This window comes from Luteibacter sp. SVR4-7G, assembly GCF_056755555.1.
In genome coordinates, this window is record NZ_JBPGXO010000038.1 from 1 (window position 1) to 44389 (window position 44389).

46 protein-coding genes are annotated in these 44389 nt (G+C 65.9%); 17 read left to right on the plus strand and 29 right to left on the minus strand.

The features are described 5' to 3' along the window. The 4 genes from ACR9ZH_RS14080 to ACR9ZH_RS14095 form a co-directional block, all read right to left on the minus strand. Window positions 1–1516, minus strand: a 1516-nt coding sequence (locus tag ACR9ZH_RS14080) for a M56 family metallopeptidase (protein WP_481291383.1), incomplete at its 3' end; no start/stop codon positions are given. Beyond that, on the minus strand, window positions 1516–1890 hold the full coding sequence (locus ACR9ZH_RS14085; RefSeq protein ID WP_481291384.1) for a BlaI/MecI/CopY family transcriptional regulator: 375 nt from the start codon (window positions 1888–1890) through the stop codon (window positions 1516–1518). The genes ACR9ZH_RS14085 and ACR9ZH_RS14080, both read right to left, overlap by 1 nt. A 199-nt stretch (window positions 1891–2089) precedes the next feature. After that, a complete protein-coding gene (locus tag ACR9ZH_RS14090; RefSeq protein ID WP_481291385.1) occupies window positions 2090–2644 on the minus strand; it encodes an OsmC family protein in 555 nt (184 codons plus the stop codon). Between the two features lie 117 nt (window positions 2645–2761). Beyond that, window positions 2762–3709, minus strand: a complete 948-nt coding sequence (locus ACR9ZH_RS14095; protein WP_481291386.1) for an MBL fold metallo-hydrolase — start codon at window positions 3707–3709, stop codon at window positions 2762–2764. Window positions 3710–3882: 173 nt separating this feature from the next. Between ACR9ZH_RS14095 and ACR9ZH_RS14100 the strand changes: the two genes are divergently transcribed. Continuing rightward, window positions 3883–4437: a TetR/AcrR family transcriptional regulator gene (locus ACR9ZH_RS14100; protein WP_481291387.1), complete on the plus strand. Its 555-nt coding sequence runs from the start codon at window positions 3883–3885 to the stop codon at window positions 4435–4437. A gap of 117 nt (window positions 4438–4554) precedes the next feature. Here ACR9ZH_RS14100 and ACR9ZH_RS14105 read toward each other — a convergent pair whose 3' ends face one another. The 8 genes from ACR9ZH_RS14105 to ACR9ZH_RS14140 are packed head-to-tail and all read right to left on the minus strand — an operon-like array spanning window position 4555 to window position 12905. Beyond that, window positions 4555–5331, minus strand: a complete 777-nt coding sequence (locus ACR9ZH_RS14105; RefSeq protein WP_481291388.1) for a 3-keto-disaccharide hydrolase — start codon at window positions 5329–5331, stop codon at window positions 4555–4557. 20 nt (window positions 5332–5351) lie between these two features. Continuing rightward, window positions 5352–6263, minus strand: a complete 912-nt coding sequence (locus ACR9ZH_RS14110; RefSeq protein WP_481291389.1) for a hydroxypyruvate isomerase family protein — start codon at window positions 6261–6263, stop codon at window positions 5352–5354. Next, the gene (locus ACR9ZH_RS14115) at window positions 6260–7315 is read right to left on the minus strand and encodes a sugar phosphate isomerase/epimerase family protein (protein ID WP_481291390.1); all 1056 of its coding nucleotides are present in this window, start codon (window positions 7313–7315) and stop codon (window positions 6260–6262) included. The genes ACR9ZH_RS14110 and ACR9ZH_RS14115 overlap by 4 nt, the downstream gene beginning before the upstream one ends. 1 nt (window position 7316) lies before the next feature. Then, entirely contained in the window at window positions 7317–7907 is a 591-nt protein-coding gene (locus tag ACR9ZH_RS14120) for a gluconate 2-dehydrogenase subunit 3 family protein (RefSeq protein ID WP_481291391.1), read from the minus strand. Between the two features lie 10 nt (window positions 7908–7917). Beyond that, complete coding sequence (locus ACR9ZH_RS14125; protein ID WP_481291392.1) at window positions 7918–9609, minus strand: GMC oxidoreductase; 1692 nt, start codon at window positions 9607–9609, stop codon at window positions 7918–7920. Window positions 9610–9619: 10 nt separating this feature from the next. Next, window positions 9620–10495: a sugar phosphate isomerase/epimerase family protein gene (locus tag ACR9ZH_RS14130; protein WP_481291393.1), complete on the minus strand. Its 876-nt coding sequence runs from the start codon at window positions 10493–10495 to the stop codon at window positions 9620–9622. A 17-nt stretch (window positions 10496–10512) separates the two neighbouring features. Continuing rightward, the gene (locus tag ACR9ZH_RS14135; RefSeq protein ID WP_481291394.1) at window positions 10513–11718 is read right to left on the minus strand and encodes an MFS transporter; all 1206 of its coding nucleotides are present in this window, start codon (window positions 11716–11718) and stop codon (window positions 10513–10515) included. Continuing rightward, the gene (locus ACR9ZH_RS14140; RefSeq protein ID WP_481291395.1) at window positions 11715–12905 is read right to left on the minus strand and encodes a Gfo/Idh/MocA family protein; all 1191 of its coding nucleotides are present in this window, start codon (window positions 12903–12905) and stop codon (window positions 11715–11717) included. Before ACR9ZH_RS14140 ends, ACR9ZH_RS14135 begins: the two co-directional genes overlap by 4 nt. Before the next feature lie 307 nt (window positions 12906–13212). On the opposite strand from ACR9ZH_RS14140, the gene ACR9ZH_RS14145 reads away from it, so the two are divergent. Continuing rightward, a complete protein-coding gene (locus ACR9ZH_RS14145; RefSeq protein ID WP_481291396.1) occupies window positions 13213–14289 on the plus strand; it encodes a LacI family DNA-binding transcriptional regulator in 1077 nt (358 codons plus the stop codon). Here ACR9ZH_RS14145 and ACR9ZH_RS14150 read toward each other — a convergent pair. The 4 genes from ACR9ZH_RS14150 to ACR9ZH_RS14165 form a co-directional block, all read right to left on the minus strand. Further along, window positions 14286–15866, minus strand: coding sequence for a Gfo/Idh/MocA family protein (locus ACR9ZH_RS14150; protein ID WP_481291397.1), 1581 nt, complete (start codon window positions 15864–15866; stop codon window positions 14286–14288). The two genes, ACR9ZH_RS14145 and ACR9ZH_RS14150, sit on opposite strands and share 4 nt — an antisense overlap. Window positions 15867–16068: 202 nt before the next feature. Next, entirely contained in the window at window positions 16069–16857 is a 789-nt protein-coding gene (locus ACR9ZH_RS14155) for an ABC transporter permease (protein WP_481291398.1), read from the minus strand. After that, window positions 16854–17453, minus strand: coding sequence for an ABC transporter ATP-binding protein (locus ACR9ZH_RS14160; protein ID WP_481291399.1), 600 nt, complete (start codon window positions 17451–17453; stop codon window positions 16854–16856). Before ACR9ZH_RS14160 ends, ACR9ZH_RS14155 begins: the two co-directional genes overlap by 4 nt. Before the next feature lie 33 nt (window positions 17454–17486). After that, window positions 17487–19085, minus strand: coding sequence for an ATP-binding protein (locus tag ACR9ZH_RS14165; RefSeq protein ID WP_481291400.1), 1599 nt, complete (start codon window positions 19083–19085; stop codon window positions 17487–17489). Window positions 19086–19300: 215 nt separating this feature from the next. Between ACR9ZH_RS14165 and ACR9ZH_RS14170 the strand changes: the two genes are divergently transcribed. From ACR9ZH_RS14170 to ACR9ZH_RS14200, 7 genes are all read left to right on the plus strand, one after another. Beyond that, window positions 19301–19591, plus strand: a complete 291-nt coding sequence (locus ACR9ZH_RS14170; protein ID WP_481291401.1) for a hypothetical protein — start codon at window positions 19301–19303, stop codon at window positions 19589–19591. 226 nt (window positions 19592–19817) lie between these two features. Next, a complete protein-coding gene (locus ACR9ZH_RS14175) occupies window positions 19818–20603 on the plus strand; it encodes an alpha/beta hydrolase (RefSeq protein WP_481291402.1) in 786 nt (261 codons plus the stop codon). 91 nt (window positions 20604–20694) lie between these two features. Continuing rightward, the gene (gene dsbG / locus ACR9ZH_RS14180; protein WP_481291403.1) at window positions 20695–21474 is read left to right on the plus strand and encodes a thiol:disulfide interchange protein DsbG; all 780 of its coding nucleotides are present in this window, start codon (window positions 20695–20697) and stop codon (window positions 21472–21474) included. A 203-nt stretch (window positions 21475–21677) separates the two neighbouring features. Then, a complete protein-coding gene (locus tag ACR9ZH_RS14185; RefSeq protein WP_481291404.1) occupies window positions 21678–21851 on the plus strand; it encodes a hypothetical protein in 174 nt (57 codons plus the stop codon). A gap of 96 nt (window positions 21852–21947) precedes the next feature. Continuing rightward, a complete protein-coding gene (locus ACR9ZH_RS14190; protein WP_481291405.1) occupies window positions 21948–22352 on the plus strand; it encodes a hypothetical protein in 405 nt (134 codons plus the stop codon). A 153-nt stretch (window positions 22353–22505) separates the two neighbouring features. Next, a complete protein-coding gene (locus tag ACR9ZH_RS14195; protein ID WP_481291406.1) occupies window positions 22506–22907 on the plus strand; it encodes an MAPEG family protein in 402 nt (133 codons plus the stop codon). A 32-nt stretch (window positions 22908–22939) separates the two neighbouring features. Further along, window positions 22940–23905, plus strand: a complete 966-nt coding sequence (locus tag ACR9ZH_RS14200; protein WP_481291407.1) for a GlxA family transcriptional regulator — start codon at window positions 22940–22942, stop codon at window positions 23903–23905. Here the strand turns inward: ACR9ZH_RS14200 and ACR9ZH_RS14205 are convergent. Next, on the minus strand, window positions 23902–24816 hold the full coding sequence (locus tag ACR9ZH_RS14205) for a LysR substrate-binding domain-containing protein (RefSeq protein WP_481291408.1): 915 nt from the start codon (window positions 24814–24816) through the stop codon (window positions 23902–23904). The genes ACR9ZH_RS14200 and ACR9ZH_RS14205 overlap by 4 nt on opposite strands. A gap of 105 nt (window positions 24817–24921) precedes the next feature. Between ACR9ZH_RS14205 and ACR9ZH_RS14210 the strand changes: the two genes are divergently transcribed. Continuing rightward, window positions 24922–25320 (plus strand): tautomerase family protein, encoded by a 399-nt coding sequence (locus tag ACR9ZH_RS14210; protein ID WP_481291409.1) that lies wholly within the window; start codon window positions 24922–24924, stop codon window positions 25318–25320. A gap of 56 nt (window positions 25321–25376) precedes the next feature. Here ACR9ZH_RS14210 and ACR9ZH_RS14215 read toward each other — a convergent pair whose 3' ends face one another. Beyond that, a complete protein-coding gene (locus ACR9ZH_RS14215) occupies window positions 25377–25877 on the minus strand; it encodes an OsmC family protein (protein ID WP_481291410.1) in 501 nt (166 codons plus the stop codon). A gap of 237 nt (window positions 25878–26114) precedes the next feature. On the opposite strand from ACR9ZH_RS14215, the gene ACR9ZH_RS14220 reads away from it, so the two are divergent. From ACR9ZH_RS14220 to ACR9ZH_RS14235, 4 genes are all read left to right on the plus strand, one after another. Further along, the gene (locus ACR9ZH_RS14220; protein WP_481291411.1) at window positions 26115–26519 is read left to right on the plus strand and encodes a hypothetical protein; all 405 of its coding nucleotides are present in this window, start codon (window positions 26115–26117) and stop codon (window positions 26517–26519) included. 147 nt (window positions 26520–26666) lie between these two features. Next, window positions 26667–27524 (plus strand): sensor histidine kinase, encoded by an 858-nt coding sequence (locus tag ACR9ZH_RS14225; RefSeq protein WP_481291412.1) that lies wholly within the window; start codon window positions 26667–26669, stop codon window positions 27522–27524. A gap of 33 nt (window positions 27525–27557) precedes the next feature. After that, a complete protein-coding gene (locus ACR9ZH_RS14230) occupies window positions 27558–28427 on the plus strand; it encodes a hypothetical protein (protein ID WP_481291413.1) in 870 nt (289 codons plus the stop codon). A 16-nt stretch (window positions 28428–28443) separates the two neighbouring features. After that, the gene (locus ACR9ZH_RS14235; RefSeq protein WP_481291414.1) at window positions 28444–29208 is read left to right on the plus strand and encodes an SDR family oxidoreductase; all 765 of its coding nucleotides are present in this window, start codon (window positions 28444–28446) and stop codon (window positions 29206–29208) included. Window positions 29209–29217: 9 nt separating this feature from the next. Here the strand turns inward: ACR9ZH_RS14235 and ACR9ZH_RS14240 are convergent, their stop codons facing one another. The 5 genes from ACR9ZH_RS14240 to ACR9ZH_RS14260 form a co-directional block, all read right to left on the minus strand. Further along, window positions 29218–30903: a hypothetical protein gene (locus ACR9ZH_RS14240; protein WP_481291415.1), complete on the minus strand. Its 1686-nt coding sequence runs from the start codon at window positions 30901–30903 to the stop codon at window positions 29218–29220. Window positions 30904–30981: 78 nt separating this feature from the next. Beyond that, on the minus strand, window positions 30982–31116 hold the full coding sequence (locus ACR9ZH_RS14245; protein WP_481291416.1) for a hypothetical protein: 135 nt from the start codon (window positions 31114–31116) through the stop codon (window positions 30982–30984). 28 nt (window positions 31117–31144) lie between these two features. Then, window positions 31145–33337 (minus strand): TIR domain-containing protein, encoded by a 2193-nt coding sequence (locus ACR9ZH_RS14250; protein WP_481291417.1) that lies wholly within the window; start codon window positions 33335–33337, stop codon window positions 31145–31147. A gap of 110 nt (window positions 33338–33447) precedes the next feature. Beyond that, window positions 33448–34233 (minus strand): OBAP family protein, encoded by a 786-nt coding sequence (locus ACR9ZH_RS14255; RefSeq protein WP_481291418.1) that lies wholly within the window; start codon window positions 34231–34233, stop codon window positions 33448–33450. A gap of 118 nt (window positions 34234–34351) precedes the next feature. Further along, window positions 34352–35383, minus strand: coding sequence for a L,D-transpeptidase (locus tag ACR9ZH_RS14260; RefSeq protein WP_481291419.1), 1032 nt, complete (start codon window positions 35381–35383; stop codon window positions 34352–34354). A gap of 195 nt (window positions 35384–35578) precedes the next feature. Between ACR9ZH_RS14260 and ACR9ZH_RS14265 the strand changes: the two genes are divergently transcribed. Next, entirely contained in the window at window positions 35579–36238 is a 660-nt protein-coding gene (locus ACR9ZH_RS14265; protein WP_481291420.1) for a glutathione S-transferase family protein, read from the plus strand. Between the two features lie 17 nt (window positions 36239–36255). Continuing rightward, complete coding sequence (locus ACR9ZH_RS14270; protein WP_481291421.1) at window positions 36256–36966, plus strand: DUF899 family protein; 711 nt, start codon at window positions 36256–36258, stop codon at window positions 36964–36966. On the opposite strand, the gene ACR9ZH_RS14275 is transcribed toward ACR9ZH_RS14270, so the two are convergent. The 4 genes from ACR9ZH_RS14275 to ACR9ZH_RS14290 all read right to left on the minus strand — a co-directional run bounded on the left by ACR9ZH_RS14275 (window position 36951) and on the right by ACR9ZH_RS14290 (window position 40607). Then, window positions 36951–38525 (minus strand): methyl-accepting chemotaxis protein, encoded by a 1575-nt coding sequence (locus ACR9ZH_RS14275; protein WP_481291422.1) that lies wholly within the window; start codon window positions 38523–38525, stop codon window positions 36951–36953. The two genes, ACR9ZH_RS14270 and ACR9ZH_RS14275, sit on opposite strands and share 16 nt — an antisense overlap. Before the next feature lie 115 nt (window positions 38526–38640). After that, window positions 38641–38907: a DksA/TraR family C4-type zinc finger protein gene (locus ACR9ZH_RS14280; protein ID WP_481291423.1), complete on the minus strand. Its 267-nt coding sequence runs from the start codon at window positions 38905–38907 to the stop codon at window positions 38641–38643. Between the two features lie 81 nt (window positions 38908–38988). After that, a complete protein-coding gene (locus ACR9ZH_RS14285; RefSeq protein WP_481291424.1) occupies window positions 38989–40464 on the minus strand; it encodes an alpha-L-fucosidase in 1476 nt (491 codons plus the stop codon). Continuing rightward, window positions 40461–40607: a hypothetical protein gene (locus ACR9ZH_RS14290; protein WP_481291425.1), complete on the minus strand. Its 147-nt coding sequence runs from the start codon at window positions 40605–40607 to the stop codon at window positions 40461–40463. Before ACR9ZH_RS14290 ends, ACR9ZH_RS14285 begins: the two co-directional genes overlap by 4 nt. 113 nt (window positions 40608–40720) lie before the next feature. On the opposite strand from ACR9ZH_RS14290, the gene ACR9ZH_RS14295 reads away from it, so the two are divergent. Beyond that, on the plus strand, window positions 40721–42295 hold the full coding sequence (locus ACR9ZH_RS14295; protein WP_481291426.1) for a DHA2 family efflux MFS transporter permease subunit: 1575 nt from the start codon (window positions 40721–40723) through the stop codon (window positions 42293–42295). On the opposite strand, the gene ACR9ZH_RS14300 is transcribed toward ACR9ZH_RS14295, so the two are convergent. Continuing rightward, complete coding sequence (locus ACR9ZH_RS14300) at window positions 42252–43070, minus strand: copper resistance protein B (RefSeq protein WP_481291427.1); 819 nt, start codon at window positions 43068–43070, stop codon at window positions 42252–42254. The two genes, ACR9ZH_RS14295 and ACR9ZH_RS14300, sit on opposite strands and share 44 nt — an antisense overlap. Next, window positions 43067–44389, minus strand: a 1323-nt coding sequence (locus ACR9ZH_RS14305; protein ID WP_481291428.1) for a multicopper oxidase domain-containing protein, incomplete at its 5' end; no start/stop codon positions are given. The genes ACR9ZH_RS14305 and ACR9ZH_RS14300, both read right to left, overlap by 4 nt.

Genomic DNA, 44389 nt, shown 5'->3' on the forward strand with positions numbered 1-44389 from the left:
GACGTATGACAGAGTTCGCGAGCGAGCCATCCTTATTGAGCTGGATGAATACCTGCTGCGCGCCATGCTGATATTGGACGTCGTAGATATCCCAGCCGTAGTCCGTGACACCTTCGAACCGGTATGACTCGACAAGCCCGAGCTTGGCGACGCCTCCGGTATCCGCGTTGCTCAATATCTGGCGGAGAGTCTTCTCACTATCCGGATAGGGTTTCTGGTCCTTCACCCTGGCCGCCAGTTCATGACGGATTCTGTCCGCTTCCGCCCGATCCACACGAGGAGCCTGGATAACAACGCGTCCATGCTCGCGCACCATCAGCGACCTGACCTGATCGTCGGTGCCCTTGATGAACTCGAGCGTGACATCGATGCTCGGCACGGAAAACGTGGTGTCGCTGATGGTCGAGACATCAATGGTCCCTTGGGCCACAAACTGGCCAATGGGCGCAATGGTCAGCCCGTCTCCCTTACGCGCCACGGTCACGAGCGAGTAGTCACTGAGCCTGTAAAAGCCCGCGTAGGCGTCGAGAAGGCCCGAGTCCACGACGACCGTGACGTTGGCGGGTTGGCCAGGAACGACGGGTGGCGTTACCTCGGCCGCGAAGATCGCCATGCCGATGGCGACGCTGACCAGGGCAAACGCCAACGCACGAGCCCATTTCCCAGGCGTCGACAACATGATTCTGATCCTGCGCTCGAGGAACGACTTCGATTCCGACATCGCCGTGATCGCGCCGATGTACCCGGACTGGCTCTGTCCTACCTGGATCAATGTTTCGCAGTAGTCGCCCACGTCGCCACCACCGCCCAGGACGCGCGCATCGCAGTCGACCTCGATCGCGCAGCGAAGGCGATGAAACTGCCACCAGAGCAACGGATTCCACGGCATCGAGACCAGGAGCGTCATTGCCACGGCGACGAGCAGCGGATCACGCGCCCTCAGGTGCGACTGCTCGTGGGCCATGATGTAGCGCTGCCGCTCGGGCGATTCCTGGAGTACCCAGCCCGGCACGACGATGCGCGAACGGATCAATCCGACGACAGCGGGCCCGACGCTTTCGGAGACGAGCACGGGCAGGCCGCACAGGTTTCCCGGAGCCCATTCGCGCTTGCGTCGATGGAACAGCGCCGTGCCCAGGCCGAGAAACAACACCAGCGTGAGCGAGCTGCCTAGCCAGATGTCCCACAGGATCGTGTTGAGACGTGCCGACGAGGCGTAGGACCGGGTGCCACTCCAGTCGATCGCGCGTGTTGCCAGAGGAATCGATGTGATCTCGCGCAGGACCAGCGACCCGGAGCGGGAGGTGGTTGCGGTGGATGCCGCGGGCGTGGAGAAGCCGGGTCGCGGTAGGGAAACCGTTGCCATGGCCACCGGCAGCAGTATCGATGCCGCGATGACAGCCATCCAGGGCCAGCGAGAGGCGATCCGGCGATACCTGGCTGCCCGCTCCGCCATCAGGGCCGCGACGCTCAGCGCCGCCGCGACGAGAACGGCGTAGATCATCCAGGCAAGCATCAGGGCTTGTCCTTGTCCGTCCGCTCCGCGAGCAACTTGCGCATGCGGCTGATCTGTTCGGGACTCAGCTTCTGGTCGGAAACCAGGTGCGTGAACAGCAGTTCCGCCGAGCCCTTGAACAGCTTGTCCGTCAGGTGCTGTAGCGCATTCTTCCGTGCGGCCTGCTGCTTGACGCTGGCGAAGTAGCGGTGCCCGCGGCCCTCCTCTTCGTAGCCGACGTAACCCTTCGCCTGCAGCGTACGCAGCACGGTGAGCACCGTGGTGTAGGCCAGCTTGTCGCTCAGGCGATCGCGCACTTCCGATACCAGCGAGGGACCGTGTTCCCACAGCACCTGCATGACGTCCGCTTCGCGGTCGGTGAGCGAGATCTTCATGCGCGGCTTCCCCTGGAGCTATCTACTATATGTGTAGTAGATATAGGACAGCGGAAGCTGCGTGTCAACTATGGCTATAGTAGATCGGTTACGGAAAGCCGCGAGGGCATGAGCAAGCGGATACCGCCGCTGTCGACCGCTACCAGCGGCGGACTTCACTACTGGAAGTCCGCCTGCCATGTCGGCATTACGACCGTGCTTACGGGTTCAGGACTTCCAGCTTCGGCTTCATGCGGATGGCCTTCGAGAAGTTGGCCAGGTTTACAGAGGTCTTCATGACTACCCTATCGAGCTCCTCGACCTTTTCGCGCGAAGCCGTCGTGCGCAGGCGCACGATGTAATTGACCTCGTCGTATCCAGGGTTCACTGCGTCATCGAGGCCAAGGAAGCCACGAAGATCGAGTTCACCGTCCGTGTCGATCTCCAATGAGTCGACTGGAATGCCCATGGCGGCAGCGTTGACGATATAGCCTACCGTGAGGCACGCATTGAGGGCGGCCAGGAGGAGTTCCTGGGGGTTGGGTGCCGAGTTCCGGCCCAGCAGCTGGGTCGGCTCGTCCGCGGCAATTTCAAAATGCCGCTGATGCGTCTCGGTGCCGAGCATGAACTGGCTCACGGCCGCGACCGAGCGGGTCTGGCCCTCCCATCTGGTCTTGACGCTGAACTTCGCGTTGCGACTGGACGAGTTCTTTTCGACGTTCTGGACGAAGTTCTCGAGAGCGCCGACGTCGATGCCGTTAGGCAGGTTTGTCATCTGATTCTTCCAAGGTTGTGGGGTTCATCGGCGCTCACCAGGGAGGCCAATGGGGGATTGGGGCGAGCGCACGCGGATCGTGTTTCGCCCGGGTTGCGATGGCGATCCGTCAGTCCGTCAGTGCGTCGCGTCGTTGACGTAGGCGACCGGGATCCAGGAAAAATGATCGCCGTCGCGACGGACTCGCCCGATGCCGGGGAAATGCATGTGCGGCATGGCGACGAGATATCCCTGCCCGGCGGCATCGTTGAAGGCCTTGAGGCGTTGGGCGCCAGCGAGCTTCTGGTCTTCGTCGTACTTGATGGTTATCGACGGGTCGTCGAACTGGACTTCCTCGAGATGCACCGTATCGCCCCAGAACTCCATCTTTTGTCCTCCGTTCTCGAGGACGTAGTAGGACTGGCCCGGGGTGTGCCCATAAGCAGGAAGTGCATGGATGCCGGGGAATAGCTGCTCTTCACCCTCGAACGTCTTCACCTGACCGTCTCTCAGGTAGGGTCCGACGGTCGGGTCGACGCCCTTGAAGAAGGTCTTTGTCGGCTCCTGAGCTTTCGCCGCAGCGGCCTTGTCCATCCAGAACGCGAGCTCTCTTTTGCTGACATGAACCACCGCGTTGTCGAATACCTTATGCCCGCCAATCGATAACCCACCGGTGTGATCGGGATGGATGTGCGTCACGAGGATGTCGGTGACCTGGCTGGGTTCGAAACCCGCGGCCCGCAGGCTGACCGTCAGCTTGTTCAATGTAGGGCCGAAGAGTTCACCAGCCCCCGTGTCGACCAGGATGACCTTCTTGTCCAGAAGAATCAGGAACGCATTCACGGAGACGTCCACCGGCAGGCCGATATGGTCGCGGGCCAGTGCCTGCCTGGCTTCCTCGGGCCGCGATAGCTCCTTGGTCAGGTCGAGCGAGACGGTTCCGTCGGAGAGGGCAATGACGTCGACCTTTCCAAGCTTCATCCGGTAATACCCCGCCTGGCTCGTCTCGAGCTGGGCCTGCGGCGCGGCCGCGAATGCGGCTTGCGGCAAGACCGAGGCGATGCCAAGCAAGAACAGGCAAGCCATTCTTCCTAGTTGGTTGTAGCGAAACCTCGTTGTAAACATCCGAATCTCCAGTTTTGAACCGATCGGTTCAAAATAAGTCCGGGGGTCGGTTATTGCAAGTGAAAAGTTGCCCCATCCCCCATCCGAGGGACCCGGGAATTGAACGGAACGGTACGAATTGCTAGCTTGGGAGAATGGGCAGGCCGAAAAATTTCGACAGGACAGGCGTGTTGACGAAGACGCTGCCGTTGTTCTGGGCGCGCGGCTTCGCCGACACCGGCCTTCAGGACATCGAGAAAGCGACCGGCGTCAATAAATCCAGTCTCTATTCCGAATTCAAGAACAAGGAAGACCTGTTCGTCGCCACGCTTCGCCATTACGGCGAAACCTTCGAGGCGAATGAACTCCTGAAGCGGCAGCCGCTCGGCTGGAAGAATATTCAGGAATTCCTCGAACGCATTGCCGCATGCCCGGGCGGCAACAGGGGCTGTTTCGCCGTGAATTCGATGCGGGAAGTGGAGATTCTCCCTGCGGAAGCACGAGAGGTGCTCATCGCTGGGCGGAACGAGATGGATCGCCTGCTGGTCGAAAACATCCGCGCCGAGAAAACGAAGGCGCCACCGGAAGCGCTCGTGTCGTTGCTGTCGACCTTTTTTTCCGGCTTGTGCCTCGACCTGCATTTCAATGAAAGCAAGGCCGATGCCGCGCGCAAGGCGCGAGATTTCGTCAAGCTGCTCCGTACCATGTAAGGCAGCCGTGGCGAATGCCAACGGCGCTGACGCGGTACCAGCCTGCGGTCCGCTGGCAGGCTTCACGAAGGGAGCCACCCTGCGCTCCGCAGCGTTGCGCCGCGGAGCGCCGGCCAATCAGTCCAGCGGCCTCACCCAGATATTCCGGAAGCTGATGGGCTGGGAGTGGTCGCCGTGTGCCTGCAGCTTGATCGGCGCATCGGTGTAGGCCTTGTACTTGGGCTTGCCGATGTAGAAGGTCTCGCCGGTGAGCTCGGTGTGGTTCTGCACGAGCACGCCATTGTGGAATACCGTGACGTACGCCGGCGATTTCACCGAGCCGTCGGCGGCGAACACGGGCGCTGTCCAGACGACGTCATAGCTCTGCCATTCGCCGGGGTGGCGTGCCGCATTCACGAGGGGCGCTGCCTGCTTGTAGATGCTCGCGGCCTGCCCGTTGACGTAGGTCTTGTTCTGGAACGAATCCATGATCTGGAGTTCGTAGCCTTCGTCGCCGGGCCCGGTGGAGGCAAGGAAGACGCCGCTGTTGCCGCGTCCCTGCCCTTCGCCGGTGATGTCCTTCGGTATCTGCCATTCCAGGTGCAGTTGGTAGTTGCGGAAGCGCTGCCGGGTCTGGATGTTGCCGGTGGTCTTGTCTACCGTGACTACGCCGTCATGCACTTTCCAGCCAGCCGGAGAGTGGTCCTTCGATGCTTCCCAGCCTGCGAGGTCGCGGCCGTTGAACAGCACCACGGCATCGGACGGCGGCGCACCGTCCTTCGCGCCCGGCGTCACCACCTTGGGTACCGGTTCCCATTGCTCCGTGGCCTTGGGATCGTCCTGTGCCGATGCGCACGAGGAACCGATGACCGAGAGAGCGAACAGGGCGAGGCTCGTGGAGGTAAAACGCTTCATGGGCACTCCTGGAGTAGAGGTCATACCGTGCACGTCCTGAACGCGTCGGCAAACGATGCGAAGGGGTCCGGGTGCGACGGCATGAATTCATGCGCGAGGAAGCCCTGGAAGTTGAGGTCCGCGACCGCGGTGGCGATGGCGCGATAATTGAGTTCCTGCGTCCCGTCGATCTCGTGGCGACCCGGCACGCCGCCGGTATGGAAGTGACCGATCCACTGGATGTTGTCGCGGATGGTGCGGATCACGTCGCCTTCCATGATCTGCATGTGATAGATGTCGTAGAGCAGCTTGACGTTGGGCGAGTTGACGCCCTTGGCCACCGCCACGCCGAACGCGGTGCTGTCGCCCTGGTAGCCATGGTGATCCACCTTGCTGTTCAGCAGCTCGACGCACAGCGTGATGCCGTTCTCCGCCGCGTAGGGTGCGATCTTCGAAAGCCCGGCGACGCAGTTGTCGATCGCCTGCTGGTTGTCGATGCCCGCCTTGCGGTTGCCGAACATGGTGATCAGGTTGGTCACACCGGCGCGCTTCGCGAGCGGGATCGTGGTCTCGATTTCCTTGATCAGCGTGGCGTGGTTCGCCGGGTCGTTGAAACCCATTTCAATGAAGTTGTCCCGCTTGGCGGGATACCCCATGGACACGGCCATGCCGTTGTCCGTCACCACCGACCACTCGTCCACGTAGAGCAGATCGACGCCTGTGAAGCCGATGGCCTTGAGGCGCTTGCACAGCTCAGGCAACGGCGCCTTCGACGTCCAGCGGCTCAGCGACTGCTTGAGACGTCCGGGACCCGGCTTGCCCTGCGCGGACTTGCCGGCGTGCGCTTCGGCAGAGGCGACCAGCGGCGCGGCGCCGAGCGCGGCGGCGGCCGCGGCGAGATGACCCAGCACCGCGCGGCGGCTGCTGTCGGGCGAGTGGTCCGATGTGCTCATTCGAGTCCCAGGATGCTGCGGTTGAAGGCGCGGTCGCTGCCGCTCGCGGCGAAATCGTCGAAAGCGCGCTCGGTGACCTTGATGATGTGCTCGCGGATGAAGGGAGCACCTTCCATCGCGCCCTGTTGCGCGTCCTTGATGCAGCACTCCCACTCGAGCACGGCCCAGCCCGGATAGTCGTATTGCGCCATCTTGCTGAAGATCGCGCCGAAATCGATCTGCCCGTCGCCGAGCGAACGGAAACGCCCCGGGCGGTCGATCCAGGACTGGTAGCCGCCATAGACGCCCGAGCGTCCGGTGGGCCGGAACTCGGCGTCCTTCACGTGGAAGGCGCGGATGCGCTCGTGGTAGTTGTCGATGAACTGCAGATAGTCCATCTGCTGCAGGACCATGTGGCTCGGGTCGAAGAGGATATTGGCGCGCGGGTGATGGTCGACCGCATCGAGGAAGCGCTCGAAGGTCGCCCCGTCATGCAGGTCCTCGCCGGGATGGAGTTCGTAGCAGACGTCGACGCCGACCTCGTCGAACGCATCGAGGATCGGCTTCCAGCGCCTGGCAAGTTCCGCGAAGGCTTCTTCGACCAGCCCGGCAGGACGCTGTGGCCACGGATAGAACAGGTGCCAGGCCAGCGCGCCGGAGAACGTGGCGTGCGCCGTCAGGCCCAGGTGGCTGCTCGCCTTGGCAGCCAGCTTGAGTTGCTGCACCGCCCACTCCTGGCGCTCCTTGGTATGCCCACGCAATGCCGGCGGTGCGAAGCCATCGTACAGGCGGTCGTACGCGGGATGCGAGGCCACCAGTTGTCCTTGCAGGTGCGTGGACAGTTCGGTCACCACCAGACCATGTTCGGCCAGCGTGCCCGCGATGTCGTCGCAGTACGTCTTGCTCGCCGCCGCCTGCTCCAGGTCGAACAACCGGCGGTCGTTGGACGGGATCTGCACGCCCACGAACCCGAGCGACGACGCCCAGCGGGCGATCGAGGGCAGCGTGTCGAACGGCGCCTCGTCCGATGCGTACTGGGCGAGGAAGATGCCGGGGCCCTTGAGTGTCTTCATGTCAGATCTTCAGTTCGGTCTCGACGGCCCAGGCCCGGCCGTTGCCCGCCTGGGTCAAGGGAATATCGCCCTTCCAGGCGCCGGGAACGGGGTCGTACTGGAGCACCTGTGTGCAACCCGGCTTCGACAGGAAGAAGCCGAGCATCGTCAGCTTCTTGTTCATCAGCACGAAGTCGGCTTCCGGCGAGATCTTGCCGCCGACGGGCACGGCTATCGCTTCCTTGTGCAGCCTGGTCACCAACGCCTTTTGCCGGACCGGGTCGAGCTGGAGGAAGGGCTTACCGCCGGCCTTGTCGAAAGCCGCCATGGCCGTGAGGTAACGGGTCTGGTCGGCTTTGGTGTAGGCCGCCTGGAACATCTGGTCGATGAACAACGGCACCCCCGCGTCGACCGCTCCCGGGGTATCCGTGCGTGGAATCACGATGTCCGACACCGCGCCGATCAGGCTGTACTGCGCCGGATCGAAGAACTGCGGCTTCGTACCCGGCTTCTGCGATGCGGCGTGCGCATCGAACACCGCCAGCAACGACGGACCCGCGAGGGCACCGACGGCCAGCACGGACATGCTTTTCAACCATTCGCGACGATTCATGGCCGGATCCTCAGATATTGCCGCGCTTGAGTTCTTCCACGGCGTGGTTGGCCGCGCGTGCGGTCAGCGCCATGTAAGTCAGGGACGGGTTCTGGCACGCCGACGAAGCCATGGCGGAGCCGTCGGTCACGAAGACGTTCTTGCAGGCGTGCATCTGGTTCCAGCCGTTGAGCACCGAGGTCTTCGGGTCGCGGCCCATGCGCGCGGTGCCCATCTCGTGGATGCCGGCGCCGACGTTCGCCTGGATCTTGAAGGAGCGCACGCCGCGGTAGCCGGCGGCGGTCAGCATCTCCATCGCGTCGTCGATGATCGCCTTGCCGATCATGATCTCGTTTTCCTGGTGCGCGGCATCGAAGTTGAGGATAGGCAGCCCGTACTTGTCCTTGTGGTTGCGGTCCAGCGTCACGAAGTTCTTGTGCGACGGCAGCATTTCGCCGAAACCCATCATCGAGACGTACCAGGGGCCCGGCTCCTGCGCGGCGCGCTTGAGTTCTTCGCCCAGCGCCTGCTCATCGACGAGGCGGGTCCAGTCCTGGCGTCCCGCGCCGCCCTGGTAGCCGAAGCCGCGCAGGTACTTCTGCTTGTCGCTGCCGACGTTGCGGTAACGGGGAATGTAGAAGCCGTTGGGGCGCCGACCGGAGTAGTAGCGGTCTTCGTGACCTTCGACCATGGCGCGGGCGCCGCTGCCGAAGATGTGGTCCATGATGTTGTGGCCGAGTTCGCCGCTGTCGTTGCCGAAGCCGTTCGGGAACCGGCTCGAGGTCGAGTTCAGCAGGATGTGCGCGGTGCCGAAGGTGGACGCGCACATGAAGATCACGCGGGCGAAGTATTCGGTCTGGTGGCCGGTCTCCGCATCCAGCACGCGCACGCCGGTGGCCTTTCCCTTGTCGTTGTCGTAGATCAGTTCGTACACGATGGCGTTGGTCACCATCGTCATGTTGCCCGTGCGCTCGGCCGACGGCAGGGTCGACGAGTTGCTGCTGAAATAGCCGCCGTACGGGCAGCCGCGCATGCACAGGTTGCGGTACTGGCAGGTTCCGCGCTGCGGGCTCTGGTCATGCTTCAGCGGCGCGGAGAGGTTGGCGGTGCGGCCGATAATGAGCTTGCGCTTGAACTTGCTGTCCAGCTTGCCCTGGAAATCCTTCTCCACGCAGTTGAGTTCCATGGGCGGCAGGAAGTCGCCGTCTGGCAGCTGGGCCAGATGATCGGTATTGCCGCTGACGCCGATGAAATGCTCGACGTAGTCGTACCAGGGGGCGAGGTCTTCATAGCGGATCGGCCAGTCCACGCCCACGCCTTCCTTGCCGTTCGCCTCGAAGTCCATCTGGCTGAAGCGGTAGCTCTGCCTGCCCCACATCAGCGAACGTCCGCCGACGTGATAGCCGCGGAACCAGTCGAACGGCTTGGTTTCCTCGTACGGATTGTCGATGTCGTCGGCGAACCAGTGCTTAGTGGACTGGGTGATGCCGTAGAACGACGGGCGCGTATGCTTGGGCCACCGGGCGATGTCTGCCTGGGTCGGCTCGTCGCCGTAAGGCAGCTCCCATGGCGCCTTCATGGCCGTGGGGTAATCGCCGTGCTGGACCATTGGGCCACGGTCGAGCACGAGCGTCTTGAGCCCCTTCTCGGTGAGTTCCTTGGCGGCCCAGCCACCGCTGACGCCGGTACCGACGACGATGGCGTCGAATGTGTTCTTTTCCATGCCTATCCTCTCAGCGCAGCGGGCGCAGGTAGTCGTAATCGACGCGCGCGGCGTCAAGCGAGCTCATGCGGGCGAACGGCCCCTCCTGCTCGACGAAGCAATGCTTCAGTCCGGAGGCGTCGGCGGCCGCCATGATCGGTTTGTAATCGAGCTTCCCGTGGCCGAGTTCGGCGCCGGGGTAGTCTTTATGCTCGCCGGGCAGGAAATCCTTCGCGTGCATCAGCGGGATGCGGCCCGGGTTGGCCTTGAAATAGTCGGCCGGATTCTTGCCGCCTGCGGCCACCCAGCCGCAGTCGAGCTCGAAGTGCACGAGCTTCTTGTCCGTTTCCTTCAACAGCACGTCGTAGAACACCTGGCCGCCGCCCACATCGGTGAACTCGGCATGGTGGTTGTGGTACGCGTACTGCAGGCCTGCCTTGCTGGCCTTCTCGCCGAGGCGGTTCGCGTACTCCGCCGTGCGCTTCGCATCGTCGAGCGAATACGCCGGTTCGCCCGGCTTGTTCGCTTCCTTCTGCATGATCGACGGCAGCATGCTGCTCACGATGTATTTCGCGCCGAGCGTATGCGCGGCCTCGATGCCCGCCTCGAAACCGAGGCTGTCGAAGTGCATGCTCGGGCAGCCCAGCCCGGCTTCCTTCAACTGGTCGCGCAGGGTCTCGGCTGTGCTGGTGACGATGGCTTCGATCTCCGTATAGCCGATCGACTTCAGCGCCTTGAGCGTGCCGACGGGGTCGGTCTTATAGGCGTCGAGCACCATGTAGAGCTGGATGCCAAGCCCCTTGCCCTTCGACGCGGCGGCAAGAAGCCGTCCCGGCGCGCCTAGGCCGAGCCCCAGCGCCGCACCGCACAATGCGGAGCGCGCAAGGAACTGCCTGCGATTCATCATGAAGGTGTTCTCCCGAATCAGTGGGTGCCGACGACGGCAGCGGCTGCGGTGGCCTTGCGATCCTTGAAGAGCAAGACGAAGAGGGCGAAGACGAAGGCGGCGAAGGTGCCGGCGATGATCCAGATGGCATGCCAGTCATGCGTCGCGTCGCCGCGCGTATAGGTTTGCACCACGATGCCCGACAGCCAGGAACCGACGAACATGCCGAGGCCATAGGTCAGGAAGGTGATGAGTCCCTGCGTGGCCGCACGCAGCGCGGGCGGCGCTTCGCGGTCGATGTAGATCTGGCCCACCACGAAGAAGAAGTCGAAGCAGACACCGTGCAGGACGATGCCGAGCCAGAGCATCCACATCAGTTCCCCTGTGCCGCCGAAGGCGAACAGGCCGTAGCGTACGACCCAGGCAAGCATGCCCACCGCAAGCATCCACTTCACGCCCAGGCGCCGGAAGAACCAGGGAATGAGGAGCATGAAGAACAGCTCCGACATCTGCCCGCCGGTCATCTTGCCGGCGGCGTTGACCACGCCGGCCTCGTTGAGGAACAGGTTGGTGAAGGCGTAGTAGAACTGCAGCGGGATGCAGATCAGGAACGAGGCGAGCGCAAAAATCGCCATCGAGCGTTCGCGTAGCAGGTGCAGCGATTCGAGCGGCAGTACGTGGCGCATCTCGAAACGCGTGTTGCGAGCCAGCGGCGGCGTGGGCGGCAGGGTGAAGCAGTAGCCCGCCAGCACCACCGAGAGAGCGGCCGCCAGGAGCAGCGGCGAGGCCGTCGCCTCCACGCCCCACGCGCCCACGACCAGGCCAACGACGATCCAGCCGAGGCTGCCGAACACGCGGATGGCGCCGAATTCTTCCTGCGGATCCTTGATGTGGCGCATGGCGAGCGAGGCGGTGAGGGCCAGCGTCGGCATGTAGCAGAGGCTGTAAGCCAGCAGGGGCGCGTATACCAGCGCGAACGTGGTCTGCTGCGCGGCGATCGCGAGCAGCACCGCGCCGAGGAGGTGCAACAGGGTGAGCACGCGGCGCGTATCGAAGAGCCGGTCGGCCAGCAGGCCCACGAACAGTGGCGAGATGATCGCGCCGATGGCGGTGGTGCCCGCGACGGCGCCGATCTCGGTACCGGTGAAGTGCAGCGTCTTGCCGAGCCAGGTGCCGACCGTGACGTACCATGCGCCCCAGATCCCGAACTCGAACAGCATCATCACTCTAAGGCGCCACTTCATCCGCGTTTCCTCGTTGTACGTGTGGGTTCGAGGGGATCTTCGACCGGCTGCCACAGGCCACCGGCCGCATGGCTCCTGAGCATCGCATCCACCAGCAGGCTGTTGCGGTAGCCGTCGGCGAAGGTAGGCAGCGCGACGGGCTTCGCATCCGGCCGGGCACCGCGGCGGATCCACGCGTAAGCGTCGGCGATCACGTTGCGGAACGCGTCCGCCCAGGCTTCGGGATGGCCCGCGGGAAGGTGTGCATAGCCTCGCGCCGAGGGATCCATGAGCGCGGGATCGCGCGTGAGCACCGTGTTCGGCTTCGCGTGGTGCCCGATCCAGAGTTCGTTAGGCTGTTCCTGGCGCCACGCCAGCGAACCTTCGCGCCCGTTGACCTCCAGGCGGAGGTCGTTCTTGTGGCCGGGAAGCACCTGGCCGACGGTCACGCAGCCGCGCGCACCGTTGTCGAACCGGAGCAGCACACTGGCCAGGTCTTCGCTGGTGATCTTGCGGCGTTTCCCGGCGGTCTTCGCCGCGCCCGCGAAGGCCTTCGCCGAGGTGTCCGGCGCTTCGCGCACGGGCACCACGGTATGCAGGTCGGCCAGCACGGCGACGATGCGCGCGCCGGTCACGTGCTCGGCCAGGTCGCACCAGTGCGAGCCGATGTCCCCCAGCGCTGAACTGGCACCGCCGAGCTTGGGATCGAGCCGCCACGTGTACGCGCGCTCGTCGGTGAGCCAGTCCTGCAGGTAGCAACCGTGCACGAACACGCTCGAACCGATCTTGCCCTTGGCGATCATCGCGCGTGCCTGCTGCACGAGCGGGTAGCCGCGGTAGTTGAACGTGACGATGTGGGCGAGGTTGGCCCCGTGGGCGGCTTCGTAAAGCTCGCGCGCTTCCTGCATCGTGGCGGCCAGGGGTTTGTCCGAGATTACGTGCTTGCCGGCCCGCAGCGCCGCCAGCGAGACTTCGCGGTGCAGATGGTTCGGCGTGGTGTTGTGCACCACGTGCACGGCAGGATCGGCCAGCAGGTCGCGGTAACCCGCATACGCCTGCCCTGCATTCAGCTCGCGCGCCCGCTTTTTCGCGGATTCCAGGCTGGAACCGGCAATGCCGACCACCTCGACGTCGCCCAGGCGCCGCACGGCATCGAGATGGTGCGCGGCAATGAAGCCGGGGCCTACGAGTCCTATGCCGAGCTTCATCGATCGATTGTCCTGGCGCTTGTCGATGCCGACTGGCTTGCCATGTATGTCCCCCGACGGCCCGCCGCCGCCGAAAATGTATTCGATTACATCCTGCGGTCCGTGAGCCCGGAGCCCTTCACCCGCATGGATTCGTAAGTTCCCCCGGGTCACCTGCTGGCAGGGCCCCGAACATGCCAAGATGTAGCAGATGGGTGAAGAAGGCCGCAATGGTTTTATGTAATCCATTACATTGCGGTGCAGCATATCCGCGGTGTCGCGGACCAAATCGTCCGCGACACCGCGATCGGCCAAAGGGTGGAAACGCGTGAGTGCAAAGGGAACATGGCGCAAGGGGCAAGGCGACGACGATGGCCAACGCGGCGATGTTGCGCCGCAGCCCGCCCGCGTGCGCACCGTCAAGGAAATCGCCGCCATCGCAAAAGTTTCAGTGGCAACCGTTTCCCGCGCACTGCAGCGTCCGGAAGTGGTGAGCGAGGAAACACGCCGGCGCATCCACGAAGTCGTCAAGCGCCTGGGCTACACGCCCAATGCGCTGGCGCGCAATCTGCGAACGGCGCGGACGCGGCTGGTCGTCGCCCTGCTTCCCGACATCGCCAATCCGTTCTTCTCGGAGGTGATCCGCGGCATCGAACAGGTGGCTTACGAGAACGGCTACTCCGTGCTCCTGGGCGAAACGCAGAGCAGCCTGGTGCGCGAGCAGACCTATGCCGACATGGTCGCGGCCCGCCAGGCCGACGGCATCATCACCATGTTCCATCGCATACCGGCGATCCCCATCGAGGGCCGCCTGCCGCTGGTCAATGCCTGCGAATACGTCAAGGACAGCGCCATCTCGAGCGTCTACGTCGATAACGTCGCGGCGGCCGCGGCGGCCGTCGATTACCTCGTCACCCTGGGGCACCGCGACATCGCCTTCATCGCAGGCCCCTCGTCGAGCCCGATCTGCGTCGACCGCGAGCAGGGTTACCGGCTCGCGTTGCAGCGCGCGGAGATCCCCGCCAACCCTGCCCTGGCCGCCGTCGGCGACTTTTCCATCGAAGCCGGCGAGCGCGCCGTCGAGTTGCTGCTTGCACAGGGCCAGTCGTTCAGCGCGGTCTTCTGTTCCAACGACGAGATGGCCATCGGTGCGATGCGCGCCCTGCTCTCGCGCGGATTGCGCATCCCCGAAGACGTCTCGGTCGTCGGCTTCGACGACATCCGCTTCTCCCGCTACACCTCGCCGCCGCTGACCACCGTCTCCCAGCCGAAGAACGCGCTGGGCCGCGAGGCCATGACGATGCTGATCGAGTTACTCAACGATCCGGAGGTGCCGCCGCGCAAGCGGGTGCTGTCCGCCGAACTGGTGGTGCGCGGGTCGACCGGGCCTCGGGGCGGACGCTAGAGCGTCCACCCCGCGCGGTAGTCGCGACGCAGGAACTGGTTGGCCTCAGCCCGGTTGGTGACGCGCATGTTCTGCGCGTCGTACTCGATCCTGCCGCCCCCGCGCAGGGCCACGACACCCAGGAGCATGATTTCCGTCAGCTGCGCGGCGTAGGAGAACGGCGAAGTGGTCTGTCCCTTCCCCTTGCAGGCGTCCACCCAGTTCATCTCGTGCGAGGTCTTGATGCGCGCGTACTTCTGCGGGGGCGTGCCCACCGCGTCATGCAGCGACTGCGGCAACAGGCGCGGGTTGTCGCCGTACGTCTCGTGGATCAGCTTGCCCTTGGTGCCGACGTAGAGGACGCCGCCGTCCTTCATCTGTCCGGCGCCCATCGCTTCCAGGCCCGGCGGCAGCAACGCGCCGTCGTACCAGGTGAGCTTCACCGGCGGCATGCTGCCGCGTGCGGGGAAGTCGAAGTAGGTCATCGTCGCCATGGGATACGACTCGTGCTTGAACGGCGTCGAGACGGTTTCCACCGAGGTCGGGAGGCCGAGGTTCAACGACCAGAACGGCGAATCGATCAGGTGCGCCCCCATGTCGCCGATGGCACCCACGCCCCAGTCAACCCAGCCGCGCCAGTTGAACGGATGGTAGAGGGGGTGGTACTCGACGACGGGACCGGGACCGAGGAAAAGATCCCACTCCAGTCCCTGCGGCTTCGGGTAGTTGCCAGCCATGGCATTGGCGAGCCGCGCCATCACCGCGTCCATGTCCCAGCTCGCATCGTCCGGCTTCGCCACGGGCTGCGGGCGCGGGATGCCCTGCGGCCAATAGGCGAGCGGGCGATTCGTCCAGGCGTGGACCTCGTGCACTTCGCCGATCGCCCCGGCCGCGATGTATTCGTTGATCAAGCGGGCATCGTCGGTGGAATGCCCCTGGTTGCCCATCTGCGTGACGATCCGGGGGTTTTCCTTTGCCTTCCTCGCGAGCTCCCTGGCTTCGTGGATCGACCAGGTCAGCGGCTTCTGCACGTACACGTGCTTGCCGAGGCTCATTGCCGTGCTGGCGATCGTCGCATGCAGGTGGTCCGGCGTCGCGATGACCACCGCGTCGATGTCCTTCTGCTCTTCGAGCATCCGGCGGAAGTCGGTATGGCGCCGGATCGAATCGTATTTGCGCGAGAGCAGTTTGGTCTGCTCGATCCTGTCCTGCAGCTCCTTCCGCTCTTTCGCGGTCTGCGCCTTCTCGAGGCGCGCCTGCATCTTGCCCACGTCGGCGAACATCCTGCGGAACGACTTGTCGGTATAGCCCCAGTCCACGTCGCACAGCGCGACGATGTTCTCGCCGGCCAGCGCGCGGATGTTCTGCCCGCCCATGCCGCCGACGCCGATGCCGGCGATGTTCAGTCGATCGCTGGGCGCCGTATGGCCGGGCCCGCCCAAGACATGCCGGGGCACGATCATCAATCCGGTCGCGGCAAGGGCCGTGCCCGCGAGGAAGTGACGGCGCGAGATCCTGACGCCCGCCTGTGCGTCTCCGGGCGTCTCCATTGCGGGGCGGGCCCGCTCGTCATTATCGATCTTCGATTTGTCCGACATATGCGCTGCGATCTCCGTGTGGCTATCAGGAAGCGGTCGGGACAAAGCCCGGATCCAACAGGGAAGCTGGAGTTGATAGCGTAGATTGCCGCAGGATTCAACGTGATCCGCGAACGGAAACGCGCACCCATGTCCGAAGTCACACTCCCATCGACTGATCTCGCGAGCGCAGGGCGACGGCGCGCCGGTCCGCGCGGATGGATTAGCGCAAGCGGCCGAGCCGCAACCGCTGCCGGTCATCGGTAAGGCGCGAGGCGGCGAGAAAGGCAGTGCCGACTGCCGCGAGGCAGCTCGAACCGGTGAGCAGGATGATGAGGAGGATCTGGTACTTCACGGCTTCCACCGGATCGGCACCGGCCAGCATCTGGCCGGTCATCGTGCCGGGCAGCGTGATGATGCCTGCGGCGACCATCTGGTTGATCACGGGCACCATGGCACTGTGGATGGCCCGGCTCACGACCGGCGACGATGCTTCGCGGAAGGTCCGGCCCAGCATCAGCTGGGCCTCGACGGCCTCGCGGCGAAGCCCGACGTTGTCCAGTACGCCCGCCAGGGCGATGCTGCTTGCGTTGAGGATATTGCCAAGCAGGATGCCGCCGACGGGAATCGCATAGCGGGGGTCGTACCAGGGGTCGGGGCGGATCGCCGTCATCAGGGCGAAGGCTGTCGTAAGCATGACCACGCCCAGCACATTGGGCAAGGCCACCCAAAGGTTTCCGCCGGCCAGCCGGCGGACGGGCCGCACGGCCGCTTCGCGTACCGCGATCAACGCCATCACGAGCAGCACGATCGCCGTCAGCGAGGCCGAGCGCTCCGCAAAGACGAAGCGCAACAGGTATCCCACAGCGACCAGTTGGACCACCATGCGCACGGTGGCGATGGCCAGTGCGCGATGGAAGCGCAGGCGCAGCCAGAGCGAGAGTGCGCCGTCGATGACGAGCAGCGAAGCCGACCATGCGATATCGGTGGCGTGCAGGCTCAGCGGTGTCATGAGCGTTCCAGGACACCGTCGCGCATATGCAGGATCTGCTCGGCGCAGCGTTCCGCCTGGCTGGCGTCGTGGGTGACCATCACGACGGTCAGTCCTTCCGCCATGCGCCGGCGCAGCAAGGTTTCCACTGCAAGGGTCGCCAGGGGGTCCAGCGACGAGGTCGGCTCGTCCAGCAACAAGACCCGGGGCTGCGCCAGCAGCGCGCGAACCAGGGCGAGCCGCTGCCGCTCCCCCGTCGAGGCCTCGTCCACCGGACGGCTGAACAGGCGGGAGGGAAGGAACAACTCGCTTGCCAGTGCGTCGCGCGCGCCGGCTTGCGCGGCGGCGAAGTGCTCGTCTACGCGCTCCGCCCACCAGCCACTGCGGGCCGGAACCAGACCCACCCGGCGGCGCCAGTCCACGCCGCTCATCGCGGCGCGGTCCTCGCCATCGAGCGAGACGCTGCCTTCGCTGGGGTCCAGGTCGGCGAGCAAGCGCAGGAGCACACTCTTGCCTGAGCCCGAAGCGCCGCTGATGGCCAGGCACTGACCACGCGCCGCGCTGAAGCTGAAAGGGCCAGCGAGGTGGCTGCGCAGGCCGCGGACGTCCAGGCTCAATGGGGTTCCCTCGCGCCCTGGTGGCTCAACGACTCAGTTCGGCGGGGATGCAACTGAAGACGCGAACCGCGCAGCGACGGCATCGATAGCGGAGGCCAGCGCCGCCCTGTCGAACGGCTTGGAAAGCCGCGTGATGGCCGGATCGTCCGTCGAGATCACTTCCGCATAGCCGGTGGCCACCACGATGGGCAGGTCCGGCTGGAGCCGGCGCAACGCTTCGGCAAGCTCGGCTCCGGTCATGCCAGGCATCGAGAAATCCGTGAGCAGCAGGTCGAACTTTCCGGGTGTCTCGAACGCCACGATGGCGTGCTTGCCCGACTCGGCGGGAACCACCACGTGGCCCATGTCCTCGAGCATCGCGCACAGCGTTTCCCGCACCAGGGAATCGTCGTCGACGGCCAGGATGCGCAGCGAAGGTCCCCGGTTTACCGTTGAGCTTTCCTCGGCAGCCGTGGGGCCAGCGCTGCTGGGCTGGCTCGCCGCCACGGGGAGGAACAGCGTGACGTTCGTTCCCTTTTCGAGCTCGCTCTGGATGATCAGGCGGCCGTTCGATTGTTCCGCCAGGCCATGGACCATGGACAGGCCGAGCCCCGTCCCTTTGCCGACGCCCTTTGTAGTGAAGAACGGGTCGGTGGCGCGGGCTAGCGTCTCGGGCGACATGCCCTGCCCGTCGTCCACGACCGAGAGGGAGACATAGCGGCCCTCCGGCAATCCGGTCGGATGTCCGGGCCTCACATGCTCGACCTTGGCCGATATCTCGATGCTGCCGCCCGAGGGCATGGCATCCCTGGCGTTGACGAGCAGGTTCAGCAACACGAGTTCGAGCTGGTGGGGGTCCACCAGGGCGGGATCGAGCGACAGCGGAAACCGCGTGCTCACGGCGATGCGCGAACCCAGCGTCGTCTTCGTCATTTCCCTCATGCCGTGCACGAGGGCCGGGATGTCCACTGGCGTGGGCCGGAGTTCCTGGCGTCGCGCGAACGCCAGCATGCGCTGCGTGAGGGAGGCGCCACGGCTCAGGCCGGCCATGGCGGTCTGGAAGATGGATTGCGTCTTCGCATCGTCGGGGAGGCGCTGGCGTAGCAGTTCCAGCGCGCCCTGCACGGCCATGAGCAGGTTGTTGAAGTCGTGCGCCATGCCGCCCGTCAGCTGGCCCACCGCTTCCATCTTCTGCGACTGGAACAGCGCCTCGCGAGCTTCTTCGAGTTGCCTCGCGGCCGCCCGCTGCTCCGTCACATCGCGGGTGACCTTTGCGAAACCGATGAGGTTGCCGTCATCGTCCAGGATGCGGTCGATGACCACATGCGCCCAGAACCGGGTACCGTCCTGCCTGACGCGCCAGCCCTCGTCTTCGACGCGGCCGGTCGATGCGGCGATCGACAGGTTGCGCTCCGGAATACCGGCGGCCCGATCCTCATCGGTGTAGAACTGGGAGAAATGGCGGCCGATGACATCGTCTGGCAGGTAGCCCTTGATCCGCTCGGCACCCGAGTTCCAGCTGGAGACGTGCCCGGCCGGATCGAGCATGTAGATGGCGTAGTCGGCGACGCCCTGGACGAGGATCCGGAACTGGGTCTCGCTGGTCCGCAGACGTTCATCCGACGCCGATTTCCCGCCCTTCTCCTCTCTCATTCCAGCCTCTGTCTTTCAATCACGAATCGCGCCGAGCGAAATAGTCTGGGCTAGGCTGGAAAATTGGTTGTTAACCTGGCGTCAAGTCCGATCCCGGGAAACGCCCCCGAGGTCGCTGTACCAGCCGCCCGGTCGGTTCACGTTGCCGCAAGGCGTTCAAATGCAGACTCGACTGGCACCGATCCCGGTTCCACGTCTCGTGAGGAGATAGATCCATGCGCAACTCCGCCCTGCTGCTCGCCGCCGCCTTCGGCGTTGTCCTCGCCTCTCCGGCCTTCGCTTCCGACCGGCCGGACCCCGGCAAACTGACCACGCGCTGCCTGGATGCCGCGGCGGATAAATTCGATGTGAAGAACGATTACATCCAGCTCCAGCCGGTCAAGGCCGCCGAGTCCGGCTACTCGATCTCGGGCACCGCGGATGCGGGCATCGACGGAAAGAAGAATTTCACCTGCGAGTTCGACAAGAAAGGCAAGCTGGCCAACCTCGTTCCCGAGGGCAAGTAACAAGCGGCGCCGTTGGCCGCGCAGGGCGGCCAACGGCTTCGCACCGACCTGCTTCACCGCATTGGTGCAAGGGACTCACCGCACTGGTTCATCTGCCGTCCCTAGCGGACCCGGCCAATCTGGCCGATCGTTCTTACCCCGACATCATCCTCACCCCCGCACGGCCGGAATGCTGCCCGTTTCGTGACCGGGCGGTGTTCGCCCGTGGATGGACTGGAGCGTAAGAATGCACAAGCCGCTGCGCCGACTCTTCCTTGCCGTTCTATTGGCGGCAGGGACGACAGGTACACCCGCCCATTCTCCGCCTGCCCGCAAGCCGGTCATCGTCGTCGTGCACGGCGCCTGGGTGAACGGCAATGGCTGGCGCCCTGTCCATGATCGACTGGCGAGCGACGGCTACGAGGTGGTCGTCGTCCAGCACCCCATGACCTCGTTCGAGGCCGACCTTGCAGCGGTGAAGCGTGTGCTTGCGTTGCAGGCGGGCCCCCTGGTACTCGTCGGCCACTGCTACGGCGGTGCCCTCATCACGAATGCAGGGAACGATCCGAAGGTGAAAGCCCTCGTCTATATCGCGGCACACGCCCCCGATGAGGGCGAAACGCCTCTCGGCAACGACCGAAAGTTCGTGAACCCCGCCAGCCACGCAGGCAAGGACGTGCGCACGACCGCCGACGGCTTCCTGTACTTCGAGCCATCGACATATGCCGAAGACTATGCCGCCGACCTCGATCCGGCCACGGCACGATTCGAAGCGAGCGCGCAGGTACCCACTGCGTTGAGCGTGTTCGAGACCGTCGCAACGCATCCCGCGTGGAAGGACAAGCCGAGCTGGTACATGGTCGCGGGGGCGGACAAAATCCTGAGCCCGGAGCTCGAGCGCATGTATGCGCGGCGCGCCCGCAGCCGCACGGTGGAGGTCGACGGCGCCAGCCATTCGGTATACCAGTCGCATCCGGCGGAGGTCGCGGCGCTCATCGAGAAGGCCGCCGGCGCCGTCGCGGACGCGCCCTGAGGTTCGCGGCGGTCGCGGCATGCGCCGTGAAAGGATTCGTTACACTTGCCGGTCTGAGTTGGACACCCTGACCGAAAAGGAATGACAAGGAATGATCATGAACCACCGGCGGCAACGCATCCGAGCCCTCATTGCCACGAGTGCCATGGTGATGGCGGGCTGCAGTTCAGCCGCCGACCAGGCTCAGCCGCCCGTCCTCAAGGCATTGCAGGACCAGGGTCTGACCAACGTCAAGGCATTCGACGCGGGCAAGGACGTGCAGGGCTTCGCCGGCGTCATCGGCGAGCAGCCGATGGCGGTCTACGTGATGCCGGACGGCAGCGCCATCGTGGGAACACGGGTGGATTCCAAGGGCAACCGCATCGATGAAAAGACGGTTGCGGGACTCACCGTCAAACCCATGACGGACAAGATCATGAAGAACCTGTCCGAGGCGAAGTGGGTGCTCGACGGCAAGCCAGCCGCGCCACGCATCGTCTACGTGTTCACCGATCCGAACTGCCCATACTGCCACGACTTCTGGAAGGCCGCGCGCCCGTGGGTGGAGTCGGGCAAGGTCCAGTTGCGCAACCTGCTCGTCGGCGTGATCCGCGAAGACAGCCCGAACAAGGCCGCATCGATCCTGGGCGCAGCCGATCCTTCCGCCGCCCTGACGAAGAATGAACTGAGTTTCTCGCATGGCGGCATCGAACCGGCCAAGACGATTTCCGACGCCGTGCAGAACCAGCTCGATCGCAACCAGATGCTGATGCTGTCGCTGGGCTTCCAGGGTACGCCGGGTATCGTCGCGGCCGACGCCGATGGAAAACTCGTGAAGCTCAGTGGCTTGCCACGGGATGGAAAACTGGACGAAGTACTCGGTCCGAAATGACCGGGGGGTATTTTCTTCGCGTGCGTTGACTTCGTCTTGTGCGGGCGTTGCCGCGCGATTCAGGCACCTGACCGCCGGTTTACGGATGGCTGAACCGGAACCGTTGCTTCACGCGTCGCAGCATGGTCCGGCAATTGACCGCGCCGCATGCAGCGGGTCACGCTGGTTCCGTGTGCACCACGCACCGAATGGAGGACCGGCTCATGAAACGCACCATGCTCGTGCTGACCATGCTGATGACCATGGCGTCGCTCAGTGGCTGCATCATCGCACCGCACCGTCCTTACGATGGTTATCGGCATGATGGTTACCATCACTACGATCGCGATCGCTGCGACAGCCGCTACAGCGATTGCGGCCGTGGCTGGCGGCGTTGACACGCCCGCTAGCGGCCGATGCAGTGCCCCGGTCCGCCGAGGACCGGGGCACGCGCCTGGAATAGAATCGTGCCACCGGAATCACTGGAGCCGATCATGACCTCGCCTGCCCGCTTCCTCATCGCGCTGGCAATCGGTGCAAGTGTCACCGGTCCCGTCTGGGCGTCGAAGGACGATCCGGCCGCCGCGCTGGCCGAGCTGACCGCGGGCCGCATTGCCGGCAAGCCGCAGCGCTGCATCAATCTCCCCGCGGTATACGACAGCAGGGTGATCGACAAGACGACCATCGTGTACCGCATCGGCAATACCAACTACGTCAACCAGGTGAAGTCGGGCGCCAACGCGCTCAACGACGACGACGTGGTGGTGACGCATTCGTTCGGCTCGCAGTTGTGCGAGATGGACACGTTGAAGATGGTGGACCGGTATGGTGGCGGGCTACGCGGTTTCGCGATCCTCGGGCCATTCGTGCCGTACAAGGTCGCGCCAAAGAACCCATAAGCCGTTTCGGCGGGCCACGCTGTTTGTACGCGACTAGCCCGGGGGCATCGCAGGATCTTGCGTCGCAAATACCGTCAAAGTTGGCGTTTGCGACGATACCGGCACCGTCTTCCACGGGTCAGACTCCGCCTTCCACACCTACAGGCGGGCAACATGAAGCTCACACCGGAACTCCATGTACTGACTCTCGTTTGCGTCGTGACGGTTCTGATGTGGATCCCCTACATCGTGGCGAGGATCCTGACACGCGGCCTGGGCCGCACGCTGGCCAATCCCGATCCCTCGTTCGCTCCCGATCCCGCATGGGCCGAACGTGCGCGCCGCGCGCATGCCAACGCGGTGGAAAACCTGGCGGTGTTCGCGCCGCTGGTGATCGTCGCCGCGCTCACCGGCGTGAGCACGCCGGCGACGGTACTGGCGGCGAAGGTCTATCTGTGGTCGAGGGTGGCGCACTACGTCGTTTACACCGCGGGCATTCCGATCGCACGTACACTCGCCTTCGCAACGGGATTCGCAGCGACCCTGGCTATTGCCGGAACCGTGCTGGGGGTCTGATCCTCACCGCCTCAATTTCAGGCCACCACGACATGCGCATCCTGATACTCGCCCTGGACGGTCTGTTCGACACGGGGCTGGCTGTCACGCTCGACGCCCTCGCGGCAGCGAACGACGTGTCGGCACGGGCGATGGGCGGTGCATTTCGCTTCGACGTGTCGATCGTGGGCGTGCGCAGGAAGATCCGCTCGGGACAGGGGTTCATTGTTCCGGTCGATCCCATTGACCACTGCGCGAGGCCGGACTGGGTGGTGCTGCCGGCCCCCAACGCCACGACGCCGGAACAAGTCATACCCGCGCTCGCACGGCCGGATGTCGTGGACGCGCAGGCGCAATTGTTGCGGTGGCATGCGGACGGCGTGCCGATCGCGGCGTCGTGCATCGGCACGTTCCTTCTTGCCGAAGCGGGTCTGCTCGACCGGCGCGCGGCCACCACGACATGGTCGCTCGCTCCGCTGTTCCGGCAACGCTATCCCAGCGTCGCGCTGGACGAATCGCGCATGCTGGTGCCGACCGATATCGGCGTCACCGCGGGCGCCGCGATGGGTCACCTCGATCTCGCGCTATGGTTGATCGGACGGATGAGCCCGGAGCTCGCGGCGATGGTGTCGCGGTACCTGCTCGCGGACATCCGCTCGTTGCAGGCGCCGTACATCATTCCCAACCACCTCGCGATGGCCGACCCGCTGATCCTCCGGTTCGAACGCTGGTCGCGGGACAATCTCAGGGGCGGGTTCTCGTTACAGGAAGCGGCTCGCGCGCTGGCGACGAGTCCCCGCACGTTGCAGCGGAAGTGCGAGGCGGTGCTCGGCAAGTCGCCGCTGGCGTACTTCCAGGATCTTCGGGTGGAGCGCGCGCGGTCGTTGATCCATGGCAGCCGCATGCATGTGGATGCGATCGCGGCGGAGGTCGGGTATGAAGATGGAGCGACGTTGCGCACGTTGTTGCGCAAGCGCCTCGGGCGCGGGGTGCGGGAGCTTCGCGCCGACTTGCGCTAGGGCGGCGTGCTTCTCGTGAGCCATCCGCCGGGAAGGGTTTCGCGCAGGGTCTGCACGATGATCGCGCTGAGCTGCTCGCCCGAAGGGCCAATGTCCTTGTCGGCGCGGTAGAGCGCGAGACCCAGCGATGGCAGGTGCGGCAGGCCGTACCCGGTGGCGTCGAGTTGCCTGACACTGGCGGGGCAGCCAATCGGCGTGCGCAGTGCGATGCCGAGACCTGCCGCGGTGGCGGCCCAAAGGCCACCCAGGCTCGGGCTCACGAAAGCGATGCGCCAGGAAAGGCCGTGGCGGTCGAGCTGCTCGCACGCAAGCGTGCGCAGAAGGCAAGGTGCTTCCAGGGCGACCAGCGGCAGCGGCTCGCTCGTCCCGGAACGCCAGCCGGGTTCCCCGCTCGCGGCGCCTAGCCAGCACAGCGGCAGCGAGGCGATGCGTTGCGCGCCGGCACGCGCGCTGTCCATGTCCCACGCCAGCGCGAGGTCGAGATGTCCCGAGGCGACCTTCTCCATCAGCTCGGCGTTGCGCGCGATGCGGCCTTCGATCCTCACCCTGGGATGCGCGCGGGCGAAGCGGCCGAGCACCTGGGGCAAGACCGTTTCCCCGAAATCCTCCTGCAGCCCGAGGCGTATCCAGCCTTCCAGTTGCACACCGCGCACGGCGCTCACGGCCTCGTCGTTGAGTTCCAGGAGGCGGCGGGCGTAGGAGAGGAACGACTCACCGCTGTCGGTCAGGCTCAGCCCCCTTCCCGACTTACGGACCAGGCTCGTGCCCGCCTGCTCTTCGAGCTTCTTGAGCTGCGCGCTGACCGCGGAAGTAGAGCGGCCCAGCCTCTCCGCGGCGCGCGCGAACGAGCCGACGTCCACGCCGGTGACGAAACTGCGCAGGGCGTCCATGTCGAGATTGGTGGTGCGCATGGGACCATCCCGTTTTTCAGGAACGACAGTCCTGAATAATTCGATTGTCGGGACGATGGTCGCGCCCGATAGTGAGGGTGTCAATCGTTCACCCTGGAAGCCGTCATGCCCTTCACTCGCGTATCGCTGCTGGCGGGAAAGTCGCCCGCCTATCTTGCCGCCATCTCCGACAGTCTCGACCGGGCCCTCGTCGAATGTTTCGACGTGCCGGAGACGGACCGCTTCATGGCGTTCCACCAGCACCAGCCGGGCGAACTGGTGTTCGACCGCACGTACCGGGGCGGACCCCGTTCGGACGACTTCGTCCTTTTCCACGTCACCACGGGCAAGCAGCGTTCAGCAGCCACCAAGGAACGCTTCTTCCAGGGGCTGGTCGAGCGGCTGGCGAAAGCGCCCGGCATCCGGCCCGAGGACGTGATGATCATCATCGCGAATTCGGAATTCGAGGATTGGTCTTTCTCCTCCGGCGTGTCGGGGGCGGCGCCCCGTCCCGCCGAGGAATGATCGCTATGCGGTTTCGCCGTCACGACACCCTGCACCAGGCCAGGCGGTGAGCCTGCTCATGCCGTCGCGGTCGGGTCTACCTCGCGGCAGGACTGGTCCATGGCCTTGGGGTGGGTCCGATCGCACGGACGGCCGTCGACCACCGGCAAGGGCTGCGGGGCCATGCGGGTGACGATCTCCGCACCGGCGTGCAGCGTCTTGCTCACCGGGCAGGCTTCCGCGATCACCAGCAGGCGATCCCGCTGCGCCTGAGTCAGGTCGCCCTCCAAGAACACATGGCGCTCGAAGATGTCGCGCGAGGTGACCTCGTCGCGCCGATGCGTCACCGAAGCCTGCACGCGGCCGAGCGGCAACGCTTTGCGCCGGGCGTACATGCGGATCGTCATCACGGTGCACGCGCCGAGCGCCGCACTGAGCAGGTCGTAAGGCGTCGGTCCGGATGCCATGCCGCCCAGGTCCAGCGGTTCGTCGATGAGGATCGACGGACCCTGGCCATGCGCCCTGACCTGGAAAAGGCCCTGCCCTGTTTCCTCGACGATCACCGGGTTCGACGTCATGGGATGCTCCTGTGGGAAGACGCCGAGAGTACCGCCCTCCTCCCGCCGGCGATAGAACGATCCATGGACGGCGCGTCGCGCCGGGTTCGCGCGAACGAGACATACGTGAAGCGCCGGCCCCGGCAGTTCAGCGACGTGTTGCCGCCCTGCACGCGCCAGTGCCGCGACTTCATCACGACACCGGAAGAATGACCCGGCGCCCGACCTCCGGGCGTGCAGAAGACACGGGAGACGAGCATGAAAAAGATCCTGATCACCGGCATCGCGCTGGCACTGTCCACCGCCGGCGCGTGCGCCATGGCCCAGTCCGCGAGTTCTTCAGGACAGGCTACCGACCCCCAGCATAAGCAAGGCTCGCAGACGCAGGACGCGACCCGCATGGGGCAGCAGCGCAATCCGGCAAGCGCGAGCACCGCCGGCACGTCGTCCAGCATGGGCACGCAGGGTTCGCAGGGCACGCAAGGCGAGCACCGCAGGAACACACATGATCGCGGGCGCTCGGGCTCGTCCAGCGGCGCCTCGGGGACGGGTACGCCCACATCCTCGGGCACGCCGACCTCGAGCGGGACGGCGGGCGGGACAACCGGCGGCACCTATCCGCCTTCGCAGCAGCCGCCGACGCCGCAAGGCGGTCAGCGCTGAAGGTTTGCCGGGGCAGGCGGAGCGCGGTCTCCCCTGCCTCGCGGATTGTTGCCCCACGTGCAACATCGTGGTCCGTCTTCGCCGGCTAGCGAAGACGGACCCTCGTGCCTACCCTGCGAGCCTGGAAACGTCGCATGAGGTAAGGCCATGAGCCAGGACCAGTCCGGCACGGCCCGTGGACTGCGGGCAGTTCGCGGCGACACGCCCGCGATCGCGGCGGAGAAAGACCTGTTCGTCGCGATGATCGCGCACGAACTGCGGCAACCCCTGGCGGCGCTGGCGATGCAGGCGGACGTGCTCCGGCGGCTGGGTACGCAACGCCAGGACGAGCCGTTGCTGGAAATGGGCGAAGAAGTCCGCGCTACCGTCCATCGGCAGACGCGGCTGGTGAACGACCTGCTCGATCTCTCCCGCGTACGCCTGGGCAGGCTCGCACTGGACATGGCGCCGGTGGCGCTGGGCCCGCTGGTGACCCGCGTCGCCACGTCCATGACCAGGGCCGTCCCCTCGGTGGAACTTCGCCTGGACGTGGGTCCCGTCGTCGAAACGCTGGCATGCCACGCCGATGGTGTCCGCGTGGAGCAGATCCTCAGCAACCTCCTGGACAATGCCCTCAAGTCCGTGGGCGCGCACGGCGTGATCGAGGTGCGCCTCGTCGCGGAGGGCGGTTTCGCGCGCATCGCGGTGGCGGACACGGGCCGCGGCATGGCGCCCGGTGCCGTCGACAATCTCTTCCAGTTGTTCGGGCAGGAGCACGGGCGTTTCACTGCGCATGGTGCCGGCCTGGGCATCGGCCTTGCCCTGGTCCACGAGCTGGTTCGCGCACACGGCGGGCGTGTGGATGCGCACTCGGAGGGTATCGGCAAAGGCGCGACATTCACCGTGTGGCTGCCGCTGTCGGCAGACGAGGGGCGTGTGGCACGGCACGATGGACGGCCACCTTGGCACGCAGCGTCCGGCGATCCGTCCCGCACGTACAAGCCTGCGAACCGGCGATCTGCTTAGATACGTGGCCAGCTACCCACGGGACGACGAACCATGCAGCACATCCTCTTGCAGACCACCATCGAAGGCGACAGCGACGACTGGCACATCGGGCGCTTCAGCCTCCTGAAGACTTTCCTGGAAAACATCCGCGACGAAAACGGCGAGCAGGCATTCCGTGTCACCGCGCGCAACCGCGCTCCCCTCGGAAAGGCCGATCCGGTCCTGTCGCGCCTGCACGAATCCGGGTATGGGCAGCTGTGGCTTTTCGCCGTCGACGTCGGCGACGGCCTCAGCAGCGAAGACTGTGCCGGCATCAGCCGGTTCCGCCGAAACGGGGGCGGACTGCTGGTCACCCGCGATCACATGGACCTGGGCAGCTCCATCTGCAATCTCGCGGGCGTCGGCGCCGCTCACCACTTCCATTCGCGCAACCCCGATCCCGACACCACCCGTCACCAGATAGACGATAGCTTCACCACCGCGATTTCCTGGCCGAACTACCACTCCGGCGCCAACGGCGACTACCAGCGCGTCGAGGTAGCAGGCCATCCGCACCCGGTGCTGCACGATCCCGAATCGCCCTCGGGCCTGATCGAGTTCCTTCCCGCGCATCCGCACGAAGGTGCCGTGGGCGCGCCCCCGGACGATCCCACGAGCCGGGTCATCCTGAAGGGACGCAGCCAATGCACCGCCAGGGACTTCAACATCGCCGTCGCGTTCGAACGATCGAAGGCGGGTGGCCGCGCCATTGCGGAATCCACCTTCCACCACTTCGCCGATTACAACTGGGATACCGCGGCGGGTTGTCCTTCTTTCGTCTCGGAAGCGCCGGGCGACGGCCTGCGGCGCTTTCCCGAGGCGCTCCGTTCCACGCAGCGGTACGTGCGGAACATCGCATTCTGGCTGTCTGGCCAGGACTGACACACGAGGCAAGCACATGAAGATCGTAGTCTTGGGCGGCAGGGGCCTGGTTGGCCGGAACATCGTTGAGAGATTGCGCGCCCAGGGCCACGAGGTGACCGCGGCGTCGCGCGCCACCGGCGTGGATGTCATCACGGGCGAAGGTCTGGATGCGTGCCTCGCCGGCGCGGACGTCGTGATCGACGTCACCAACTCGCCCACCTTCGACGACGTCGCGGCATTCGACTTCTTCCGGACTGCCATCGTCAACCTCCTCGAGGCCGAGATCGCCGCGGGGGTGAAGCACCATCTCACGCTGTCGATCGTGGGCACGCAGCGCCTGGAGGACAGCGACTACCTTCGCGGCAAGGCCTTGCAGGACCGGATGATCCGCGCGTCCGGCATTCCCTTCACGATCCTGCACGCCACGCAGTTCTACGAGTTCCTCGTGGCGATCGTCACCAATGCGCTGCGCGACCAGACCATCCGGCTATCCCCCGCCTATATCCAGCCGGTGGCATCGGACGACGTCGCCGCCCTGATGGCCATGCTGGCCGTCGGCGAGCCACTCAACGGTTCGATCGAGATCGCCGGACCCGAGCGGGAACGCATGTCCGAACTCATCCAGCGCTTCGTGATCGACATGGAGGCGCCTTGCGACGTGCGGACCGATGCCAATGCACCCTACTTCGGCGCCGTCCTCGACGAGCACAGCCTCGTGCCCGGGGACGGCGCCTTGCAGGGCGAGATCGGATTCCAGGCCTGGCTGGAGCGATCGGAGTTCTCCCGCGTCGGCTGGTGACGGCTCCACTCACAGTTTGCTGTGCTCGACCTGCCGGTCGCGCTGCATCAGCGTCCACTCCGCGTGCTCGGTCAGCGCGGCATCGCCCAGCGCGTGCAGGATGGCACGTTGCCTGGCCGGATCGTCCGTGCGATCGAGCGCCGCCCGCGCACTGGCGAAGATGCGCTGCATGAAGCGGTACTGACGGATGAGTTCGCGATCGGCCTTGCGGTATGCATAGGCTTCGCGCACCGCGGCCATGATGGAGAGCACGGCCATCACGGTCACCAGGGTCACTTTCGTTTCGACGCCGAGATTCGTGGCAAACAGGGCCAGGAATACGCTGATCGCCATGCCGCCCCACAGGCTGATATGTCCGACGGTGGTGGTGATGTGGTGCAAGCGGATGCGCTCTTTCGCCTTGCGCTCGTAATAGTCGAGCTGGCCCGACTTGCCCGACTGGCCGACCCATTCCTCGATAACCTCTCCGAGTGCCGCGTCGCCCGGCTCCTCGGGATGGGTCGATGGATAAAGGCTGGCTGCGCGCATCACGTTGCGGATCCAGCCGAGTTCGATGTTCTGCTTCTGCAGGAAGTTGTCGTGGGCGAATTCATGATCGGCATCCGGCGCGATGCCGGCGCGGCGCCAGCAGGACTGGATCCGCAGGCCCTCCGCGAGTGCGCGGTAATCCAGGTATTTCCGGTGCCATCCCCGATGCCGTGCGAGGAGCGCCATCGCGCCGCCGGTGGCGAACAGCAGAAGGAACAGGTAAATGAGCGAGTCGTGCGCAGGTACATGGGCATAGAAGGTGAAGGCGATGCCCATCAGCGCCGCGACCGTGTAAGTGACGCGCAATGCCATCACCACGCGCTGGCGGAAATGCATGGCCAGCCAGTCCGCCGCATGGAACACCTGCTCGATCAGGGCGGTGGAGGCACAGGGCGTGACGCGCAAGGAAGGCGGCGCGTTCGCGATCCGGGCGGCATGACGCGCGCACTCGAGATTGAATTCCGCCATGCGCGTGAACATGAGCTCGAAGTCCTCTGGCATGCGCGCGTGCATCGACGGGTCGTCGCCCGTGCGCCATCCGGAGTCCAGTGGCTGAAGACCAGGCGCGGGGCCTCCATCGCGGCGCGAGCAGACGACGTGATAAAGCAGGCTCTCGGTACCGCCGCCGATCACGTGACGGCGGTGCGGGTGGCGCTGGACGAGGCCGGGCAGTACACCCGTAAGATGGTATGTCACGATCTGCGCGGTGCCGCCGAAGCCGCCTGCCTCGTTGCCGTCCCACAGCGCCAGCAGGATGTGGCAGTGGCTGGCGATATAGACGCCTGCCGTGGCGTACTGGCGATCGCGCTCGACGCCGGGCGCGGAGATCGCATGACGCGGCGTGTCCATCAGGCGTGGCAGCAGCACCACTTCGGCCTGGTCGCGAAGTCCTTCGAAAGAGCGACGCACGTCCGCGTCGCCGAAATCGTCCATGTAGAGGTCCGGCGGCAAGGGCAATGGCGCCATGAGCCGTGCGCCGATGGCCAGGGCTTCCCGGGCGACCAGCTGGTCACCGCCCTCGGCGAGCGACGACAGGACCACGATCGGCAGGTCGGGAAACCTGTCCTTCAACGCGGCGAAGAAATCGCGCACGCGCTGCCGGATGTCCTGCAGTTCTTCCGGCGCGATATCGCGATGGCTGGTGACACCGACGACCAGGGGAATCATGGGCGAGTCCATGGATGGTGAACGACGTGGACAGTTCAACGGCTCGCGCTGCGCCCCCGGACGCCGCGCAGCGTTGCGTCAACTCGGTTTGATCCCTCCCTTCGTCGTCAGGTCCGCGTTGTCGCCGGGAACGGTGGTCTTCTTGGGATCGGGCGCCTTCGCCGGGGGCGGGGCTTGCCGTTCGGGTTTGTTGTTGCCGGGTGTGTTGGACATGGTCGTCTCCCATGATGTGGAACGGTCCTTACCGGTTTGCTGCCGCCTCTCCATCGCCGGCCATCCATTGACGCTGGAACTCCTGGTTGGACGGGTATTCGATTGCGTGCTCGCGAAGCGCGGTCAACAGGGCGGCGTCGCGATAGCCTGCGGACTGCAGGCGCTCGATCAGGGGCGATGCCTCGGCACCTCTGCGCAGCGACAGCAGGGCCAGCGTCTGCAGGGCAAGAAGACGCGGGTCGCCCTGCCCGCTCTTCGCCGAGGCCATCGTTCGCAAAGCCGTTTCCCTGAGGACGCGTGCTTCGCCGCCGGCCGTCGCGTCGGCCTGTGCCAGCAGGGCGGATGCCGAGGCAAGGAGGAGGGGGCGGTCGTCGGGCGCCTTCGCGAACAACGGGCGGAGCATGCGCGCGGCTTCCTGCGCCTTGCGGCGGGCTCCTGCGTTGTCGTCGATGAGCCGCGATTGCGCCGCATGCTCGACGAGAGCCTCGGCGTATTCACGCTGCCATGTGGCGTTCGCCGGGTCCATGGCCGTGAGCCGGGCGAAGATGGCTTCGGCTTTCGTCGTCAACCGGCCGGCGGCGAGGAGGTCGCCATCGAGGCGCCGCAGACGGGCGAGCTGGGTGCCATACAACGCGATCTGTTCCTGCAGCTCGGCGTTGCTCGCATCCACCGCCGCCAGCGACGTCGCGATATCCACAGCACGTTGCAGCCGCTCCATGCCCGATGCCAGGTCGCCTGTCATCGCCTGCGTGCGTCCCAGGATCGCGTGCGCGGTCAACAGGCGACTCTGCCGGTTCACGTCTTTCGGCTCCTCAGCGGCGAGGCGCACCTGGATGCGCTCGTCTTCGCCGTACTTCCTCACGGCTTCGGCGAGATCGCCACGCAGCAGCGCCAGCTTGCCGATGTTGTTATAGGCGGAGCCGAGCGATTCGCCCCATTCCGCGTTGCCCGGCTGCGCGGCGACGAGGCGCCGCATCGCGTCGAGCATGCGGCGATACTGGACCTCCGCTTCGTCCAGGCGGCCACGCGCCTCCATCACGTAGCCGATGTTGTTGTCGACCAGGGCCAGCTGGAATGCGATGTCGAGGTCGGCCGGAGCATGGCCAGCGGCACGTGCGAGGATGGACTTGGCCGACGCGAAGCTCGCTTGCGCTGCATCCAGCTTTCCCTGTCGCCAGTACACCATGCCGATCAGGGTCTCCACCTCGGCGTGTGCGAGCCAGTGCTGCGCACCGGGAGCGCTGGCAGCGAGTTTCTCGCCGATGGCACGCGCTGCCTGGTAGGAGGTCATGGCGGCGGTCAGCTGCCCCTGGTCCACGCGCACGCTCCCGATCTTTTCCAGGGCCTTCATGCGCTGCGCCATCGCGCGGTCGCCGAGGTCTTCATCGGAGCGGGCCTGGAAATACGCCATGGCCTTGTCGTCGACGGCTTCCATGATGTCGAGCCGCGACGCTTCGGAAAGCTTGTCGTTGAGGTCGCCCAGCATGAAGGCAACCAGGTCTTCCGCCTCCTTCTGCCGCTGCTTCGCGGCATCGCGCGCCGCGAGCGCGGCGAGCGCCAGGGCGCCGGTGACGGCGGTGACGCAGACGGCGACGCTCGCGAGAGCCACGGCGCGGCGCGCGCGCCTCTGGTAGTCCCGGCGTTTCAGCGCGTCCAGGTCCAGCCCCAGCAGGCCTGCGACAAGGCGATACTTCGCTTCGCTCCTGCTGTCCTTGCCGGGTCTCACGTCGGCGGCGATGGGTTCCACCGCTTCGTCGGCCACCGTGCCGTCCGGCTGCCGGCGCTGGCGCAACGCCGGCGCGAAACATTCTTCCTCTGCCTGCGCAGGATCGAGACTCGCGTTCGGCTCGCCGGCCACGATCAGGCAGTAGATGCGTTCGCCGCGCCCCAGGCGCATGAAGGTGGCGACCTCCTCGTTCACCCAGCGCGAGGTCGCGGCGCTCGGCGAGCAGACCACGAGCAGGCTCGCGGATTGCGCCAGTGCCTCGGTCACTTTTCCACCCAGGTCGGCTGCCGTCGCGAGTTCGTCGCAGTCGCGAAAGATGGGAGCGATGCGGCGCGGTACCGGGCCGAAAGGCGTGGACGTGCCGACCAGCCGCCGCGGCACCACGTAGCCTTCCAGCGCCCGGTGCAGCCAGCGTGCCCAGGACTCGTCCCGGTGGCTGTAACTGAGGAAGGCACGGTACCGGAATGCCGGCACGGCGGTGGTCTGGGCCGTCACGGGGGTACTCCCCAAGCACATGGGTTGCGCAACCCTTTCCGGCTGTCACGCGAACGTGGCGGCCGGGCCGCAACCGGACCCTGACGGATGCGGGGATTACGCTAGCACCATTAGTGTGACGGGTGTCGCGTTTTCACGGAGCTTTCACCGATCGGCCCGCCGTCATGGGCGGCTTCCGTGGGATCGGCAAACTGGATGACCGTCCCGTGCTGCCAGGCGTCGGCGCCCGGCGCGACAGGCGGCGGCTTGATGTCCTCCCTTTGCTGGCGCTCCCGCGCCGTATCCACGCCAAGGCGCTCGTCGCGCGCGCGGACCATGGCCTGGTCGATCTGGCCGTCGCGGGTGAAACCCATCATCAGCTGCGGCACGCCGAGGGGGAGCTGCTTGTCCTGGTCGGTATGCCAGGTGTGGAAGGTCTTGCCGTAAGTGCCGGCAAGCTTCTCCATCAATTCGTGCTCGGCAACGTCCGGCAAGCCGGGCGCAACGAGTTCGCCCGAGGTGACTTCGTAGGCATGGCTGTGCCAAAGCGCTTTCTCGGCGTCGGGCAAGGTGGCAAAAAGCTTCGCGCTGATGATGTATTCCACGCCCATGATCTTCGCGTTCGAACCGTTGCCGTCGTAGATGACGCACTGGTTCACTTCCTCGTTGAGGACCGCGCAATAGTGGTGGGCTTCCATCTGGCCTTCCATGTGGCCGCTGTAGAAGTGGAAGCCGTCCAGGTACATGTCGAGCGCATTGAGCGGCGGCGCGCTCTGCAGCATCGCGGCGCCGGCTTCGAGTACGCGGGTTTTCGCGGACTTGTCCGCTCCCGGCGATTGCACCGGCGAATCCGTGTCGCCGCCCTTGCACGCGGCGAGGACGATGAGCAACGGCAGCAAGGGGATGAGGCGCCGCATGATCGAGTCCCTCCTGGTGGGGAGGAAGGACGGTCCGATACATCGGTTAAACGCGGCGTGGAGCGGCGGCGGAGCGAGCCGCACCTACCTGAACGTATCGCCCCGGTACGCGGATCGCTCAACCGCCCGGCGGATTGGAATCGATGACTTTCACCTTCCCACCCGTGGTGGAAGGCTGGATGCTCTCGTCGGTGGCCAGCAGCACCGATCCCGGCGAAAGCAACGGCAGCACCTTCTCCATGAATTCCCGCGGCACCGCGACGCGATCCACGAGCGCTTCGTCGACCACCTTTCCGGCCTCGTCGCCATGTCCCGGGATGCCGATGGTGATCCAGTTGGGCATGCGCAGGCCGGCACGCGTCGGCGCGTCGGGCATGTAGCCGGCCGCGACGATGAAGGCATGGGTACCGGTCAGCGGATCGGTCACCTGTACACGGCTGCGGCCGATCTCGATGCCGTTGCGGAGCACGATGACCCTTCCGTCGGTCACGCTCATCACCATGGAGATCGGTCCCGTCGGCGATGCTTCCGGCGTCCACCGGTAGGTTTCGCCGGTAGAGAGGGGCGGAAGGTCAAGATCCGCGCCGTTGCGCGGATCGATCGGGATCACCGCGCTCGGATGCACCACTGTCACGGGCGCGGTGCCCTGCTCCGCGACGACCACCGTCATGCCCATGTTGGTCGCTTCGAACAGCAGGCGGGCGAACTCGGTCGGCATGTGCACGCAGCCATGCGATTCCGGGTACCCCGGCAATCCGCCCGCATGCAGCGCCACGCCGTCCCAGGTGAGGCGCTGCTGGTAAGGCATCGGGGCATTGTCGTAGGTCTTCGAATGGTGGTCCTTGTCCTTCTGCAGGATGGTGAACACGCCGGTGGGCGTCTCATGCCCCTTCTTCCCCGTGCTCACCGTGGTGACGCCGATGAGGATGCCGTTGCGATACGCGTAGGCCCGCTGCTCGGTAAGGCTCACGATGACCGCCATCGGACCGGCGCCGCCCGGGCGCCCGCCCCAGATCCACTGACCCGGCTTCAGGTCCGCCGGCGGCGTATCCGCCGGGCTCGACTCCCTGGCACCCCAGACGGGTACGCTGGCGACGGCGGAGGTCGCCACCGCAATGGATATCGCGATTCCCATGAGCAGGCGTTTCATGCGTGGTTCCTCGTTCCCCGGATGCGCGGAGGTTAACGGGCAGGTACCCGTTGGGCGAGTATCGATCGCCTGTCACTTGGCCGATACGGCTCCGGCGGGCCGATTCGCCGCGCGGCCGCACGGATCCGTCCCGCCGTGTCGATTTCCGGGAGCGCCGTTCGACGCGTATGGGTAACCCCCAATCCGGTGAATCCGATGACCCTGAAGCTTTATGCCCATCCGTTCTCCTCCTACTGCCAGAAGGCCCTGACCGCCATCTACGAGAACGGCACGCCATTCGCATGGAAGATGCTTTCGCCGGAGCACCCAGAGATTTACGCGGAGTTCGCCGAACTTTGGCCGCTCAAGCGTTTCCCGGTCCTGGTCGACGGCGAACGCACCATTACCGAGGCCACCTGCATCGTCGAATACCTCGACCTGTATCACCCGGGACCGGCCCCGATGCTCCCGGCGGAGCCGAAGGCGGCCCTCGAGGTGCGGCGCATGGACCGGTTCTTCGACAACTACGTTTCCACGCCCCAGCAGAAGATCGTGTTCGACGCCATGCGGCCCGACGGCCACCACGATGCGCGGGGCGTGGCCGAGGCCCGGGAGATGCTGGGACTGGCGTATGCGTGGCTCGACAGGCACATGGCCGGACGCGAGTGGGCCGCACTGGACCGTTTCACCCTGGCCGACTGCGGTGCCGCCCCGTTCCTTTTCTACGCGGACTGGACGCACCCGATCGATACGCGCTTCGAACACGTCCACGCGTATCGTCGGCGCCTGCTGGCCCGCCCCTCGTTCGCACGCGCCGTGGACGAGGCCCGGCCGTACCGGACGCTCTTCCCCCTCGGCGCCCCCGACCGCGATTGACCGCAGGAGATCATCGAATGAGCAGCCAGCCCCTCGTACCCGCCGCCGAACTGGCGGCACGCAGTACCTTCCGCATGCCGAACGAGAGCGCCGAATATCGCCGGGCCCGCACGGCCCTCCTGGCCGAGGAGATCGAGCTTCGCCGGCACATCGAGCGCGTGGCCGAATTGCGCCGCGCCTTGCCGCCGGGCGGCGAAGTGCGCGGCGACTATCGCTTCGTGGGCGTGGATGGCCCCGTGGACCTTGCCGGCCTCTTCGGCGACAAGCCGAGCCTCGTCACGTACAGCTGGATGTTCGGCCCGCAGCGCGAGCGCCCCTGCCCCATGTGCACCTCGCTGCTGAGCGCCTGGGACGGCGAAGCCCGCGACATCGAGCAGAACACGGCGCTGGCGGTCATTTCGCGCTCGCCCATCGAGCGGATGGTCGCCTTCGCGAAGGAGCGCGGCTGGCGCCACCTCAAGCTCTATTCGGATGCCAACGGCGATTTCAGCCGCGACTACTTCGCGATCGGCAAGGAAGGCGGCGACGAGCCCGCCTTCAACGTCTTCACCCGGCGCGACGGTACGATCAGGCACTTCTGGGCCGGCGAAATGGACGGCAACACGATGGACCCCGGGCAGGACCCGCGCGGCGCGCCCGACCTGATGCCGCTGTGGACGGTGATCGACTGCCTTCCACAAGGACGTTCGCCCACCTGGTATCCGAGCCTGGACTATCCGTCGGCCTGACCGGCCAGGGTGAAGTAGGCGACTTCCCGGCGCAGCACGGCCGCGCTTTCGCGCATGGCGCGGCTGGCTGCCGCGGCATCTTCGACAAGCGCGGCATTCTCGCGCGCGGTTTCGTCGATGCCGCGGACGGCGCCGTCGACCCGCGCTATGCCCTGGGCCTGGGCACGCGTGGTATCGGTCAGTGCAGCCATCATCACGGCGAGCGTACCCACGCGCTCGCCGATGCCCGCGAGCACGTCGCCCGCGCGGTCGACCGAGGCCACGCCGGCCTGGACGGCTTCGTCGCTCGCGGCAATGAGTCCACGGATGTCGCGCGCCGCCGCGCCGCAACGCTGTGCCAGTTCGCGCACTTCGTGGGCCACCACGGCGAAGCCACGGCCGTGCTCGCCGGCACGTGCCGCCTCGACGGCCGCGTTCAGCGCCAGCAGGTTCGTCTGGAAGGCTACCTGGTCGACCAGGTCGAGCACCTCGGCGGTGCGCTGGCTGGTCGCCTGGATCGCACGCATGTTCCCGATGGCGTCGGCCGCCACGCGACGCCCTTCGTCCGTCATCGTACGCGCCTCGCGCACTGCGCCGTCGGCAGCCATCGCCTCGTCAAGGCCGCCCGACACGGCATCGCGCATGTCGCGCATCGACAGCATGGTGTGTTCGACGTGGCTGGCCTGCAGGCGCGTGCGCTCGTTCAATGCATCGTTGCCGCGCGCGAGGCCGGCCGAGGCCTCGGCAACGTGATCCGCGCGATCGCGCACCTGCACCACCACGTTGCCGAGCTGGGCGTCCATCGCCGCGAGCGAGGCGAGCAGCCGGCCGATCTCATCGTCGCGGCCCACGTCGATGCGCGAGCCGAGGCGGCCACCGGCAATCGCCGCCGCGACGTCCGCGGCCTGGCGCAGGCGCCGGCCCAGCGAGCGGATGAGCGCAAGATCGATCGCGCTGGCCAGCAGCAGCGCGATGCCGAGCAGCACGGAGGAATAGATCTCGCCGCGCGCGATCTCCGCATGCTGCGCTTCCGCCACGGCATTGCCGCCATCCACGGCAAGCCCGAACAGGTTGGAGAAGTCGCTCTTCAACGGCACCACGGCGGACTGCACGTCATTGGACAGCTGCAACTGGGCCAGGTCGTACTGCTCCGCTTTCAGAAGTTCGACCACGGTGTCGACGGCCTTGTCCGCATCCTGGCGATGCGCCGCGGCCAGGGTCACCAGCTTGCCCTGCTCCTTGCCCAGCCCGCTGGCCTCCAGCGCCTTCCACTGGCGGTCGATGGATCCGCGGTCCGACTGGATGGTCGTCACGGCATCGTCGGCAGCGGACGGCAACCGGGTGAGCGTGGCGTGGATCAGTGCGTCGAGGAGGTCGTTGTAGTCGTTCTGGATATGGCCCAGCGCGGCGACCGGGGCGAGCGTGTCGCCGACGACGGATTGCAGGCGGCGGTCGGCGGCACGGAGCTGCAGACCGCCGACGATCCAGAGCGCGAGGAGCAGCAGGATGGTGCCGCCGGCGCGGAGCGCCAGCCGGGCGCGAAGCGTCAGCGTGGGACGGGGTACTCGGGGGAACGGCATGACGGACTCGAACGGGGGTGGGGTACCCGCGTGTCGGCCGCCGGTTCGCCAACTTTAGCTTCGAAGACCGATTTGTTTCTTTATTTCAAATAGTTACAGAATGATGACAAGCAGGTCAGCGCAGCTGGCTGTCCTTGCTGCCGCGGCGGTTGTAGCCGCTGAAAGCGGCTTCTTCCTTGTCCGCCTCCTCCTGGCACGCCACGCAGAGACGCACGCCCGGAACGGCCTTGCGCCTTGCTTCCGGGATCGGCTTGTCGCATTCCTCGCAACGCTCCAGGCTGGGGCCTTTCGCCATGCGGCTGCGTGCGCGCTTCACCGCGTCTTCCACGGTGGCGTCGATCTGGTCTTGTACGGCGGTGTCGCCCGCCCATCCGGTAGCCATGGTTTTACCTCCTGGCGCTCGGGTCCGACAGCTAAAGATGGTGCCAAGCCTTTGGTTTTAAAGGCGTGACGGCGGCGTGGTTCAGGCTGACGCGGCCGTGCCGCGGGGTTCGTCGTAGATGCCGAATTCCGCGATGCCTGGCTGCCGGCCCTGGACGCTGAGGCGGACACGCCTCGCCGTCGTGCGGGGGATCTCATGGAACTGGTAGGGCGCGGGCGTGCCGCCGGCGGCCACCTCGCTCCATGCTCCGTCCTTCTCCACTTCCACCTTGTACGAGACGATGCGGCTCGCGTCGCCGTAACCTTCCGCGTGCAGCGGCTCCACGATCGAAAGCGTGTTGAACGCCACCGGTTCGTCGAAGCGCACTTCGATCCACGCATCCTGCTTGCCGCGATCGGCCAGCCAGTAGCTGTGGAAGTTGTCGTCGAAGGCCTGGTCGGGTCCCACCGCCTCGTCGCTCGCGCTCGCCCACGCCGGCTTGCCGGCGGCGAGATCGGGCGTGGTGATGGTGACGGAACGGCCGATCTTCGGCGCCGGGCCGGGGTTCTTCCAGAGACGGCCGATCTCCGCCAGGCGTGCCACCGCGTTGTCGTCGAAACGGCCGTCGCGGTTTGGCGCCACGTTGAGGATGAGGTTGCAGTGGTTCTCGTTGAACGGCTTCAGCCATTCCTCGACGATCGTCTGCGCTGACGCGAGTTCCGCTGCCGGGTAGGCCTTCTTCCAGAACCAGTCGCTCTGCAGCGTGGTGCCCGACTGCGACGGCACCGGGCTGTCCGGCGGAATCTTCTGGCCGGCGTGCTGTTCGTACTGCTTGATGTCCGTGTAGTAGAGCGCCGTGCCGGGATAGCTGCCGGCGTTATGGTCGGTGAGCAGGCAATCCGGCTGCAACGACTTCACCAGGTCGTAGATCTCGCGATAAGGCAGTTCCGCATAGGAAATGCGCGACCACGACGCGTTCCAGCCATCGAGGATCAGGGCCGTGAGCGGGCCGTAGTTCGTGAGCAGTTCGGTGATCTGCGCCTTGATGAGCGCGATCTTCGCGGGCGTGACGGTGCGCGCGCGGATGTCCTGGCGCAGGTCGAGGATGGAGAAATACAGGCAGACCCCGAGGCCTGCCTTGCGGAACGAATCCACGTAACGCCGCACCACGTCGTGCGGAAACGAAGACTGCATGACGTTCGCGCTGCCGATCTTCGTCGGCCACAGGCAGAAGCCGTCGTGGTGCTTGGTGGTGAGGCAGGCGTAGCCCATATTCGCGGACTTCGCGGCGCGGGCCCATTGGTCGGTGTCGAGATGTTTCGGATCGAACAGCTTCGGCGACAACGTCGGGTCGCCCCATTCGCGTTCTTCGAAGGTGGCCATGTTCAAATGGATGAACATGCCGAAGCGCAGGTCGAGGAAGGCCTGCTGCAACGACCTCAGGCGTTCCGGGTCTACGGCCACGTGCCGCTTCGCCGCCACCGCCGGGGTTGTCGCCAGCGTTCTCACGCCTGGCCAGATGCCGCCGCCGAGTACGCCGGCCGCGGCGAGTGCTTTCGCGAAGTCACGGCGATTCAACGCGTTCCCTCCCCATCCTGCGGACGCTTGTGCTGCGGATCGCCCGACCCCGTGGTGACGGGCTCCTCGGGCTTCGGGCCCCCGCCGTGGGTGGGATCGCCGGCACCGGTGGTGGGATCGTCGTAGGTCTCGCGCTCTTTCATGGCATCGCCTCCATCGGAACCGCCAGTGTGCAGGGAGAATCGTCCAGGGTCCGTCATACCGCGCCCGCCGCGTGTAAGGCGCACCGGCCGGCAAAGCGCTACGCTCGTCGACCATGACCTCGACCTCACCGCTTGACCCTACCGCGCTTGCCGAGGACGAGTCCATCGCATGCAGCGAATCCGCGCGCCGCTGGACGCTGGTCGCCGCCATCGTGGGTTCGGGCATGGCCTTCGTCGACGGTACCATCGTCAACGTGGCGCTGCCCGCCATCCAGCAGGCGCTGGATGCCACCACCGCGGATGCGCAGTGGGTCATGGAGGCGTACGCGCTGCTGCTCTCGGCGCTGATCCTCGTGGGCGGCGTGTTGGGCGACCGCTTCGGACGGCGCCGCGTGTTCCTCATCGGCACCGCGATATTCACGCTCGCCTCGATCGCCTGCGCCGCCGCGCCGACCATAGGCACGCTCATCGGGGCGCGTGCGGTGCAGGGTTTCGGCGCCGCTTTGCTCGTACCGGGCAGTCTCGCCCTGATCAGCAGCGCGTACCCGAAAGAACGTCGCGGCGCGGCGATAGGCACGTGGTCCGCCTTCAGCGGCATCACTGCCGCCGCCGGGCCGGTGATCGGCGGTTACCTGGTCGAGTACGTGTCGTGGCACTGGGCCTTCCTGATCAACCTGCCGTTGGGCATCACGCTGGTCGCGGTGTGCCTGTGGCGCGTGCCGGAAAGCCATGGCCGGAACGCCGGGCGTCTGGACATCTCCGGCGCCGTGCTGGCCACGGTGGGACTCGCGGGCGTGGTGTACGCGCTCATCGAAGCGCCGCAGCAGGGCTGGACCTCGGCGCCGGTACTGATCGCCGCGGGCACGGGCGTGGCGGGGCTGGCGGCGTTCATGTTCGTGGAGCGGCGTTCTTCCGCGCCGATGCTGCCCCTCTCGTTGTTCCGCAACCGCGACTTCTCGGCCGCCAACGCGCTCACCCTGCTGCTCTACGCCGCGCTCGGCGGCAGCCTTTTCTTCGTGCCGCTGAACTTCATCCAGGTACAGGGGTATGGCGCGACAGGCGCCGGTGCGTCGCTGCTGCCGATCATCGTGATCATGTTCTCGCTGTCGCGCTGGACCGGACGGCTCGTGGATCGCGTGGGCGCGAAGCTGCCGCTGGTCGTCGGCCCGTCCATCGCCGCCGTGGGCTTCGTCCTGTATGCCGTTCCCGGTGTGGGCGGAAGCTACTGGACCACGTTCTTCCCGGCGAGCTGCGTGCTCGGCCTGGGCATGAGCATCGTCGTGGCGCCGCTCACCACCACGGTGATGAACGCTTTGTCGCCCTCGCTGGCAGGCACCGCTTCCGGCGTGAACAACGCCGTGGCGCGTACCGCCGGACTGCTCGCCATCGCGGTCTTCGGCGCCATCCTCACGCAGGTGTTCGACAGCACCCTCGATGCGCGTCTCGCCGGGCTCGCCCTGCCCGGCGACGTCGTCAGCCGGATCATCGAACAGAAGGCCAGGATGGCCGGCATCGAGGTATCGGATCCTGCCGCCCGGCGCGCCATTGCCGATGCCTTCGTGGCGGGTTTCCGCGCGGTCATGCTGGTATCGGCGGGGCTGGCGGTGCTGTCGGCCATCGTGACCGCGTTCGCCCTGGGCGGGGTCAGAACCAGAGACGAACCCCGGCCACCCAGCGGCGATCGGTGACGCGACGGCCTTCGTCGCGGGCGAGGCCCGCCGTCCCCGCCGTGAGGTGCTGCCAGGCGAGGCCGAGGTACGGCGCGATCGAACGGCGGATCTCGTAGCGCAGGCGCAGGCCGCCTTCGAGGCTGGAAACGCCGGAACGAATACCGCGCTGCAGGTCGTCCTTGCCGTAGGCGTTGACCTCCAGTTCGGGCTGCAGGATCAGGCGCTGGGTGATCAGCAGTTCGTATTCCACACGCACGCGTGCCGCCGTTCGGCCACCCGAACCCGCGTAGGCCGTCGCTTCCACCTCGAACCAGTACGGCGCCAGGCCTTGCAGGCCGACCGCGGCCCAGTTCCGCTTCGGCCCCTCGCCGATGTCGCGGCGGAGCCCGAGTTGCGCATCCCAGAACGGCGCCACGGCGTGACTCCAGAAAGCCTCCACGTCGCCGTCGTGTGGACGGCCGCCCTCGCGCTCGCCTTCGCTGCGCAGCCAGAGCTTGTCCGTGTCGTTGCCATACCAACCTTCGGCTTCCCACGACTGGCCGTGACGGCCCTGCCCCGCAAAGGATTCGAGCCGGTCGAGCAGCAGCATGCCGACGGGCGCCGTGTCATCCATGCCCATCATGTCCATGCCATGCATCGACGAGGGGACGCCGTCGGACCAGTCGCCGCTGCGTGCGTCCGCGGGCGCATCGTGGGAGCCGTGCTGCATGTCCGAATGGTCCATGTGTTCCATGGACTGGCCGAAGGCCACGCAAGGAACGAGCGCCAGCAGCAGGATCGCGGCACGCGTCACGACACGACCACCTCGCGGAACATACCCGCTTCCATGTGGTAGAGCATGTGGCAGTGGAACGCCCAGTGCCCGGGATTGTCGGCGGTGACGGCGTAACTCACCTGCTGGGCCGGCTGCACGTTCACGGTGTGCTTGCGAACCTGGAACGCGCCATCGGGCGATTCCACCTCGCTCCACATGCCGTGGAGGTGGATCGGATGGTTCATCATCGTGTCGTTGACGAGGCGCACGCGCAGGCGCTCGCCCTGGCGGAAGTGCATCGGCTTCGCCTGGGAAAACTTCAGGCCGTCGAACGACCAGGCGAAGCGCTCCATGTTGCCCGTCAGGTGCAGTTCGATGGTGCGGCCGGGTTCGCGCGCATCGAGCGCGCCACCCACCGTGCGCAGATCGGCATACGTGAGCACGCGATGCCTGCGCTCGCGCAGGCCCACGCCGGGATCGTCGAGGTTCGTGCGCGGCATGTCCACGCGCATGTCGACGTTGGAGCCGTACTCCGTGCGCGCGTGGCTGGCCATCGTCGTTCCGCCGCCCATCATGTCGTCCATGGAAAGCCGCTGCCGGGCGTCGAGGGGCGGTACCGCCGCGCTCATGCCTTCGCGCGGGGCCAGCGTGGCCCGGGCGTAGCCGGAGCGATCGATGGACTGGGCGAAGATCGTGTAGGCACGGTCCTCGCGGGGTTCGACCAGCACATCGTAGGTTTCGGCAGCGGACAGCCGCAGCTCGTCGACGTCGACCGGTTCCACGTCCTGGCCGTCGGCTGCCACCACCCGCAGGCGCAGCCCTGGAATACGGAGGTCGAAGATCGAATTCGACGAGCCGTTGATGAGCCGGAGACGCACGCGCTCGCCGGGGCGGAACAGTCCGGTCCAGTTGGCTGCCGGCGTGGCGCCGTTGACCAGGTAGGTATAGCTCGCTCCGGAAACGTCGGCGAGGTCGCTGGGGTCCATGCGCATCTGGTTCCACATGCGCCGCATCGCGACGGCGTCCCTGAAGCCCTTCGTGTGCGCGTCGCGCAGGAAATCAGCCAGGGTGGGGCGGCCGTAGTTATACACATTGCCGCGCGTCCGCAGGTTGGCGTAGATGCGCTCGGGATCCTCGTCGCTCCAGTCGCTGATGAGGATCACGTGTTCCCGGTCCGCGGGATAGCGCTCGCCATCCTTCGGCTCGATGACGATGGCGCCGTACAGTCCGCTTTGTTCCTGGAAGCGGCTGTGCGCGTGGTACCAGTAGGTTCCGGACTGCTTCAGGTGAAAGCGGTAGGTGAACTCGCTTCGCGCGGGAATGCCGTCGAAGCTGAGGCCCGGCACGCCGTCCTGGTC

Excerpts from the sequence above, each read along its gene's own strand:
- ACR9ZH_RS14260 (WP_481291419.1), bottom strand. The coding sequence starts at position 35,383 with ATGAAACGCCTGCTCATGGGAATCGCGATATCCATTGCGGTGGCGACC.
- ACR9ZH_RS14220 (WP_481291411.1), top strand. The coding sequence starts at position 26,115 with ATGAAAAAGATCCTGATCACCGGCATCGCGCTGGCACTGTCCACCGCC.
- ACR9ZH_RS14090 (WP_481291385.1), bottom strand. The coding sequence starts at position 2,644 with ATGACAAACCTGCCTAACGGCATCGACGTCGGCGCTCTCGAGAACTTC.
- ACR9ZH_RS14110 (WP_481291389.1), bottom strand. The coding sequence starts at position 6,263 with ATGAGCACATCGGACCACTCGCCCGACAGCAGCCGCCGCGCGGTGCTG.
- ACR9ZH_RS14245 (WP_481291416.1), bottom strand. The coding sequence starts at position 31,116 with ATGTCCAACACACCCGGCAACAACAAACCCGAACGGCAAGCCCCGCCC.
- ACR9ZH_RS14215 (WP_481291410.1), bottom strand. The coding sequence starts at position 25,877 with ATGACGTCGAACCCGGTGATCGTCGAGGAAACAGGGCAGGGCCTTTTC.
- ACR9ZH_RS14230 (WP_481291413.1), top strand. The coding sequence starts at position 27,558 with ATGCAGCACATCCTCTTGCAGACCACCATCGAAGGCGACAGCGACGAC.
- ACR9ZH_RS14115 (WP_481291390.1), bottom strand. The coding sequence starts at position 7,315 with ATGAAGACACTCAAGGGCCCCGGCATCTTCCTCGCCCAGTACGCATCG.
- ACR9ZH_RS14270 (WP_481291421.1), top strand. The coding sequence starts at position 36,256 with ATGAGCAGCCAGCCCCTCGTACCCGCCGCCGAACTGGCGGCACGCAGT.
- ACR9ZH_RS14280 (WP_481291423.1), bottom strand. The coding sequence starts at position 38,907 with ATGGCTACCGGATGGGCGGGCGACACCGCCGTACAAGACCAGATCGAC.
- dsbG (WP_481291403.1), top strand. The coding sequence starts at position 20,695 with ATGATCATGAACCACCGGCGGCAACGCATCCGAGCCCTCATTGCCACG.
- ACR9ZH_RS14225 (WP_481291412.1), top strand. The coding sequence starts at position 26,667 with ATGAGCCAGGACCAGTCCGGCACGGCCCGTGGACTGCGGGCAGTTCGC.
- ACR9ZH_RS14265 (WP_481291420.1), top strand. The coding sequence starts at position 35,579 with ATGACCCTGAAGCTTTATGCCCATCCGTTCTCCTCCTACTGCCAGAAG.
- ACR9ZH_RS14290 (WP_481291425.1), bottom strand. The coding sequence starts at position 40,607 with ATGAAAGAGCGCGAGACCTACGACGATCCCACCACCGGTGCCGGCGAT.
- ACR9ZH_RS14135 (WP_481291394.1), bottom strand. The coding sequence starts at position 11,718 with ATGAAGTGGCGCCTTAGAGTGATGATGCTGTTCGAGTTCGGGATCTGG.
- ACR9ZH_RS14295 (WP_481291426.1), top strand. The coding sequence starts at position 40,721 with ATGACCTCGACCTCACCGCTTGACCCTACCGCGCTTGCCGAGGACGAG.
- ACR9ZH_RS14140 (WP_481291395.1), bottom strand. The coding sequence starts at position 12,905 with ATGAAGCTCGGCATAGGACTCGTAGGCCCCGGCTTCATTGCCGCGCAC.
- ACR9ZH_RS14175 (WP_481291402.1), top strand. The coding sequence starts at position 19,818 with ATGCACAAGCCGCTGCGCCGACTCTTCCTTGCCGTTCTATTGGCGGCA.
- ACR9ZH_RS14125 (WP_481291392.1), bottom strand. The coding sequence starts at position 9,609 with ATGGAAAAGAACACATTCGACGCCATCGTCGTCGGTACCGGCGTCAGC.
- ACR9ZH_RS14105 (WP_481291388.1), bottom strand. The coding sequence starts at position 5,331 with ATGAAGCGTTTTACCTCCACGAGCCTCGCCCTGTTCGCTCTCTCGGTC.
- ACR9ZH_RS14185 (WP_481291404.1), top strand. The coding sequence starts at position 21,678 with ATGAAACGCACCATGCTCGTGCTGACCATGCTGATGACCATGGCGTCG.
- ACR9ZH_RS14190 (WP_481291405.1), top strand. The coding sequence starts at position 21,948 with ATGACCTCGCCTGCCCGCTTCCTCATCGCGCTGGCAATCGGTGCAAGT.
- ACR9ZH_RS14150 (WP_481291397.1), bottom strand. The coding sequence starts at position 15,866 with ATGTCGGACAAATCGAAGATCGATAATGACGAGCGGGCCCGCCCCGCA.
- ACR9ZH_RS14205 (WP_481291408.1), bottom strand. The coding sequence starts at position 24,816 with ATGCGCACCACCAATCTCGACATGGACGCCCTGCGCAGTTTCGTCACC.
- ACR9ZH_RS14255 (WP_481291418.1), bottom strand. The coding sequence starts at position 34,233 with ATGCGGCGCCTCATCCCCTTGCTGCCGTTGCTCATCGTCCTCGCCGCG.
- ACR9ZH_RS14155 (WP_481291398.1), bottom strand. The coding sequence starts at position 16,857 with ATGACACCGCTGAGCCTGCACGCCACCGATATCGCATGGTCGGCTTCG.
- ACR9ZH_RS14195 (WP_481291406.1), top strand. The coding sequence starts at position 22,506 with ATGAAGCTCACACCGGAACTCCATGTACTGACTCTCGTTTGCGTCGTG.
- ACR9ZH_RS14100 (WP_481291387.1), top strand. The coding sequence starts at position 3,883 with ATGGGCAGGCCGAAAAATTTCGACAGGACAGGCGTGTTGACGAAGACG.
- ACR9ZH_RS14240 (WP_481291415.1), bottom strand. The coding sequence starts at position 30,903 with ATGATTCCCCTGGTCGTCGGTGTCACCAGCCATCGCGATATCGCGCCG.
- ACR9ZH_RS14085 (WP_481291384.1), bottom strand. The coding sequence starts at position 1,890 with ATGAAGATCTCGCTCACCGACCGCGAAGCGGACGTCATGCAGGTGCTG.
- ACR9ZH_RS14130 (WP_481291393.1), bottom strand. The coding sequence starts at position 10,495 with ATGATGAATCGCAGGCAGTTCCTTGCGCGCTCCGCATTGTGCGGTGCG.
- ACR9ZH_RS14200 (WP_481291407.1), top strand. The coding sequence starts at position 22,940 with ATGCGCATCCTGATACTCGCCCTGGACGGTCTGTTCGACACGGGGCTG.
- ACR9ZH_RS14165 (WP_481291400.1), bottom strand. The coding sequence starts at position 19,085 with ATGAGAGAGGAGAAGGGCGGGAAATCGGCGTCGGATGAACGTCTGCGG.
- ACR9ZH_RS14275 (WP_481291422.1), bottom strand. The coding sequence starts at position 38,525 with ATGCCGTTCCCCCGAGTACCCCGTCCCACGCTGACGCTTCGCGCCCGG.
- ACR9ZH_RS14210 (WP_481291409.1), top strand. The coding sequence starts at position 24,922 with ATGCCCTTCACTCGCGTATCGCTGCTGGCGGGAAAGTCGCCCGCCTAT.
- ACR9ZH_RS14235 (WP_481291414.1), top strand. The coding sequence starts at position 28,444 with ATGAAGATCGTAGTCTTGGGCGGCAGGGGCCTGGTTGGCCGGAACATC.
- ACR9ZH_RS14120 (WP_481291391.1), bottom strand. The coding sequence starts at position 7,907 with ATGAATCGTCGCGAATGGTTGAAAAGCATGTCCGTGCTGGCCGTCGGT.
- ACR9ZH_RS14170 (WP_481291401.1), top strand. The coding sequence starts at position 19,301 with ATGCGCAACTCCGCCCTGCTGCTCGCCGCCGCCTTCGGCGTTGTCCTC.
- ACR9ZH_RS14095 (WP_481291386.1), bottom strand. The coding sequence starts at position 3,709 with ATGGCTTGCCTGTTCTTGCTTGGCATCGCCTCGGTCTTGCCGCAAGCC.